We start from the raw sequence: 57,671 nt of genomic DNA, 5'->3' as shown, positions 1-57,671 counted from the left end.
AATAGGTCGGCAGCCTTCGCCGTGATGCCGTCGCCGGCCGCGCCCGGATGGCGCGACAGCGCCGTCACGCGATGGCCGCGGCGCACGGCTTCCGCGGCGATGCGCGAGCCGATCATCCCGGTGGCGCCGAACAGTGCGATGTTCAAGGTACGTTGCGTCATGTCGATTCTCCAGAAATAAAAAGCAACTACAGCGATTACATATCAGACCGAAAAAAAAACGGAGCAACACTCCGTCGTGCCGGCCGCCGCGCATGCGCGTCACCCGGCCTCCTGCCCGGCATCATCCATTGCCCGCGATCACCCGCCGGCGCTTCCCGCCGGCCGGCTGCGCTGCTCCGATTCGAGCACGTCGGCCGTGACGTCCGCGAGCGTGCGCGTGGCAAGCGATGCTTCCATCGCGCGCTGCGCGTCGCCGATATAGTCGATCAGCACGCCCTGAATGTGCCGCCCGACGAGACACGCGGGATTCGGCGCCTCGCGATGCAGCGCGAACAGTTGCGCATCGTCGACCGCGCGATACACGTCGAGCAACGTGATCTCGCCGGGCTCGCGCGCCAGCAGCGCGCCGCCGCCCGCGCCGAGCTGCGACGTGGTCAGCCCCGCGGCCGCCAGCATCGACAGCAGACGGCGAATCAGCGCCGGATTCGTGTTCACGCTACCCGCGATGATGTCGGACGACAGCGGCGCACCTTCCTGCATCGACAGCAACGCAAGCACATGAACGGCAAACGCGAACCGGCTGCTGGTATTCATTCCTCACTCTCTCGGTGACGCCGGCTCGAACGGCAGCCGGCGACGATGTGTAACCATCATAATTACATATTGCGGATTCCGCAAGGGCCTTCACTCGCCGCTGGCCGGCTTCGCACCCGACGCGTTCTGCTGGCTCCACTGCTGCAGCTTCTTGCCGGCTTCCGCCATCTTCGCGCCCGCTTCCGATGCCGCGTGTGCGACGACGGCGGAAGCGGCCGCATCGATCTGCGCCTGCGCGGCGGACGCGAGGCCGCTCGCCGACAGCGGCGGCACGGCCGAGGCCGCGCTCGCGATGCCGGCCTTCGCGGCATTGATCTGCTGGTTGACGGTGCTCGCCACCTGGTCGAGCGCCTTGGCCGCGTTGTTCGCGGCATCGGCGGCCGCGCTGGCGGCCGTATCGGGTTGCGTGGCCGGCGTGCCGGATTTCTCGCAGCCTGCGAGCAACAGCACCGCACCGACGGCCGCGGCCGCCAGCACGGACCCGGGCACGCGACGCGCCGGCCAAGTCTTCATCTTCATCAGCAATCTCCGGCCGTGCGCCGCACGGCCTGAATGGTTGGACCAGCGTCGATGATACCGCCTGTGGAACAGGGCCAATGACGACTCGTGATTAAAAATACCTTTCAATTTCAGATTTGTCTGATTCAATCGCAGGCGTGCCGAGACTAAAGTGGGCAGGCTTCAATCCGCTCCGTCTGCTTCCCGTTTCTTCATGGCTTTCCTCATCGACTGGTTCATCGCGCTCGCCACCGCGCTCGCCGCCACCTTGTTTCTGTGCCTTCGCTCACCGTCCGCGACGCGCCTGCGTGCCGCCGGGCGCCCGCGCCGCGTGGCGTGCGCCCGCCTGCTCGCTCAGGCGGTGATCGGTTTCTGGACGGCAGCGCTGATCGTCGCGCAGGGCATCCTTGGCCCGGACGGCGACGGCCAGTCGCACGCCGGCTTCGCGGCGCTCGCATTTGCCGCACTCGGGCTCACCACCGTCGCCGCCTACTGGTGCGCCTGCGCATTGCGCCTGCGGCGCTCACGCGTGCTGTTCGCCCGCCGCTGACGCGCCAGACCGGTGCATCGCGGCGCACCACGCCACGCATTGCACGCACCATTTGAGCCCTCATCGCACCACGTGCGTGCAACTGCTGCGACTCCGGGCCCACACGCGCCTGCCCGGCTGCCGTGCACGCATCGCCGGCATGCCGCATCGCACGGCCTTTCGCACCACTTGCACGCACGCGCTCACCAAGTTGGCTCGATATTTGCATTCCTTGCCCGTTTTTTGCGCAAGGAAGCCACGGCATGGATGGTCTGAAATCCGGCGTCGATACACTGTTCCTCTTGATCGGCGCCGTCATGGTGCTCGCGATGCACGCGGGCTTCGCATTTCTCGAGCTCGGCACGGTCCGCAAGAAGAACCAGGTCAACGCGCTCGTAAAGATTCTGGTCGACTTCTCGGTGTCGACGCTCGCGTACTTCTTCATCGGCTATACGATCGCGTACGGCGTCGAGTTCTTCGACGATATCGGCACGCTGTCGCAGCACAGCGGCTACGCGCTCGTGCGCTTCTTCTTCCTGCTGACGTTCGCGGCGGCCATTCCCGCGATCGTGTCCGGCGGCATCGCCGAACGCGCGAAATTCAATCCTCAGCTCGTCGCGACGCTGATCATCGTCGGCTTCATCTATCCGTTCTTCGAAGGGATCGCATGGAATGAACGCTTCGGCGTGCAGGGCTGGCTCACGCAGGCCTTCGGCGCGCCGTTCCACGATTTCGCGGGCTCGGTCGTCGTGCACGCGTTCGGCGGCTGGGTCGCGCTGCCGGCCGTGCTGCTGCTCGGCGCACGCCACGGCCGCTATGCGAAGGACGGCCGGATCGCCGCGCACCCGCCGTCGAACATTCCGTTTCTCGCACTCGGCGCGTGGGTGCTCGCGGTCGGCTGGTTCGGCTTCAACGTGATGAGCGCGCAGACGCTCGACAAGATCAGCGGCCTGGTCGCCGTGAACTCGCTGATGGCGATGGTCGGCGGCACGCTCGCCGCGTGGCTGGCCGGCCGCAACGATCCGGGCTTCACGTACAACGGCCCGCTCGCGGGCCTCGTCGCGGTCTGCGCGGGCTCCGACGTGATGCACCCGATCGGTGCGCTCGTCACCGGCGCGGCAGCCGGCGCGCTGTTCGTCGCGATGTTCACCTGCGTGCAGAACAAGTGGCGCATCGACGACGTGCTCGGCGTGTGGCCGCTGCACGGAATGTGCGGCGCGCTCGGCGGCCTCGCGGCCGGCGTGTTCGGGCAACCCGCGTTCGGCGGCCTCGGCGGGGTATCGTTCGTGTCGCAACTCATCGGCACGCTCGGCGGCATCGCAATCGCCACCGCCGGCGGCACGCTCGTGTACGGCGCGCTGAAGGCGACCGTCGGGCTGCGCCTCGAGCGCGAAGCCGAATTCGACGGCGCCGACCTGTCGATCCATCGCATCTCGGCGACGCCCGAGCGCGACTGAGCGCGAATACGCGTCCGATCGGCGTCCGGCAGCCCGCCTGACGGACGCCCTAACGCATCATTACGTTTTCAATTCAAAAAACTTTCATCGAGCGCCCCTAAACTTCGGTCCAGTTTTCAACTTGCCTTCGCAATGCTTGCTGATCGCCTGCTGCGCGAAAGGCGATTCTTCCAACATTCGAAACTGGACTCCACATGCCCGCGTTGCCCAATGCTTCCCGTCGTCAGGCCCTGAAGATCCTCGCCGGCGCGCCCATGCTGCCTCTTTCCGGCCTCGCACTGCCGGCCCTGCTGACGGGCTGCGGCGGCGACGACAATCCGGCTTCGACGCCGGCCGCCGCCGCGTACACGTCGGCTGCGTTCTCGACGATGGCCGCACCCACGCTCGACAACGCGGCCGCGATGGCCGCGACGACGGTCGGCTCGACGCTGTCGGTATCCTTCTCGGACGGCTCGTCGCGCAACTTCAAGCTCGCGTACCGGCCGTTCTTCGTGACGGGCGACATGGTGCCGGACGGCAAGGGCGGCACGACGCTCGCGGGCGGCTACTACGACATCAACAACCAGCCGATCATCGATCGCTCGGTGGCCGGCAAGGAGCGCCAGTTCTATTCCGACTGCCCGGACGGCAGCTCGCTGCTGACGCTGAAGAACGCGAACGTGCCCGGCGTGAAGGGCAACACGGTGTTCGCGGTCGTGCAGTTCGAATACACGACGCGCGACCAGGCGAGCGCGTCGCAGTACGGCCAGCTGCCGTCGCCGATCGCCGTGCTCACGCTCGACCAGGATCCGGCCACCGGCGCGCTGAAGGTCGTGAAGTACCACAACGTCGACACGTCGAAGGCGCACGGCCTGTGGATCACCTGCGGCGCGAGCCTGTCGCCGTGGGGCACGCACCTGTCGAGCGAGGAATACGAGCCGGACGCGACCAAGGCCGCGACCGACGCGCAATTCAAGGCGTTCAGCAAGAACACGTTCGGCGACGAGACGAAGGCGAACCCCTACCACTACGGCCACCTGCCCGAGATCACCGTGAATCCGGACGGCACCGGCACCGTGAAGAAGCACTACTGCCTCGGCCGCATCTCGCACGAGCTGATCCAGGTGATGCCGGACCAGCGCACCGTGATGATGGGCGACGACGCCACCAACGGCGGCCTGTTCATGTTCGTCGCCGACAAGGCGGCCGACCTGTCGGCCGGCACGCTGTACGTCGCGAAGTGGACGCAGACGTCGTCGGCCGGCGCCGGCACCGCGACGCTCACGTGGATCAAGATCGGCCACGCGACCAGCAGCGAGATCGAAACGCTCGCGAACACGCTGAAGGCGTCAGACATCATGGACCTGGTGACCACCGACCCGAACGATGCGAGCTACACGAAGATCCATTTCGGCGGCAAGTTCAACTGGATCCGCGTGAAGCCGGGCATGGAAAAAGCGGCCGCGTTCCTCGAGACGCACCGCTACGCGGCGCTGCTCGGCGGCAGCATGGCGTTCACGAAGCTCGAAGGCACGACCGTGAACGCGAAGGACAAGATCGTCTACACGGCGATGTCGCGGATCGAGACGTCGATGGTCCAGGGCAACGCAGTGTCGCGCGACGTCGCGGTCGACAAGAAGATCGCCTCGGGCGCCGTCTACGCGCTGAACCTGAAGGCCGGCCAGCGCGACACGACGGGCGGCGCGATCGACAGCGAGTGGGTGCCGGTCGACATGGGCGCGCCGGCCGCGCTCGTCGGCGAGGACCTCGCCGCGGCCGATGCGCTCGGCAACCTGGCGAACCCGGACAAGATCGCGAACCCCGACAACCTGAAGTTCTCCGAGAAGCTGCGCACGCTCTTCATCGGCGAAGACTCGGGCATGCACGTGAACAACTTCCTGTGGGCGTACAACGTCGACACGAAGTCGCTCGCGCGCGTGCTGTCGTGCCCGGCCGGCGCCGAATCGACGGGCCTGCACGCGGTCGACGAGATCAACGGCTGGACCTACATCATGAGCAACTTCCAGCACGCGGGCGACTGGGAGTCGCCGCTGCACGACAAGGTCAAGCCGACGCTCGATCCGCTCGTGCGCGCGAACTTCAAGGACCGCTTCGGCGCCAGCGTCGGCTACCTGACGGCCGAGCCGACCAGCATCAAGCTCGCGAAGGCCTGACCGCTTCGCACGAGGGAGTTAGCGCCCTGACCGGGCGCCCCCTTCTTCACGTTTCATTCGTCGGCGCTCCACGCCGGTTTACGCGCGATGCCCATTGCGGGCATCGCGCTTTTTTTTTGCGCGCGCCACGCGCGCGCTGGTGCGCACGAGCCCAGTCGAACAGGCGATTTCAGCGATCGGGGGATAATACGGACCTGACGCGTCCGGCGGACGGGCAAAAAAAAGCGCCACGGAGACCGTGGCGCTAAAAAAGTTCTAGCCATTCCGAGGGCCGTGCTAGAACCTGAGAGACTGCGCGAAACACCGTTGCCAGCTAAACTCCTGAAACGATGTTTCGAAAACGTGAGACATTCTTTCCGTTTCCGCCCGACAAGTCAAGCGGTATTTGCACCAGTCTGTTCACTTTCCGGCAACGCTCACTTGAGCGATTTCCTAATAAACCAAGGGTGAACCCGTAAAATCTCATCCGATGAACGATTCGCCCATGGAACATGCATCTTTTGACAATCATCCTACAATACCAACAAAATTGAAATCGAGTTTCGGAAATAGAGAGAATCCCTCGTGTCGACACCTTTAACCCCTCCCGCGCCCCGAGACCGCGAATCGTCGCCGGACGAGATCACCGCGCTCGCGCGCGGCCTCGCCGTGCTGCGGCGCATCGCGGCCGCCGACGCCCCGGTCAGCAACCGCGAGCTCACCGAATTGACGGGCATCCCGAAGCCGACCGTGTCACGCATCACGGCGACGCTCGTCAGCGCCGGCTTCCTGTTCCAGTTGCCCGACAGCGAGCGCTTCGTGCTGACCGCGTCGGTCCTGGAGCTGAGCCACGGCTTCCTGCGCAACTTCGACATCCGCGCGCGCTCGCGGCCGTTCATGATCGAACTCGCCGAGCGCACGTCGCTGTCGGTGCACCTCGCGGTGCGCGACCGGCTCGACATGGTCGCGATCGACGTGATCCGGCCGCGCTCGGCCGTGCTCGTCACGCGCCTCGAGATCGGCTCGCGGATGGACATCGCGCGCACCGCGGTCGGCCGCGCGTATCTCGCGGCACTGGAGGACGACGAGCGCCGCGCGCTGCTCGACGCGCTGCGCGCGACGGCCGGCGATGACTGGCCGCACGTATCGGCGCGCCTGAACCCCGGTCTCGAGGACGCGATGCGCGAGGGCCATGCGATCGCGATCGGCGAATGGCGTGAAGGGCTGAACGCGGTCGCGGCCGGTTTCGTCGGCCCGTCGGGCCAGCGCTACTCGGTGAACTGCGGCGGCGCATCCAGTCAGTGCCCGCCCGAATGGCTGCAGGAACACGTGGTGCCCGCGTTGCACGAATGCATCGCGAAAATCACCCGCGAGATCGGCGGCGCGCCAGCCCGGCGCAGCGCCGTGTAATCGATCCGTCATCGTCCTGTCGCCTTCTGTAACGACCGTAACCCGTTGAAAGATAGATGACTGGACTGTAACGGGGACGGGACGTAGCATCATGCCCATCGTCGCGCCGCATCCGCGGCGCGCACCGCTCTTTTCTTTTTCCCGCGCGGACTGGAAGGGCCCGGACCGAGCCGGCCCTCCGGCACCGCATGCCCACGCGCCGCTCCACGCCCGCCGCACCGTCTTCCTGACAGAACACGATGGACAACCAACAAAAGCCCACGCCCCCTTCGAAGGATCAAGCCTCCCCCGCCGCGCGCCGCCCGCGCCGCACGCGGGTGATCGGGACGCTCGCGGTCGTCGTCATCGGCGGCCTGCTGTGGTGGCACCCGTGGAACCGTACGCAGGCGGACGCGTCGGCAGCAGGCAACGCAGCCTCCGGCGCGAGCGCCGGCGGCGGTGGCAGCCATCGCGGCCGCGGTGGCCCCGCCGCCATGGCGAACGTTCCGCAGCCCGTGTCGGTCGCGACCGCGACGCAGGGCGAGATGCCGATCGTGCTGTCCGCGCTCGGCACCGTGACGCCGCTCGCGAGCGTGACTGTCAAGACGCAGCTGTCGGGTTATCTGCAGTCGGTCGCGTTCCGGGAAGGCCAGATCGTCAAGAAAGGCGACCTGCTCGCGCAGATCGACCCGCGCCCTTACCAGGTCGCGCTCGAAAATGCCGAAGGCACGCACGCGCGCGACTCGGCGCTGCTCGCGACGGCCCGCATCGACCTGAAGCGCTACCAGACGCTGCTGTCGCAGGACTCGATCGCGTCGCAGACGGTCGACACCCAGGCGTCGCTCGTCAAGCAATACGAAGGAACGGTGAAGACCGACCAGGCGGCGATCGACTCCGCGAAGCTGAACCTCACGTACGCGCGCATCACGGCGCCGGTGTCGGGCCGCGTCGGCCTGCGCCAGGTCGACCCCGGCAACTACGTGACGCCGGGCGACACGAACGGGATCGTCGTGATCACGCAACTGCAGCCGATGAGCGTAATCTTCACGACCTCGGAAGACAACCTGCCGCAGATCGTCAAGCAGGTGAACGCGGGCCAGAAACTGTCGGTCACCGCATACAATCGCAACAACACGGTGCCGCTCGAGACGGGTTCGCTCGAAACGCTCGACAACCAGATCGACACGAGCACCGGCACGGTCAAGCTGCGCGCGACCTTCGACAACAAGGAAGGCCTGCTGTTTCCGAATCAGTTCGTGAACACGCGGCTGCTGGTCGACGTGATCCGCAATGCGACGATCGTGCCGACGGCAGCCGTGCTGACGGGCTCGATCGGCCAGTTCGTGTACGTCGTGAAACCCGACAACACGGTGACGGTGCGCAAGGTCAAGGTCGGCCCGGTCGACGGCGAGCGCACGAGCATCGTCAGCGGCGTCGCGATCGGCGAGCGCGTGGTCACCGACGGCTCCGACCGGCTGCGCGAAGGCGCGAAGATCACGATCCCGGCCGACAAGCCGCAAGGCGCATCGGGCGCGCATGGCACGGGCGCGGCGTCCAGCGCATCGGGTGCGGCCGCCCACCGCGGCGGACATAAGCACGACGCGTCGCAGGCCGCGGCCCCCGCGGCCCAGTAACGCGCGGGCCGCTCGATGAATCCGTCCCGCCTCTTCATTCTCCGGCCTGTCGGCACCGCCCTCCTGATGGCGGCGATCATGCTGGCCGGCCTCGTCGCGCTGCGCTTCCTGCCGCTCGCCGCGCTGCCCGAAGTCGACTACCCGACGATCCAGGTCCAGACCTTCTATCCGGGCGCGAGCCCGGAGGTGATGACGTCGTCGGTCACCGCGCCGCTGGAGCGGCAGTTCGGCCAGATGCCGTCGCTGAACCAGATGTCGTCGCAAAGCTCGGCCGGCGCGTCGGTGATCACGCTGCAGTTCTCGCTCGACCTGCCGCTCGACATCGCCGAACAGGAAGTGCAGGCCGCGATCAACGCGGCCGGCAACCTGCTGCCGTCCGATCTGCCCGCCCCGCCGATCTACGCGAAGGTCAACCCGGCCGACGCGCCGGTGCTGACGCTGGCCATCACGTCGAAGACCTTGCCGCTCACGCAGGTACAGGACCTGACCGACACGCGCCTCGCGATGAAGATCTCGCAGATCGCGGGTGTCGGCCTCGTCAGCCTGTCGGGCGGCAACCGGCCGGCCGTGCGGATCCAGGCGAACCCGACCGCGCTCGCGAAGTACGGGATGAACCTCGACGACCTGCGCACGACGATCTCGAACCTGAACGTGAACACGCCGAAAGGCAACTTCGACGGCCCGACGCGCGCATACACGATCAACGCGAACGACCAGCTCACCAGCGCCGATCAATACAACGACGCGGTCGTCGCCTACAAGAGCGGCCGTCCGGTGATGCTGACCGACGTCGCGAAGGTCGTCGCCGGCTCGGAGAACACCAAGCTCGGCGCGTGGGTGAACTCGGAGCCCGCGATCATCCTGAACGTGCAGCGCCAGCCGGGCGCGAACGTGATCGCGACCGTCGACGCGATCAAGGCGCAACTGCCGAAGCTGCAGGAGACGCTGCCCGCCGCGCTCGACGTGCAGATCGTCACCGACCGCACGACGATGATCCGCGCCGCCGTGCGCGACGTGCAGTTCGAGCTGCTGCTCGCGGTCGGGCTCGTCGTGCTGGTGATGTACCTGTTCCTCGCGAACGTCTACGCGACGATCATCCCGAGCCTGTCGGTGCCGCTGTCGCTGATCGGCACGCTCGCGGTGATGTACATGGCCGGCTTCTCGCTGAACAACCTGTCGCTGATGGCGCTCACCATCGCGACCGGCTTCGTCGTCGACGACGCGATCGTGATGATCGAGAACATCGCGCGCTACGTCGAGGAAGGCGATTCGGGGCTCGAGGCCGCGCTGAAGGGCTCGCGGCAGATCGGCTTCACGATCATATCGCTGACGGTGTCGCTGATCGCGGTGCTGATCCCGCTGCTGTTCATGGGCGACGTGGTCGGCCGGCTGTTTCACGAGTTCGCGATCACCCTCGCAGTGACGATCGTGATCTCGGCGATCGTGTCGCTCACGCTCGTGCCGATGATGTGCGCGAAGCTGCTGCGCCACTCGCCGCCGCCCGAAAGCCACCGCTTCGAGGCGCGCGTGCACCGCGCGATCGACTGGGTGATCGCGCGCTACGCGGTCGCGCTCGAATGGGTGCTGAACCGCCAGCGCTCGACGCTCGTCGTCGCGCTGCTGACGCTCGGGCTCACCGCCCTGCTCTACGTGTACGTGCCGAAAGGCTTCTTCCCCGCGCAGGACACCGGCGTGATCCAGGCGATCACGCAGGCGCCGCAGTCGATCTCGTACGGCGCGATGGCCGAACGCCAGCAGGCGCTCGCGGCCGAGATCCTGAAGGATCCGAACGTCGAGAGCCTCACGTCGTTCATCGGCGTCGACGGCAGCAACATCACGCTGAACAGCGGCCGGATGCTGATCAACCTGAAGGCGCGCGACGAACGCGCCGAGTCGGCCGCGCAGATCATCCGCGACCTGCAGCAGCGCGTCGCGAACGTGACCGGCATCACGCTCTTCATGCAGTCGGTGCAGGACCTGACGATCGACTCGACCGTGAGCCCGACGCAGTACCAGTTCATGCTGACGAGCCCGAACCCGGACGAGTTCGCGACCTGGGTGCCGAAGCTCGTCACGCGGCTGCAGCAGGAGCCGTCGCTCGCCGACGTCGCGACCGACCTGCAGAGCAACGGCCAGTCGGTCTACATCGAGATCGACCGCGCGAGCGCCGCCCGCTTCGGCATCACGCCGGCGACCGTCGACAACGCGCTCTACGACGCGTTCGGCCAGCGCATCGTGTCGACCATCTTCACGCAGTCGAACCAGTACCGCGTGATTCTCGAGTCGGAGCCGAAGGAGCAGCATTACGCCGAATCGCTGAACGACATCTACCTGCCGTCAGCGGGCGGCGGCCAGGTGCCGCTGTCGTCGATCGCGTCGTTCCATGAACGGCCGTCGCCGCTGCTGGTCGCGCACCTGTCGCAGTTCCCGTCGACGACGGTCTCGTTCAACCTCGCACCGGGCGCATCGCTCGGCGAGGCCGTGAAGGCGATCGACGCCGCCGAGAAGGACATCGGCCTGCCCGGCTCGTTCCAGACGCGCTTCCAGGGCGCGGCGCTAGCGTTCCAGGCGTCGCTGTCGAACCAGCTGTTCCTGATCCTCGCGGCGGTCGTCACGATGTACATCGTGCTCGGCGTGCTGTACGAGAGCTACATCCATCCGATCACGATCCTGTCGACGCTGCCGTCGGCCGGCGTCGGCGCGCTGCTCGCGCTGATGATCACCGGGCACGACCTCGACATCATCGGGATCATCGGCATCGTGCTGCTGATCGGCATCGTGAAAAAGAACGCGATCATGATGATCGACTTCGCGCTCGAAGCCGAGCGCGTCGAAGGCAAGCCGCCGCGCGAAGCGATTTACCAGGCGTGCCTGCTGCGCTTCCGGCCGATCCTGATGACGACGCTCGCCGCGCTGCTCGGCGCGGTGCCGCTGATCGTCGGCTCCGGCGCGGGCTCCGAGCTGCGCCAGCCGCTCGGGATCGCGATCGCCGGCGGCCTGATCGTGTCGCAGGTGCTGACGCTGTTCACGACGCCGGTGATCTACCTCGGCTTCGACAGCCTCGCACGGCGCGTGCGCGGCTGGTTCGAACGGCACGGCCCCGGCCGCGACACCGGCAAGCACACGGGCGCATAAGCGATGAACCTGTCGCGTCCCTTCATCACCCGCCCGGTCGCGACGACGCTGCTCGCGCTCGGCGTCGCGCTCGCGGGCCTGTTCGCATTCATCAAGCTGCCGGTGTCGCCGCTGCCGCAGGTCGACTTCCCGACCATCTCGGTGCAGGCGTCGCTGCCCGGCGCGAGTCCCGAGACGGTCGCGACCAGCGTGACGAGCCCGCTCGAGCGGCACCTCGGCTCGATCGCCGACGTCAGCGAAATGACGTCGACCAGCACCGTCGGCAACGCGCGGATCATCCTGCAGTTCGGGCTGAACCGCGACATCGACGGCGCCGCGCGCGACGTGCAGGCCGCAATCAACGCGGCGCGCGCCGACCTGCCCGCGTCGCTCAAGAGCAACCCGACGTACCGCAAGGTCAACCCGGCCGATTCGCCGATCATGATCGTGTCGCTGACGTCGGAGACCTCATCGGCCGCGAAGCTGTACGACGCCGCGTCGACGGTGCTGCAGCAGTCGTTGTCGCAGATCGACGGGATCGGCCAGGTGTCGGTGAGCGGCTCCGCGAACCCGGCCGTGCGTGTCGAGCTCGAGCCTCACGCGCTGTTCCACTACGGAATCGGCCTCGAGGACGTGCGGGCCGCGCTCGCGTCGGCGAACGCGAACAGCCCGAAGGGTGCGATCGAATTCGGCCCGAAGCACTACCAGCTCTACACGAACGACCAGGCCTCGCAGGCGTCGCAATACAGCGACCTGGTCGTCGCCTACCGCAACGGCGCGGCCGTGCGGCTGTCCGACCTGTCCGAGGTCGTCGACGGCGTCGAGGACCTCCGCAACCTGGGCCTGTCGAACGGCAAGCGCGCGGTGCTCGTGATCCTCTACCGCTCGCCCGGCGCGAATATCATCGAGACGATCGACCGCGTGCGCGCGGCGCTGCCGCAGCTCACCGCGTCGCTGCCGGCCGACATCACGGTGACGCCGGTGCTCGACCGTTCGACGACGATCCGCGCGTCGCTGAAGGACACCGAACGCACGCTGCTGATCGCGGTGAGCCTCGTCGTGATGGTCGTGTTCCTGTTCCTGCGCAACTGGCGCGCGACGCTGATTCCGAGCGTCGCGGTGCCGATCTCGATCATCGGCACGTTCGGCGCGATGTACCTGCTCGGCTTCTCGATCGACAACCTGTCGCTGATGGCGCTGATCGTCGCGACCGGCTTCGTCGTCGACGATGCGATCGTCGTGCTCGAGAACATCACGCGTCACATCGAGAACGGCAAGCCGCGGCTGCAGGCTGCGTTCGACGGCGCGCGCGAGGTCGGCTTCACCGTGCTGTCGATGAGCATTTCGCTCGTCGCGGTGTTCCTGCCGATCCTGCTGATGGGCGGCATCGTCGGGCGCCTGTTCCGCGAATTCGCGTTGACGCTGTCGCTCGCGATCGGCGTGTCGCTCGCCGTTTCGCTGACCGTCACGCCGATGATGTGCGCGCGGCTGCTGCGCGAGTCGCACGAGGTGCAGGAGGAAGGCCGCCTCGGCCGGTTCCTCGAGCGCTTCTTCACGCGGATGCAGCGCGGCTACGAGCGCACGCTGTCGTGGGCGCTGCGCCGTCCGCTGCTGGTCCTGCTGATCCTGTTCGCGACGATCGGCCTGAACGTCTACCTGTACATCGTCGTGCCGAAGGGCTTCTTTCCGCAGCAGGACACCGGGCTGATGATCGGCGGCATCCAGGCCGACCAGTCGACGTCGTTCCAGGCGATGAAGCTGAAGTTCTCCGAGATGATGCGGATCGTGCAGGCGAACCCGAACGTGAAGAGCGTCGCGGGCTTCACCGGCGGCACGCAGACCAACTCGGGCTTCATGTTCGTCACGCTGAAGGACCGCACCGAGCGCAAGCTGTCGGCCGACCAGGTGATCCAGCAGCTGCGCAAGCCGCTCGCGGACGTCGCGGGTGCGCGCACGTTCCTGCAGGCCGCGCAGGACATCCGCGTCGGCGGCCGGCAGAGCAATGCGCAGTACCAGTTCACGCTGCTCGGCGATTCGAGCGCCGAGCTGTACAAGTGGGGGCCGCTGCTGACCGAGGCGCTGCAGAAGCGCGCGGAGCTGACCGACGTGAACTCCGACCAGCAGCAAGGCGGCCTCGAGGCGATGGTGACGATCGATCGCGCAACCGCCGCGCGGTTCGGCATCAAGCCCGCGCAGATCGACAACACGCTGTACGACGCGTTCGGCCAACGCCAGGTCTCGACGATCTACAACCCGCTGAACCAGTACCACGTCGTGATGGAAGTCGCGCCGAAATACTGGCAGAGCCCGGAGATGCTGAACCAGGTGTGGATCAGCACGTCGGGCGGCAGCGCGAACGGCTCGCAGACGACCAACGCCGCGGCCGGCACCTTCGTTGCGACCTCGGCCGGCACGTCGAGCGCCGGGACGGCCGCCACCAGCGCCGCGGCGATCGCGTCCGATTCCGCGCGCAACCAGGCGCTGAACTCGATCGCGTCGAGCGGCAAGTCGAGCGCGTCGTCGGGCGCGGCGGTGTCGACGTCGAAGTCGACGATGATTCCGCTGTCCGCGATCGCGACCTTCGGCCCGAGCACGACGCCGCTGTCGGTCAACCACCAGGGGCTGTTCGTCGCGACGACGATCTCGTTCAACCTGCCGCCGGGCGTGTCGCTGTCGCAGGCGACGCAGGTGATCTACCAGACGATGGCGCAGATCGGCGTGCCGCCGACGATCGTCGGCAGCTTCCAGGGCACCGCGCAGGCGTTCCAGCAGTCGCTGAACAACCAGCCGATCCTGATTCTCGCGGCACTCCTGGCCGTCTACATCGTGCTCGGGATCCTGTACGAGAGCTACATCCACCCGATCACGATCCTGTCGACGCTGCCGTCGGCCGGCGTCGGCGCGCTGCTCGCGCTGCTGCTGTTCAAGACCGAGTTCAGCATCATCGCGCTGATCGGCGTGATCCTGCTGATCGGTATCGTGAAGAAGAACGCGATCATGATGGTCGACTTCGCGATCGACCAGACGCGCAACGGCAACAAGTCGTCGCTCGATGCGATCCACGAGGCGTGCCTGCTGCGCTTCCGGCCGATCATGATGACGACGATGGCGGCGCTGCTCGGCGCGCTGCCGCTCGCGTTCGGCCACGGCGACGGCGCCGAGCTGCGCGCGCCACTCGGGATCGCGATCGCCGGCGGCCTGATCATGTCGCAGGTGCTGACGCTCTATACGACGCCGGTGGTCTACCTGTACATGGACCGGTTCCGCGTGTGGGGCGAGAAGCGCCGCAACCGCCGCGGCAATTCCGGCGGACCGGCGGTGGCGGGCGAGTAAGCGGGTAACGGCACGCGGCCGCATCAGGCGGCCGCCGCTTGACGGGCTTGCACACCCACCGCGATCGGCTATCGTGTGTCCATGCCCATCCTCGCACCCCGTTCCGGGGACCCGTCATGAACACCCAGCTGAACCATACGATCGTCTGGTGCCGCGACAAGCATGCGTCGAGCCGCTTTCTCGCCGAGCTTCTGGAACTGCCCACGCCGACACCATTCGGCGCGATGCTGGTCGTCCAGCTCGACAACGGCGTGTCGCTCGATTTCTACGAGAAGGCGGGAGACATCACGGCGCAGCACTATGCATTTCTGACCGACGAAGCCGGCTTCGATCGCGTGTATGCGCGCATTCGCGAGCGAGGGCTGCCGCACTGGGCCGATCCGGCCAAGCGGCAGCCCGATGACATCTACCGCCATAACGGCGGCCGCGGCGTGTATTTCGACGATCCTGACGGTCACTTCCTCGAAGTGATGACCCAGCCGTATGTGCTGAACGGATAACGGAACGCATCGGCCGGCGTTGCGCCGGCCGACGTGACGGCACGCGCAACGGGCGCCCGGCCGCGGGTGGCGGGTGGTGCCGTCGCGTCGGGCACCGGCCCCCGCCCTGCCGCCGTTACTCGGCGGCAGCCGCCGTCTTGCGCGGACGACGCGCGCGGGTCGCCGTCTTGCGAGCCGGCTTCTTCGGCTTGGTGCCGGTGGGTGCTTCACCAGCCGCTTCCCCGGCCGGCTCGGCCGCCGGTACGGCCGGTGCTGCGTCGTGCGACGGCTGCGCGGCGGGTGCCGCCGCGACGTGGTCGTCGGCCGTCGGCGCCGCATGCTGCGCCGCAACGTGTCGGTCGTCGCCATGCTCCGCGTCGCGATGTGCCGCTTCGGCGTGCTTGCCGTCCGCGCGCGCGTCGCCGCCGTGCTTCGCGCCGGCGCCCTTCTTCGCACCGGCCTTCTTCGCCGGGCTCTTGCGCGCGCGCTTGCGGCCGTCCTTCGCGTCGCCGTGCGTCTCGACCGCTTCGGTTACTTCGGCTGCTTCGGCCGCCTCGCTCGTCACGTCGACGATCGCCTCTTCCATGTCGACCTGCTCGCGTTCGGGCGCGGCCGCTTCCGCGCGCTGCCCGCGACGTCGCGCCCCACGCTCGGCCGGCGCCGGCTCCGCGTGGCGTCCGCCATGACCGTGGTGCGCGCCGCCCGTGTCGCGGTGCGCCATCACCGGTTCGGCCACGGCCGGCTGACGCGGCCGCGACACGAACGCGCCCGACTTGTCGTCGCGGCCCACTTCGAGCAGGCCGCGCGCCTGCGCTTCGTCGAGCAGGTTGCCAAACGCGCGGAAGCCGTAATACGACTCGTTGAAGTCCGGCTTGCGGCGCTTGATCGCGCTCTTGAGCACCGACGCCCAGATCTTGCCGACGTCGTCGCGCTCCGATGCCAGCGCATCGAACGTCTCGACCGCGAGCGCGATCGCCTCGCTGCGGCGCACTTCCAGCTCCGGCTTGCGCGACGGCTCGTCGGGCCGCTTCGCGCCGCCGTTGCCCGTGCGCTGCTGTTCGCGCTTCGCCAGCGCGCGCTGCTGCTCGCGCACCAGGTCGTCGTAGAAAATGAATTCGTCGCAGTTCGCGACCAGCAGGTCCGACGTCGACTTCTTCACGCCGACTCCGATCACCTTCTTCGCGTTCTCGCGCAGCTTCGACACGAGCGGCGAGAAATCCGAGTCGCCGCTGATGATCACGAACGTGTCGACGTGCGACTTCGTGTAGCAGAGGTCGAGCGCGTCCACGACGAGCCGGATGTCGGCCGAATTCTTGCCCGACTGGCGCACGTGCGGAATCTCGATCAGTTCGAAGCTCGCCTCGTGCATCGACGCCTTGAAGCCCTTGTAGCGCTCCCAGTCGCAATACGCCTTCTTCACGACGATGCTGCCTTTCAGCAGCAGCCGCTCCAGCACGGGCTTGATGTCGAATTTCTCGTACTTCGCGTCGCGCACGCCGAGCGCGACGTTCTCGAAGTCGCAGAACACGGCCATGCTGACGTTGTCCAGGGGTAATGCCATGTGTACTCCAACCGGTTGGTCGCCGCGTTGTATTGCGTAGCGGCGAAGAATGCATCGCGCACATGATAGCCGGTCGGCGGGTCGATTCCGCCATCCATGCGCGCGACCGCGCGGATAACAGGTTGCGGCGCCGGCCGTTACCGAGTGGTACAGCCCCAATTACCCGCGCGCCGCCGCCCCAAATCGACATACACTTGAGTATCGGTCGTCCGTCCCTATCTGGGAGGATGACGCATCGCGCAAGGAGCGGTTTCATGACGACGAAGGTATTGCTGATTGGCGCGACCGGCCGCACGGGTCGGGCCTGCGCGGATCTGCTGCTCGAGCAGCCGGAATTCGAGGTGACTGCGCTGGTGCGCCGGCATGGCTATGCGCTGCCGGGCGCGAAGGTCGTCGAGGCCGATCTGACGGGCGATTTCTCGCACGCGTTCCAGGGCATCACGCACGTGATCTACGCGGCCGGCTCGGCGGAATCGGAAGGCGCCGCCGAAGAGGAGCAGATCGACCGCGACGCGGTCGCGCGCACGGCCGAGCATGCGCTTGCCTACAACGTGCAGAAGCTGGTCGTGATCAGTTCGCTGAGCGCCTACTGGCCGGAGCGCAGCGGCGACGTGCTGCGCCACTACTCGCAGATGAAGCGCGAAGGCGACGAGCGCGTGATCGCGTCGGGCATCGACTACGTGATCCTGCGCCCCGGCCCGCTCGCGGACGGGCCAGGCGTCGGCAAGATCGCGCTGACCGAGGAACCACTCGACTCGGCGCCGCCGGTGTCGCGCCAGGACGTCGCATGGGCCGCGATCGAGGCGATCAAGCTCGGCATTTCGCGCAAGGTGGTCGGCTTCGTCGGCGGCAGCGTGCCGATCGAACAGGCGTTGCGCGCGTAACACACGCCCGAGCCGCCACGGGGCGGCGCATTTCGTCGTGCCGGCGGCCCGCAATGCGGGCCGCCCGACTGCGCGCCTGCTGCCTCCGGCTTACTGCTTCGGATGCGCGTCGGCCCACGCCTTCACCGCGCCGAGCGTGTTCTCGACGTGCTTGTCGGGCGACAGGCTCGTGTATTCGTACAGCACCTTCCGCTCCGGTGAAATCACGTAGGACACGCGGTTCGCACGATCGAGCGCGCGCAGCTTCGCGTCGTATTCGCGGATGATCTTCGCGTCCGGATCGGCCGCGACCGGGAACTTGCTGCGGCACTCGCTCACCGAGAACTTCGTCAGCGTGTCGATGTTGTCCGCGGATACGCCGATTACCGTCGCGCCGTAAGCCTTGTAACGATCGACCGCGTCCGCGAACGCATGGGCCTCGATGGTGCAACCCGTCGTGAACGCCGCCGGGTAGAAGTACAGCACGACCGGCCCGTGCTTCAGCGCATCGGCCAGCGAGTACGCGTACGTCTTGCCGCCCAGCGACGCCTGCGTCGTGAAGTCGGGCGCCGTGTCGCCCGGCTTCAGTTGCGCCTGCGCAACCAGCGCATGGCCGGCCACCATCAGCGCCGCCGCGGCGCCCACCAACAGTTTTCGCTTCATCTGCGTCCTCATTTCTTATAAAGTCAGCCTCGATGTAGGCCACACCGGCGTTCGACTGTCGAACGCCGGTGTGCATGCCCCGGTCCGGCGGCAGCGCCAGCCGCGGCCGACCGGTTAAAGATTCCGCGTAGTCTGCCGTTATTCCTTCCGGACAGCCGGTTCCAGCCCTTCACGTCAGCGAGATACATGGAAGCCAACAGGAAACAGACGCCACGCAAGGGCTCCTGGCGCAACGCCTTGCATACGCTGCGCCGCTTCGCCTGGTCGGGCGGCGCGCTGATGCCTGCACGCGCCGGCGCGCCGCGCCGCGACGACACCGTGCGCAACTGGCTGGAACAGACGGTCGGCACGGTGGATTTCCTCGCCCATGTCGACCGCGAGCTGCGCTTTCTGTACGTGTCCGACGCGAGCCTGCGCTTCATCGGTTATCACCGCGACTACCTGCACACGCTGACGCTGCGCGACCTGATCGCGGAACAGGATACCGCGGCGCTCGAAAGCCTGCTTGCGCGCGCCGCGCGTTCCGGCCAGGTCGAGAAGGCGACGATGTGCATCGTGAAGTCGCTCACCTACCCGCTCGACGTCGAGATCCGCGCGTTCAAGAGCCGCCATCACGGCGTCGATGGCTTCGCGATCGCGGCGTTCGACGTGTCGGCCTGGCGTGCGCTCGAGGCGCGCCTGACGTACGAAATGCACCACGACCCGATGACGGGGCTCGACAATCTGTCGGCGCTCGTGCCCGCGCTGATGCGCGCGCAACAGGCCGCCGACGAAAGCGGCACCTGCGCGGCGCTGCTGCTGCTCGACCTCGACGACTACCAGCGCATCAACCGCGCGCTCGGCTACGACGCCGGCGACACGCTGCTGCGCGACACCGCGCAGCGGCTGCAGGCGCTCGTCGCGCCCGGCGAGCAGCTCGCGCGCGTCGCGAGCGACAAGTTCGCGATCGTGTTCACCGCGCCGGACCGCACGCGGGCGAGCAATGCCGCCGACGCGCTCGCGCGCCGGCTGCAGGCCGCGGTGCGTGAGCCTTACGCCTACCAGGGGCAGACCGTCCACCTGTCCGCGAGCATCGGCATCGCGCTGTACCCGGACGAACGCGCCGCGCCCCACCGCGCGCAGCATCACAGCCCGCTGCTGCGCCGCGCCGACCATGCGCTCGCGCAGGCAAAGGCGTCCGGCGGCAATGCGCTCGCGTTCCATGAGCCGGTCGACGACCCGGCCGACGCGGAACGACTGAAGCTCGAGGCCGACCTGTACGACGGCGTGCGCAACGGCGAGTTCTCGCTGCACTTCCAGCCGATCACGCGCAGCCAGTCGGGTGCGGTGGACGGCGTCGAGGCGCTGATCCGCTGGCGTCATCCGGTGCACGGCCTCGTGCCGCCGGCAACCTTCATTCCGCTCGCCGAGTCGATCGGCCTCATCAACTATCTCGGCAACTGGGTGCTCAAGGCCGCGTGCATGCAGCTCGTCGCCTGGGATCGCCAGGGGCTCGCGCTGCAGTACGTGGCGGTCAACGTGTCGCCGCAGCAGTTCCGCGACCCGCGCTTCGCGCAAAGCGTGCGCGAGGCGATCGCGTTGACGGGCATCGACCCGCGCCGCATCGTGCTGGAAATCACCGAAAGCCTGCTGATGCACGATCCCGCGCAGGCGAAGGGGCTGCTCGAGGAGCTGACCGCGCTCGGCATCCGCTTCGCGATCGACGATTTCGGTACCGGCTATTCGAGCCTTGCGTACCTGCAGCGCTTCCCGCTCGCGAAGCTGAAGATCGACCGCAGCTTCGTCGAGAACCTGCTGACGTCACGCAACGATCGCGCGATCGTGTCGGCCGTGGTCGGCCTCGCGCAAACGCTCGATCTCGAGCTCGTCGCGGAAGGCGTCGAGACCGAGGCGCAGCGCGAGCTGCTGACCGAGATGGGCTGCAACCACATCCAGGGCTGGCTCGTCTGTCAGGCGCTGCCGTCCGAGGAGCTCGCGCGGCGCTTCGAGGCGCAGCAGCTGCGCCTGCACGCCGCCTGACACGCGCGGCGAACCGGATACATCCGTATTATGTCAATCACCGCACACCTGCCCCGCACGGCGCTGCTCGACAAGCTGTGGGCCCGGATGAACGAACGGGGCGACTTCCCGCTGCTGTCGGAGTCGCTACGCGCGACGATGGCCGCGATGACGAACGACGACCTCGACTTCACCGCGCTCGTGCGCGTCGTGCTGTCGGATTTCGCGCTCACGCAGAAAGTCCTGCGGCTCGCCAATTCCGCGATGTACATGGCGTTCGGCGGCAACATCACGACCGTCACGCGGGCGCTGATGGTGCTCGGCATGGACACCGTCGGCCATCTCGTCGTCGGGCTCAAGCTCGTCGACCATTTCCACCAAAGCACGCCGCGCCGCATCGACGCGAAGCTCGAGCTGAACCGCGCGCTGCTGTCCGGTTGCGTCGCCCGCAAGCTGACCGAGCACGCCGAGTTGCGCGGCGGCGAGGAAGCCGTCGTCTGCACGCTGATGCGTCAGGTCGGCAAGCTGCTGGTGGTGTGCTATCTCGACAGCGAGTGGGACCGGATCCGGCGCCGCGCCGCCGAGCTGAACGGCGACGAAGCGGCCGCGTGTGTCGACGTCCTGGGCGTCGGCTTCGACGAGATCGGTCTCGAGGCCGCCGCGAGCTGGCGGCTGCCCGACGTGATCCGCGCCGGCATGGCCGACGGCGACGGCGGCAGCGACGGCCTCGACGAGGACGACATCGACGAAGACCGCCAGCGGCCCCGCGACGCCAGCGCCGACGACAGCCCCGACCGCGTGCGCTGGCTGCGCGCGGTGAGCCGCTGCTCGACCGACGTCGCCGGTGCGCTCGCGATGCCCGCAGGCCCGCAGCGCGAGGCGCATATCGCGGCCCTCGCGCAGCACTACGAGCAGGAGCTGGACATCGACGCCGGCGCGCTGGTGGAAATCGCCGACCGGCTCGCACGCGAGGAAGCGAGCGACACCGTGATGCGCGAGATCGTCGAGCTGCGCGCGAACGCCGACGCGATCGCGCGGGCGCAGCCCGATCCCGAGGCATGCCTCGAGGCCGGCCTCGCCGACCTGCGCGCGCTGCCGTCCGAACACGTGCTGACGCCGGTGCTCGCACTCGCGTCGGAAAGCCTGCTCGCGGGCCTCGCGTTCACGCGGACCGTGATGTTCGTGCGCCGTGAAGACGGCGCGTTCGCCGCGCGGCTCGGCTTCGGCCCGGACGTCGATGCGGCGCTCGACCGGCTGTGCTTCGACGAGCGCTTCGAGCCGGACGTGTTCCATCTCGCGATCACGAACTCGGTCGGCATCTTCATCGAGCAGGCGCAGGACCCGAAGATGGTGAAGCGCCTGCCCGCGTGGTATCTCGATGCGCTTCCCGGCACGCGCGCGTTCGTGCTGCTGCCGGTGCGCGTCGGCACGAAGACCGTCGGCCTGCTGTACGGCGACTGGGCCGGTGCGCAGCCTGCGCGCAAGATCACGCAGCAGGAGATGAGCGTGCTGAACGAGCTCGCGCGCGAACTGGGGCGGTTCTTCCCCGCGTAACGCAAGCGGCGCCCCAAAAGCAAACCGGCCGCGAAAGCGGCCGGCTGAATCGTGCGACGGATCGAAACGCTTACTTGAGCGTGACCGGCACGCTGAAGTACTTCTTCGCGAGATTGTCGATCGTGCCGTCGGCCTTCAGTTCCTTCAGCGCCTGATCGAGCGCCGTCTTCAGCGCCGCGTCGTTCTTGCGCAGACCGAAACCGACGCCCGAGCCGAGGATCTCCGCATCGCTGACCGTGCCGCCGGCGAAGCCGAAGCCCTGGCCTTGCGGCTTCGACAGGAAGCCCTTCGAGCCCGCCTCCGAATCCTGGAACGTCGCGTCGAGACGGCCCGACTTCAGGTCGGCGTAAGCCAGGTCCTGCGTCTGGTACGGCACGACGTCGACGCCGGCCGGCGCCCACTTCTTCTTCGCGTACGCTTCCTGGATCGTGCCCTGCAGCACGCCGACGCGCTTGCCCTTCAGCGCTTGCGGGGTCGGCAGCAGGCCGCTGCCCTGCTTCGCGATCAGCTGGTTCGGGATCGTGTAGATCGGATCGGTGAACGCGATCGCGTGCTTGCGCTGGTCGGTGATCGTCATGTCCGAGTTGATCGCGTCGAACTTGCGCGCCTGCAGCGCGGGGATCAGGCCGTCGAAGTCGTTCTCGACCCACACGCACTTCGTCTTCAGCTTCGCGCACACTGCGTTGCCGATGTCGATGTCGAAGCCGGTCAGCTTGCCGTCGGGCGTCTTGTATTCGAACGGCGCGTACGAGGCCTCGACGCCGAACCGGATCTCCTTCAGATCCGCAGCCATCGCGCTGCCTGCCGCCACGGCCGATGCCGCCACCACCGCATGCGCGGCCACTTTACGCCAATCCAACTTCATCAGGTGTTCTCCTCGATACTCGAATGTTCCGGAACTACGGGCGCATGCATCATTGCAGGGTCGGATGACAACGACAATGCCGATGCCGCGCCTTGATGCGGCGCAACAGCCGCAAGGGCGCGATTGTACCAATCCGCGCGGCCCGATACGGCAAAGCGGCCGCCGGCACACGATGCTGCACTGCATGCGCGATGACGGCCGGATGCGCCGTCGAACTTGCAAGACGATGTCGCAAATACGCAAGGCGCGACGCGCGGGCCGTCTGCGCGGCAGGCGGGCGTCGACGCACTGCGGGGATGTTGCCGGACGATGCGCGGGCGACGGATCACCGCAGCCGCGCACCGCCGGCCTTCCGTCAGACGAGCGCGGCGAGCGTCTCGCGCGTGGTGTCGACGACGAGCAGGCCCGCGCGCAAACCCGGCTTCACGGTCGGATTCGGAAACACGATGCGCTCCTCGTCGTGCTGCACCGTGTAGCGGTAGTCGCCGTCCTGCGCGAGCACGGTGCCGCGCGCGAACGCCGTGAAGTTCGCGACGTCGGCCGCGACGAACAGCTCGAGCGCGTCGCTCTGCTTCGTGATCTGGTCGATCACCGTGAACACGCGCGGCAACGGCGGATGGTCGACGTCGCGCGGCGCGCCCGAGACGAGTTTGCGCACCGCATGATCGGCCGACGCGAAGCGCGACAGATCGTTCTGGCCGAACGGCCGCACCTTGCCGAGTTCGAGCGTGCAGGCGAGCGCGCCGCAATGCTCGGCCGTGTAATGCGAATACGTATTGCCCTTCGCGGTATGCAGCAGCACGGCCGCGATGCGCGCATCGCCGAGCCATTCGACCATCGCGCGGGTCGGCGGCGTGCCCGTGTGCGGCAGCAGCGCGAACTGCTCGAACACCGATGCGCGGATCGCCGTGTGCATGTCGATGTGCCAGCGCGCACCGCCCGCCGGCGCGGCCGCGAAGAACGCGGCGGCCGCCGCTTCGAGTTGCACCGCGCGCGGCGCTTCGCGGCTCGCGGGCACTTGCGCGTGACGGCCGCTGAACAGGCGGTTCAGGTCGTCGTCGAGATAGCGTTCGCCCGCGCGCATCGCCGGCACGTTGCCGAGTACGACGAGCAATCGGCACGCGAGCGGCAGCGTGCCTGCCGCGACATCGCGCACGAGCATCGACAGCAGCTCGATCGGCGCGGTCTCGTCGCCATGCACGCCGGCCGACACGAGCACGCTCGCTGCATCGCCGGCCCCATCGGCCGAAGCCGGCTCGAGCTGGAGCAGCCCGTCGCCGAGCCATTGCCAGCGCACCGCACCGTCCGCGCACGTGCCGTCCTTCACGGGCGGCGCGTCGCCCGCGAGCGTGAACGCGAGAAAATCGTCGAGCAGCGCGGCGCCCGGCATGCGGGACTCAGCGCTGGAAGTCATACAGCGACCCGACGCGCAGGATCTGCGTGAGTTCGTCGAGCGCCGTGCGCGATTCGTCGAGCAGCGTCGGATCGGCGAGGTCTTCCGGTGCGAGACGGTCGCGGTAATGCTTTTCGATCCACGCGTCGAGCGACGTGAACAGCGTGTCGTTGATCCACACGTTCGACGTGACGGCCGCGCGCTCGGCCTCGTTCAGCACGACGCGCAGGCGCAGGCACGCGGGGCCGCCGCCGTTCTTCATGCTTTCGCGCAGGTCGAACACCAGTACGTCCCGGATCGGCCCGTTGCCTGCCGCGAGCTGGTCCAGATAGGCGGCGACGTTCGCGTTCTCGCGGCACTCCTGCGGCACGACGAGCACCTGCGAGCCGTCCGCGCGCGACAGCAGCTGGCTGTTGAACAGATAAGACGTCACCGCGTCGTTCACGCTCACGGCGGCCTCCGGCACCTCGATCACGTTCAGGCGCGCGCCGCGTGCGTCGAGCGCGGCGGTCAGCGTGTCGTAGATCGCCTGCTTGTTGACGAACGCGCGCTCGTGCGTGAACAGCGTGTCGCGGTTGCCGACCGAGATCACGTCGTTGTGGAACACGCCTGCGTCGATCACGTCCGGATCCTGCTGCGCATAGACCGTCGCTTCTTCGGCGAGCCCGTGGCGATGCGCAACCGCGCGGCTCGCCTCGAAGGTCTGGCGCGCCGGGAAGCGCTTCGGCTCGGGGCCGCGGCGATATTCCGAGCGGCCGTACACGAAGAACTCGACGCCCGGCTTGCCGTATTCGGCGCAGAAACGCGTGTGGTTCGCCGCACCTTCGTCGCCGAGTGCCGGCGTGCCCGTCAGCGCCTCGTGCACCGCGAAGTGCGCGGGATCGGCGAACAGCGTCGACAACGTGCGGCGCGTCGCTTCGTGCTCGATCGCGCGATGCAGCTTGCTGCACAGGTTGGCCGGCGTGAAGTGCACGCGGCCGTCGCTCGTGTCGGCCGACGGGCTGACGGTTGCCGCGTTCGCGGTCCACATCGCCGACGCCGAGCTCGCCGCGGCGAGCAATTCGGGCGCCTGCTTCGCGGCCTTCGCGATCACGTCCGCGTCCTTGCCGGAGAAGCCGAGCTCGCGCAACAGGCGCAGCGACGGGCGCTCCTGCGGCGGCAGCACGCCTTGCGCGAAGCCGAGATCCGCGAGCTGCTTCATCTTGCGCAGCCCCTGCTTCGCGGCGGCCTTCGGGTTCGCGGCCGACTTCTCGTTGTTGAGCGACGCCACGTTGCCGAACGACAGCCCGGCGTAATTGTGGGTCGGGCCGACGAGTCCGTCGAAATTGGCTTCTTGTGCGTTCATCGTCGTTCCCTCGATCAGAAATGCAGGCCCGGCGACAGGCTCGCGGGCAAGGTCAGTTCGGTGCTTTCCACCGACGCCATCGGATACGCGCAATAGTCGGCCGCGTAGTACGCGCTCGGCCGATGATTGCCCGAGCGGCCCGTGCCGCCGAACGGTGCGGCGGACGATGCACCGTTGGTCGGGCGGTTCCAGTTGACGATCCCCGCCCGGATCGTGCGGCGAAAGTGGTCCCATGCCTGCGCGTCGTCGGCCAGCAAGCCGGCGGACAGGCCGAACGCCGTGTCGTTCGCGCGCTCGATCGCTTCGTCGAACGTCGCGTAGCGGACGATCTGCGCGAGCGGGCCGAAATGCTCTTCGTCGGGCAGGTTCGCCACGCCGGTCACGTCGATGATCGACGCGTTCACGAAACCGAGGCGCGGATCGCGCTGCGTCATCGCGATGATCGGCTTCGCGCCCTGCTCGATCAGACGCGACTGCGCGTCGACGAGCTTCGCGGCCGCGCGTGCCGAGATCACCGCGCCCATGAACGGCTGCGGATCGGCGTCGAACACGTCGGCCGTGATCTTCGACGTGACGTCGACGAAACGTGCGAGGAAGCGGTCGCCGAACGCGCCTTGCGGCACGAAGATGCGGCGTGCGCACGTGCAGCGCTGGCCGGCCGACAGGAACGCCGACTGGATCGTGTGATGCACGGCCGCGTCGATGTCCTCGACTTCGCCGATCACGAGCGGGTTGTTGCCGCCCATTTCGAGCGCGAGCACGATTTCCGGACGGCCGCCGAACTGCTTGTGCAGCAGCGTGCCGGTGTCCGAGCTGCCGGTGAAGAACAGCCCGTCGATCTGCCGATGATTCGCGAGCGCGATGCCCGTGTCCTTCTCGCCCTGCACGAGGTTCAGCACGCCTGCCGGCAGCCCGGCTTCCTGCCACACCTCGACCGTCGCGCGCGCGACACCCGGCGCGAGCTCCGACGGCTTGAACACGACCGCGTTGCCCGCGATCAGCGCCGGCACGATATGGCCGTTCGGCAAGTGGCCGGGGAAGTTGTACGGGCCGAACACCGCGACGACGCCGTGCGGACGATGGCGCAGCACCGCGACGCCGTCGGCCATGTCCTGGCGCTTCTCGCCGGTGCGTTCCTGGTACGCCTGGATCGAGATGCCGACCTTCGCGGCCATCGCCGCGACTTCGGTGCGCGCTTCCCACAGCGGCTTGCCCGTCTCGCGGCCGATCGCGGTGGCGATCGCTTCCTTGCGCTCGGTGAGCAGCGCCGCGAAGCGCTTGGCGATCGCGCAGCGCGATTCGAAGTCGAGTGCCGACCAGCCGGCGAATGCGCGACGCGCGCTCGCGACCGCACGGTCGACGTCGGCCGCCGATGCGCTCGCGCCCTGCCAAGCGATCGCGTCGGTGCCCGGGTTGCGCGAAGCGAAGACGGGGCCCGAGCCTGCGACCCAGGCGCCGTCGATGAAGAGTTCCGTCATGATTCGTTTATCCCTGTTTGACTTTGAGCGGCAGCACGCGGACCGGATCGCCGGCCTTCACGTCGAGCGCGGCGGCATCGTCGGCCGACAGCACGAACGCGCCATTCGCGACCACGCCCGGCGCGACGCCGACGCGGAAATCGCCGAGCGACGTATTCGACACGAGCGACTTCGGTGCGTCGTCCCGCGCATCCGGCTCGCCGATCGCGACCGGCACGACGACGCTTTCGCGCACCGTGCGCAGGTCGTTGACGTGGCATTCGAGCACCGGGCCCGCGTCGAAGATGTCGACGTGATTCTGGTAACGCAGCCCTTCCGCTTCGAGCATCTTGCGGGCCGGCAGCGTGTCGCGGTGCGTGAGGCCGACCGCGTCCTGCGCGTCCTGCGGCAGCAGGTCGACGTACACCGGATAGCGCGGCATCAGTTCCGCGAGGAACGACTTGCGGCCGTGCGAACTGAGATAGTCGGCCGCGTTGAAATCGATCTGGTAGAAGTGCGAACCGACCGCGCGCCAGAACGGCGACGTGCCGTCTTCGTCGAAGTGGCCGCGCAATTCCGCGCAGATGCGTTCCGGAAAGCGCTCGCGGAACTGCGCGATGAACATGAAGCGCGAGCGCGACAGCAGGCCGCCGACACCGCCCGTGCGATAGCGCGGGCTCAGGAACAGCGAGCACACTTCCGCGTAGCCAGTCAGGTCGTGCGAGATGTTCAGTGCGTGCATCCGCGTCCACACGCCGAGCTCCTGGCTCGCATGCACGACCGTGCTCACGCGATAGTTGTAGAACGGCTGTTCGAGGCCGACCTGCGACTCGATCCCGCACACGCCCGCGATGTCGCCCGTCTTCGACTCTTCCATCACGAAGAAGTAGCCGGCTTCGCCCGGCGCGGCCTCGCCGTCGAGCGTGCGGCGCGTGCGTTCGATGCGCGCGGCGAGCGCGTCGCGGTCGGGCTTGAACGTGGTCAGGCCCGGCCCGGTTTCCTTCGCGAGCGACACGAGCGCGTCGACGTCGCCCGTTTGTACGACCCGAACGACGATCATGCTGCGTCTCCCTTCATCTCTTCATCGTCGCGGCGATGCAGCGGCACGCAGCGCACGACATCGCCATCCTTTACATCGAGTGCCGCGCGCACCTCGCCGGCCAGCGGCGCGTCGGCCGTGTCGCCCGGCAGGTCGGCCAGCACGCAGCGGAACGATTCGCCGCTGCCCGTCGACACCATGTACGCGACATCGCCCTGCTGACGCGCGGCTTCGCGCACGATGCGCTCCGCGCCATGCTTCACGCATGCGGTGCGGTCGACCTGCGCGGTCAGCACCGGGCCCGCGTCGAAGATGTCGACGAAGCGGTCCGGCTCGAAACCTTCTTCGAGATGGATGTCGTAGGCGAGCAGTGCCGTTTCGTTCGGCTCGCCGAGCACGCGCTGCGCCGCTTCCGGCAGCAGCGGCACGTAGAGCGGATACGCCGGCATCACTTCCGCGATGAACGTGCGGCTGCGGCCGCCCGACGCGATGTCGACGTCGGTGAAGTTGCGGCCGAAGAACTTGCGGCCCACTGCTTCCCAGAACGGCGATGCCCCCGTGTTGTCGCTCACGCCGAGCAGCAGCGTGAACACTTCCGGCGTGAAGCGGCGGCGGTTGGCGGCGATGTACATCATCCGCGCACGCGAGATCAGGTGCGCGGCCGCGTCGCCGCGCAGCGACGGATCGACGTAGAAGCCCGCCAGCCGGCTCTTGCCGGTCAGCTCATGCGACATCGTGAGCGCGTGGATCTTGCGGTTCACGTGCAACTCGCGCGACGCGTGGATCAGAGCGTCGTTGCGGAACGCGTAGAACGGTTCCGAGTAGCCGGCCGCGGCCACGATGCTCGCCGTGCCGAGCAGCTTGCCCGTCGACGAATCCTCGAGCACGAAGAGATAGAACTCTTCGCCGGCGAAATCGACGTCCGCGCGAAACGAATCCTCGGAGAGCGCCACGCGCGCTTCGAGCGCCGCGCGGTCGTGCGGCAGCGAGTGCAGGACCGGCTGCGCGGTGCGCGCCATGTGCGCGAGCGCATCGAGATCCGTGAGTTTGCCGGGGCGAACAAATAGCATCGTCGTTCCTGTCTGCGATGGGTGCGCCGATCAGCGCGCGGTGGCTTCCTGGGCCGCGAGCACCTGCTCGACTGCCTTCTCGAAGCGCTTCACGCCTTCGTCGAGCAGGTCGAACGGGATCACGAGCGACGGGACGAAGCGCAGCACATTCGGGCCTGCGATCAGCATGATCAGGCCGTTCTCGGCGGCGGCTGCGACGAAGTCCTTCGCGCGGCCGTCGAATGCGGCGGTGAGTTCCGCGCCGACCAGCAGGCCCTTGCCGCGGATGTCCTTGAAGATGCCAAAGCGTGCATTGATGCGTTCCAGCGCGCCCTTCAGCCGAACGCTGCGTTCGCGCACGCCTTCGAGCAGTGCCGGGTCGCCGATCAGTTCGACGACCTTGTCCGCGATCGCCGATGCGAGCGGGTTGCCGCCGTACGTCGTGCCGTGCACGCCGACCTTGAAGTGTGCGGCCAGTTCGTTCGTCGTCAGCATCGCGCCGATCGGGAAGCCGTTGCCGAGCGCTTTCGCGGTCGTGAGGATGTCCGGCGTGACGCCCGTGTCCATGTACGCGTAGAACTGGCCCGTGCGGCCGACGCCCGTTTGCACTTCGTCGAAGATCAGCAGTGCGTCGTTCGCGTCGCATGCTTCGCGCAGTGCCTTCAGGAAGGCCGGATCGGCCGGGATCACCCCGCCTTCGCCCTGCACCGGCTCGACGATCACCGCGCAGGTTTGCGGGCCGATCGCGGCCTTCGCGGCTTCGATGTCGTTGAACGGCAGGTGCTTGATGCCGGCCGGCACCGGGCCGAAGCCTTCCGAGTATTTCGGCTGGCCGCCGACGCTGACCGTGAAGAACGTGCGGCCGTGGAACGACTGGACGAACGACACGATTTCGTATTTGTCGGCGCCATGACGGTCGAATGCGACGCGGCGTGCGAGTTTCAGTGCGGCTTCGTTCGCTTCCGCGCCCGAGTTCGCGAAGAACGCGCGGTCGGCGAAGGTCAGCGATTCGAGGCGCTTGGCGAGGCGCAGCACCGGCTCGTTCGTGTAGCCGTTGCCGATGTGCCAGAGCTTGCGGCCTTGTTCGTCCAGAACCTTCAGCAGTTCCGGGTGGCCGTGACCCAGCGACGTCACTGCGATGCCGCAGGCGAAATCCACATATTCGCGGCCGGCCGTGTCCCACACGCGCGAGCCCTCTGCACGGTCCGGCACGAACGGCGCGGGGGAGAATACCGGCACCATCACTTCATCGAATGTCTGGCGGGTCACGGTCGAGGTCGTCATGGTCGTTCCTTTCGGTTTCGTAAGAGGGTTCAACAGGATCAAGTTTAGGTAAGGGTGACGCAAGCGTCTTGCGGATTTGCGACGGGTTCTATCGGAAGCGCCTTTTTCTGTCGCTATTTTGCCCTTCCGGCAGGGGGCCGCAGGTTTTGGTGTCGGGGTGGGGTTTTGGTGGTGCGCTTGCGGTTTCGTGAAGCACCTGTGATCGTGTCGGTCTATTAGCATCGCCCCTGCGCGGGGCGGCGGTTACTTTTCTTTGTCTTGCCAAAGAAAAGTAACCAAAAGAAAGGCGCTCAGATAACGCATGACTTCCCGGTGCCGTGGCCCACGAAGTGGCCCTCGCCTAAGTGTCCGCGCCAGTCAGGAAACCGGAGTGGTTCGAGCAATGGTTCTGACACCACTCACCACCCAACGGAGCGGTATACCGCCCGCTAGCTCCATCCTCGCTTCGCTCGGCTGACGGGGACGCATCCCTCAAGCAGCACAGTTGGTCGATCGGTTCCGGGGGCCACGGCAAGTAAGCGACGCCACGAATCCCACCCACATGCACCTCGTCATCCTCACGGCCCTTGAGAATAACGGGGCCAGCGAACACGGAATAACGCAGTCGGCACATTGCTTGATAACACAAAGGGTAAATGAACACCGTTCGAGACCGTCCGACAAGTAGTGCAGCCAGCGTGATCACGCCTTCTCAAGTACTTCGAACAATATCGAGATATAGCCTTACGCCGTGCGGCTACCATCGTGACTTTCCGAGAGGGCCAAACGATGAATAGAAGAATTGCGGTTGTGGGCGACAGCCTTTCAAGCGGCGGAACAATTAGCCCATACAGCGGGCCACCATTCCTAGTCCACGGGCATCAAGCAGCCTTGATTGGCGGCAGTGCGTTCTGCACTGCATGTCAATGCACCGGCGTCATCGCAAAGGCCGGCGGGCCATATCGACTCAAGTTTCAGGGAGAGGTCGCACTAGACCGCGATATTGTCCTGTGCGGCTGTTCGACTCCGCCGAGCATCGTTGCTTTGCGTGCCGGTGAAGCATGGTGTGATGATCGGCTAAAGGGTCTCGGTGAGGTCGTTTCGGGCCGAACGACAACGGGCCGCGTCGTGTCGATCAAGCAAGGCGAATTTGATGAGCAGGTCGAGGCGAAGTGTAGCGGCAGTACTGCCCAGGGGCCCGCGGGTTACCCCTATTACATCGAGACGGCAGACGGCCGCATCCATTCCGGCGTGCTCGATGCAAACGGCGAGCTACCGCGCGTCCACACCGGCGACGGCCCCCGAGACTACACCGTCTACTCGGGAGACGAAGCAATTGCAAAAAGACACACCGGGGTGAGTTATGCCTAATCCATCTACGAAGGTCCGCACGAACGACACGCCAAAATCGAAGAAATCTGTACAGCTTCGAGTGCTGTCCTTTCAAGAGCTTTGGAACGCGTACCCGAAGAAAGACCCCTACGACGACCCCACTGGCGAATATGAGAATCAATGCGCCATTCGCATGAGCGTCACGTTTCACAGCATCGGAAGCGACATGAAGTCGTTTTCACAAAATGTGTTGAAGCCGATGCCGGGAAAGAAGGTGCTAGGCCGTCTGATGCTTGGTGGCAAAGCGACAGCGACACGCGCGTACGAGCTGGCTGAATGGTTAAAGCTTCGCCCGTTCCTTGGGCTTGGCAAACCTGACAACATCACTGGTCCAGATTGGCAGACCAAGATAAGAAACCGAACCGGTATCATCTACTTTTTCGGCTACTGGCGACAGGATGGCGATTCTGCCGACACATTCAGCGGCGGTCATATCGACCTATGGAACAAGGACACATTTACACCATCCGTCGTGAGTTTCTTACGCTTCCGCATTGGCATGTCGCAATTCCGCAACCCACTGACAAACAACAGCTGGTTCTCCGACCTGGCCAATTCCAAAGAAATCCTATTCTGGGAAGTGAAATGAAACGTATGGCGCTCGCTATACTAGGCTTCGCGTGGGGCTTGCTCGTCACGTGGGTGACCATCTACGCCCTCAATCACATCCGTTGGCCCGCGGTGAAGTCACATACAGCGGGTTGCAACGACATGGAACACTGCACATCGCATGCGAAGTTCCTGTGGGGCATGTTCGCCATGCTGTTATGGCCCGCTGTCACATGCGCGATATTAAACGCGGTGGCGTATAAACGATGGTCGGGACGTCGTTGGCGAGGAGCATTTTTCGTTGTAACGTTGCTCGCCGCGCTGTTCTATTGCAAGCCATACGTCGGCCCCTACTTAGGTCTTGCCGACTAACCCCTATCGCTGCTCTTGGGGATCAGACGTGCGCCGTCGTCCATTTGTCGCACGCCTCCTGGCAAGGCCACAGCAAGCACCCTCACCTTGCGACTTGAAGACCTTGCAGCCGAGCGAAGCGAGGATGGAGCTAGCGGGCGGTATACCGCTCCGTGGGGTGGCGCGACGAGTCAGAACCATTGCTCGAACCACTCCGGGTTCCTGGCTGGCGCGGACACTTAGGCGAGGGCCACTTCGTGGGCCACGGCACCGGGAAGTCATGCGTTATCCGAGCGCCTTTCTTTTGGTTACTTTTCTTTGGCAAGACAAAGAAAAGTAACCGCCGCCCCGCGCAGGGGCGACGCTAATAGACCGACACGATCACAGGTGCTTCACGCCAAACGGCGAGCAACCCACGAGAATCAATCCTTCGCCCCACGCTCGACCAACGCGCCCCCGCGAGGCTCACTCCCGGTTTGCTTTTCGAGCCAGGCACGCCGGTCCTCCCGAGGCGTCACGCCGAACCGCTCCCGATAGGCATTGGAAAAATGCGCAGCAGAAGAAAACCCACAAGCGAGACTGACCTGCACGACCGATTTGCTCGTGCGCTGCAACTGCGTCCTTGCCTTGAGCAACCGGAGATTGAGGTAATACTTGGAGGGCATCGCCCCGAGATACTGCCGAAAGAGCCTTTCGAGCTGCCGCCGCGACACGCCCACGAGCCCGGCGATCTCATCGGTCGTCAAGGGATCCTCGATATTGGCTTCCATCAAAAGCAACGCGTCGTTCAACCGAGGATGCCGCTCGCCCGGCGCAGTCACGAAAGGAATCCGCTGCCGCTCCTCGCCGCTGCGCAGCGTGCCGGCCCCGAGCGCATCGGCAATCCGCTCACCGAGATCGGGCCCATGTTCCCGGCCGATCATGGCCAGCATGAAATCCACGGTCGCCTGCCCGCCCGCGCACGTCGCGCGGTCCCGATCGATCTCGAAGATCTGCTGCGTGACGATCGACCGCTCGAACTGCTCGGCGAACTGCTGATACGTCTCCCAGTTCACGCTCACGCGATATCCGGAAAGCTGCCCGGCCATCGCAAGCCACCACACGCCGTGGTGAATGCCGGTCACGACCGGCGTCCGCTGCCCGACCCGCGCGAGACTCGCGAGAAACAACCGATAGTCGGCAAACTGCTGAAACCGCTCCGACACGACGATCAGCCAGTCGCACGCGATCGCATCGTTGAACGCCGCATCGGCATGCCACTGCGCCCCGCCGACGAGCGGCACCGGCCGCCCGTCCCACGAACACACCTGCCAGCGATACAGCAAGCGCCCGTCGATCTCGTTCGCGAGATGCAACGCATCGACGATCGGCCCCACGCCCGACATCGACACGGGCGGCAATGCAACGATCGCCACCTGCGTCGTGCGGGTGGCGCCTGCGGGACGAGACACCGGTACCACGTATGAAACCCGCCCTTCGCGTTACTTGAGACTGCCCGACAGGAACTGCTTCAGACGCTCGCTCTGCGGACGCACCAGCACCTCCTTCGGATCACCCTCTTCCTCGGTCCGCCCCTGATGCAGGAACATCACGTGGTTCGACACGTTGCGCGCGAAACCCATCTCGTGCGTGACGACGATCATCGTGCGGCCTTCCTCGGCCAGCTTCTGCATCACCTTCAGCACTTCGCCGACGAGTTCCGGGTCGAGCGCCGAGGTCGGTTCGTCGAACAGCATCACGTCGGGATGCATCGCCAGCGCACGCGCGATCGCGACACGCTGCTGCTGCCCGCCCGACAGATGCGACGGATACTGCTTCTCGACGCGCGGCGCGAGGCCGACCTTCTCCAGGTACTCGCGCGCACGCTCCTCGGCTTCCTTCTTCGAAATGCCGAGCACGTGCACCGGCGCTTCCATCACGTTCTCGAGCACATTCATGTGCGCCCACAGATTGAAGTGCTGGAACACCATCGCGAGCTTCGTGCGGATGCGCTGCAACTGCTTGTGATCGGCAACCTCGAGCGCGCCGGTGCGGTCGGTCTTCGTGCGCACTGCCTCGCCGTCGACGACGATCTGCCCCGCATTCGGCCGCTCGAGAAAATTGATGCAGCGCAGGAACGTGCTCTTGCCCGAACCGCTCGCACCGATGATGCTGATGACGTCGCCCGCCTTCGCGTTCAACGACACGCCCTTGAGCACCTCGTTGTCGCCGTAGCGCTTGTGAATGTCGACCGCTGCAAGCTTGACGGAAGCGGACGCGCTCGTTTGAGTGATCTCGGCCAACTGGCTCTCCTCGAAGTGAAATCAATGACGGCCGGCCGCGAGATACGCGAGCCAGTGGCGCTCCGCCCGGCGAAATGCCGCGACGAGTGCGAACGATACCGCAAGATAGATCAGCGCGGCGATTCCGAACGACTGGAACGCCATGTAGGTCGCGGAATTGGCGTCGCGCGCGACCTTCAGGATGTCGGGCACGGTCGCCGTGAACGCGACGGTGGTCGCGTGCAGCATCAGGATCACCTCGTTGCTGTACAGCGGCAGCGCGCGGCGCAGCGCCGACGGCAGGATCACCCGGCGGTACATCGTGAACGGCGACATCCCGTAAGCACGCGCTGCCTCGACCTCGCCGTGGGGAATCGCGCGAATCGCGCCGGCGAAGATCTCGGTCGTGTACGCGCAGGTGTTCAGCGCGAACGCGAGGATCGCGCAATTGAAGCCGCTGCGGAAAAACGCGTCGAGCAGCGAGTGCGACCGCACGAACTCGAGGCTGTACATGCCCGTGTACATCAGCAGCAGTTGCACGTAGAGCGGCGTGCCGCGGAACACGTACGTGTAGAACCGCACCGGCATCGAAAGCCACTTCTTCTTCGATACGCGCGCGACCGCGAGCGGCACTGCGCACACGAAGCCGAGCGAAATCGACGCGACGAGCAGCCACAGCGTCACCGCAAGGCCGGAGAGGCGCTGGCCGTCCCAGTAAAGGAACGCCTGGCCGAATTCCTGGAGGATCTCGATCATAGTTCTGCGTGCCGCACGCCCATGGAATAACGCTTCTCGAGCTGGATCAGCACGAGGTTGGAAACGGTCGTGATCGCGAGGTAGATCAGCGCCGCAACGAGGATGAAGAAGAACATGTTGAACGTGCTCTTGCCGGCGTCCTGCGCGGCCTTCACGACGTCCGCGAGACCGATGATCGACACCAGCGCGGTCGCCTTCACGAGCACCTGCCAGTTGTTGCCGATGCCCGGCAGCGCGAAACGCATCATCTGCGGAAACATGATCCGCACGAACACGCGCATGCCGCTCATCCCGTAAGCCGCGCCGGCCTCGAGCTGGCCGCGCGGCACCGACAGGAACGCACCGCGGAACGTCTCGGTGAAGTACGCGCCGTAGATGAAGCCGAGCGTCAGCACGCCGGCGACGAACGGGTCGATGTCGATCTGGTCCCAGCCGACGAGGTCGGTGAACTGGTTCAGCCAGATCTGGATGCTGTAGAACAGCAGCAGCATCAGGACGAGATCGGGCACCGAGCGGATCAGCGTCGTATAACCGGTCGCGATCGCTCGCAGCACCCGGTTGTGCGACAGCTTCGCCACCGCGCCGATCAGCCCCAGCGCCACCGCGGCGGCGAGTGACAGCACCGACAGTTCGATGGTCTGCACGGTGCCGGCCCATAGAACAGGACCAAAGCCGTAAAGGAACACGCGCGTCTCCAGTGTTGATATGAACACCGGCGCGCATACCTTTCCGCGCCGGGCTGACGCGGATAGTCGCAAGCGAAATTGATTGCCTCAAATCACCGTGCATGTGATTGCTGCGCCGCAGCAATTCGCGCCACCATTTGCAGGCACGGCCTACGCCACTGTTTCAAAAGGAAAAAAGCCGCTTCCTGACAGTCGGATGACACGCAGGGAAGCGGACTTTTTGCAATTTTCCGGTCGCTTTTTCGATATAGCGCCGCAGCCGGTCTCACCGCCCCTTCAGGATGTCGGAGCGCGAAGTCGTATAGACAAGCCCGTCCGGGCCGAAATGAACGTTAAAGAATGCGTCGGTGTTCACGCCGTCCTCGAGCCAGCGCCAGCTCCACACCGTCTCGGGCTTCAGCGGGTACTGCGCGATGTCGCCCGGCTTGCCGAGCAGGCGCCGCACTTCATCCTCGGTCATCCCGGGACGCACCTTCGCGAAGTTCTCGGCGGTCAGCACCTGCGTCGCGCCCGTGTAGTGCCCGCTCGCGTCGAGGTCGACGAACCAGGTCTGGTTGCCCATCGGGCCGCGCGGATATTCGAAGCGCTTCGAGCCGTCGGTGAAGGCGTGCTCGGTCTCGGGCTTGCCCATCGTGGCACGCACGTCAGCTTCGGTCGATACGCCGGCCTTCAGCCCCTTGAGCAGCAGCGGTGCCGGCTTGATCGCGTTGAAAAAGTCCCTGATACGTTGCACGTCGAAATTGCCTTGCTTGTCGTCGCAGCCGGTCAGCGCCAGCGCGGCGGCCAGGATCGTCACGGGAAGAAGCCGGAAACGGAAAATCATCAGAAGAAATGCGCGTCGAGAAAACACGCGGCAAGGATACCCGCGCGACGCCAAAAGCGCGAGACGGGCGCGCGGCCCGTCTCGTGTTCACTGCATCGTTTCGGTTTGCACCTCGGCCTCGCGGCTCGCCTGCGCCGCGCGCGCCCCGGCCGGCGCGGCCTTGATCCGGCGGCGCGTGCGCACCAGTTCGGCCAGCTGCCACGAACCGAGCGCCAGGCAGCCGAACAGCACCTCGCGGCCGCGCTTGACCAGCGCGAGCGACAGCGCCGTCTCGCGATCGACGCCGAACATCTGCGCGAGCAGCACGACGGTCGCCTCCTGCACGCCGAGACCGCCCGGCACCATGAACGCCGCATGCCGCACGGCCTGCGTCATCGCCTCGATGGCGATCGCGCCGCCGATCGATACCGGATGGCCGAGCAGCGCGAGCGCCCAGTAAATTTCGAGCGCGCCGAGCACATAGCCGGACAGCTGCCAGAAGAACGCGCTGAACAAGAGACTCGTGCGCGACATCAGCCCATCGATGTCGGCGTCGAGCCGCTTGCCGTCGACGCCCTGCAGCAACCGGTGCGAATCGCCGAGCAGACGCCCCGCGAATCGCTCGATCGCGTGGAAGATTCCGCCGCGCCGCATCAGCACGACGCCGAGCACCGGCAGCGGCAGCGTCAGCAGCAGCGCGAGGCCGATCGTGCCGCCGCCCATGTCGTGCGTCGTCGCGAGCAGCAGCACGAGGCCGAGCGCGGCGAACGCATACTGGACGACGATCGTCACCAGCACCTCGACGATCACCGACGCGGTCACGCGGCTCGCATCCGGCACCTGCCAGCGCGCCATCCGGATCCCGACCAGCTCGCCACCGATCCCGACCACCGGCAGCAGCCGGTTCACGGCTTCGCGCACGGTCGCGACCCACCACAGGAACGACAGCGGCGCGCGCCGGTCGAGCAGCTGGTGCCACGCATACGCGTCGAGCAGCAGCGGCAGCGCGTGGAACGGCACGAGCCACAGCAGCGCGAAACCGGCGCGCTCGAGCATCTGCGTCACGTCGCCGATGCCTTCGTGCAACCCGAGCGCGAGCAGGATGCCGATGCCGAGCGGCCAGCCGAGCCATTTGATCCACTTGGTCATGACGGCTGCGCCCCCGCTTCGCGCGACGCTCGTGCGCCGCGCCGCACCGAGGGCTGGCCGAATACGTCGGCAAAACCGCCGGTCGCGACGCCCGCGGCCTTCAGCGCGGCCGCGACGCGCGGCGACAGCAGCGCGTCCAGTTCGTCGACCGGACGGTAATCGGCCATCGTCGGCGTGATCGGGCCGTCGCCCGCTTCGGCCGGATGGCAGTAGATCTCGCCGACTCCGGGCGGCAGCTTGGCCAGCGCGTCGAGCAGCACGGCCTCGTCCATCGCGCCCGTATGCTCGATCCCGACCACGTAGTCGTTGTGTGCGAGCCCCGCGCGGTCGAGCCGCGCGCGCACCAGCGCGATCCACGGCTTGAGCAGCGCGGGCGCACTCGTTTCGTACGGCAGCCGCACCGCGCGCAGCCCGTAGTCGCGGCCGATCTCGATGATCATCGACAGCACGGTCGGATGCAGGTGGAAATGCTTGTGCGCGTTCACGTGGTCGAGCGGCAGGCCGCTCGCCGCGAACGCTTCGAACTGCGCGCGGATCTCGCGGCGCAGCTGCGCACGCACGTGCGGCAGGAAGAAGAAGCGGCAGCCGTCCTTCGCCATCGCGTCGCCGAACCGCCCGTCGGCGCCGACGAGCGCGGGGATCTCATGCGCGGGCAGCGTCGCCGGCCCGTCCGCGAGGACCAGATGCAGGCCGACCGCGAGCGACGGCAGCCGCCGCGCGCGTTCGATCGCATCCTGCGCCGCGGGCGCGCCGACCATCAGGCTCGCGGCGTTCAGCACGCCGTCGCGATGCGCGCGCTCGACCGCCGCGTTGACGCGCGGGTGCAGCCCGAAGTCGTCCGCGGTGAAGATCAGCGCCCGCGCCGCCCGCTGCGTCGACACGAATCAGGCCTCGTGCGCGCGCAGGAAGCGGAAGAACTCGACACCTTCGCGCAGCCGGCGCTTCATCATGTCCCAGCTCGTCAGCATTTCGCGGACGATCTCCCAGATCTTCGACGGACGGAAGTAGAACTGGCGATAGAACTGCTCGAGGTGGTGATAGATCTCGTCGCGCGACAGGTGCGCATAGCCGATCGCCGCCAGCTGCACGCCTTCCTTGCTCACCAGGTTGATGGTCTTGTTCTCTTCCATCCAGCCGTTTTCCACGGCCTGCTTGTAGAGCGTCGTGCCCGGATACGGCGCGGCGAGCGACACCTGGATCGTGTGCGGATTGATTTCCTTCGCGTACTCGATCGTCTTCTTGATGGTCTCCTGCGTCTCGCCCGGCAGGCCGAGAATGAAGGTGCCGTGGATCTTGATGCCGAGCTTCTTGCAGTCCGCGCTGAAGCGGCGCGCGAAATCGGTGCGCACGCCCTTCTTGATGTTCACGAGGATCTGGTCGTCGCCGGATTCGAAGCCGACCAGCAGCAGGCGCAGGCCGTTTTCCTTCATGACCTTGAGCGTCTTGTACGGCACGTTCGCCTTCGCGTTGCACGACCACGTCATGCCGAGCTTGCCCAGGCCGATGGCGATGGCTTCGGCGCGCGGCAGGTCGTCGGTGAAGGTGTCGTCGTCGAACATCAGTTCCTTCACTTCCGGCATGTTGTCGCGGATCCACTTCGCTTCGGCGAGCACGTTCTCGACCGAGCGCGTGCGGTAGCGATGGCCGCTGACCGTCTGCGGCCACAGGCAGAACGTGCAGCGCGACTTGCAGCCGCGGCCCGTGTAGATCGACACGTACGGGTAATTCAGGTAGCCGATGAAGTAGTTGTCGATCTTCAGGTCGCGCTTGTAGACGGGCGCGACGAACGGCAGTTCGTCCATGTTCTCGAGGATCGGACGCGCTTCGTTGTGCTCGATCGAGCCATCCTTCGCGCGCCAGCTCAAGCCCTTGATCTCGGGGAACGGCTTGCCTTCGGCGATTTCCTTGCAGGTGTAGTCGAATTCCTCGCGGCACACGAAGTCGATCGCCTCGCTCGCCGTGAGCGAGTTGTGCGGATCGACCATCACCTTCGCGCCCACCATGCCGACCACCATCGACGGCTTCATCTTCTTCAGATCCTGCGCGAACATCGCGTCGGTCGGGAAGGACGGCGTGCTCGTGTGGATGATCACGAGATCGTAGTCGTTGGCGATCTTCAGCGTCTCTTCGACCGACAGGCCGTCGGCCGGCGCGTCGACGACGCGGCTGCCCGGCACGAGCGCCGCAGGCTGCGCGAGCCACGTCGGGTACCAGAAGGAACGGATTTCGCGCTTCGCCTGGTAGCGCGAACCGGCTCCGCCGTCGAAGCCGTCATACGAAGGGGCCTGCAAGAACAGCGTTTTCATGAATGCTCCGGTAGCCTGCATAGTTCGATTCGTTTCAACGATTCAGTCAATCAACCGCGGGCCGCCCTGCCGGCGCCCGCCTCTCTGTCATGTCGCGTCGCGCGGGCATTGCCGCGCGGCGCGTCTCGGCCTTCGGGCCGGATTCGATCGGGACCGGACGCATGGCCGGCTCCCTCGCGGAACGCACTTCAGCGGCCGTCCCCGCCTTCCACTGCCGCCGTCGCGCGTTCGCCGCCGACGACCGTCATCCTCGCGCCACGCCACACGACGTGCGTGCCGAACGCGGCCGCGAGCCATTCGAGCGCGAGCAGCGTGTCGCGCACCGCGACGAGCGGCAGATCGCGCCAGAAGGCGCACCAACCGTCCTCGCCGCGCGCGTGCAGCACGAGCCGCCCGAACGCACCGACGACGGCCGCGCCACCCGCCAGCGTGCCGGCGACGGTGCCGTCGAGGCGTAGTGCCAGTGCCGCGCCGATCGCGAGCCACGGCGCGGTAAACGTGATGAACAGGAACGCGAAGCCGGCCGGATTCAGCGAACGGATCGTGCGCAGCCAGCGCGTCTCGCGGTGCCAGAGCGGCCCGAACGACGGCTCGATCACGTCGGTCGCGACCTCGACCTCGGACAGCACGGTGCGCCGCCCGAGGCGACGCGGCAGTTCGGCGAGCCAGAAATCGTCGGCCAGTTCGTCCTTCAACGCGATGAAGCCGCCGATCCGGGCGAGCGTGTCGCGCGTCAGCGCGAGCGTCGCGCCGAAGCCGAAGCGGCTCGAGCGGCCGAGGTGCGTGATCCGTACCGACGGCGCGAACCAGGCATCGACGAACTGCGCGCCGATCCGCGTCCAGAACCCGCCGACGCTGCGCGCATGATACAGGCACGTAACGACCCCGACCGACGCGTCAGCGAGCGGCGCCGTCACGCGCTCCAGATAATCCGGCTTCACCGCGATGTCGCTGTCCGCGATCACGATGCGGCCGTACTTCGCCCGCTCGGCCAGGTTGATCAGGTTGCTGACCTTCAGGTTCTTGCCGTGCACGCGCGCGTCAATCACGAGCGTGATGTCGCATTCCGGATAATCGGCGCGCAGCCGCTCCACCACGGCGATGGCCGGATCAGCCGCCGAAGCGACCCCGAACAGCACTTCATAACGCGGGTGGCGCTGCTCGCAGAACGTCGCGAGGTTCTCGTACAGGTGCGGCTCCGCGCCGCACAGCGGTTTGAGCACGCTGACTGGCTCGAAGCCGTCGCGCGCGGCGGTGCGCGGCGTGCGCGGCTGCGGCGCAAACGCGGCGACGAGCGCGTAGCCGGCCGCGGCCAGCGTGAACACGGTCAGGAGCCAGTCCAGCAGCGTGACGGCCGGCGTCATGCGCGACGCCCTCCGGCAACGCGCGCGCCCTGCCGATCGATCGAACCGGGTTGAACGTGATTGGATATTCCGACAGCAACGAACGCGGGCACGACCCGACTCCTTGTTCCAGCAGCGTCTGTGTAATGGGGAGGCACGGCCCATTCCCCGAAGTGGCCATGCCCGGCTTCGCGTGGCACATCCTCGCGCGATGCCCGGACGGAATGCGGGAAGATTCGAATGGCTACCATCGGCACAACATGGGCAAGCGCCGGATTTTATCAGCCCGCGCCGACGTACGCTCGGACGCCTCGCGAAACGGACTGGTGCAATTTCGGCAAAGCTGCGCGGCCGGGGAACCATTCTGGCGCCACCTCGTTCACGTTAGCGTAAGCGCTTTGCAGGCATATTGCAGTCTTGAAAATCAAACGTTTCGTGGAAATTTGTACGTCGATGCGAAGACACGCCCAATCGCGGTAAAGATTGGTAATTATTGGGCGATTGGGTCCATTCTTGCAACAATCCCCAGACCTCACCTTGCACCCCTGAAAGGCGCATGGGTATCCGCGCGTCGCCAGCGCGTTCCGGATCCCTTTGGCAAAATCGTCGGCATCTGTTGCGCATGCGCATCACCGCGCCCCCTCCCTTTCGAAGGCCACCCGATGATTCCGTTTTCCGTACTCGATCTCGCACCCATTCCCGCCGGCGCAGACGCTGCCCAGGCGTTCCGCAACACCGTCGATCTCGCACAGCATGCGGAGCGCCTCGGTTATCGGCGCTACTGGCTCGCCGAACATCACAACATGCCCGGCATCGCGAGCGCGGCGACCGCCGTCGTGATCGGTCATGTGGCGGGCGCGACGAAGACGATCCGCGTCGGTTCGGGCGGGATCATGCTGCCGAACCATGCGCCGCTCGTGATCGCCGAACAGTTCGGCACGCTCGCGTCGCTGTATCCGGGGCGCATCGACCTCGGGCTCGGCCGCGCGCCCGGCACCGACCAGACCACGTCGCGCGCGCTGCGCCGCGACCTGATCGGCAGCGCCGACTCGTTTCCGGACGACGTCGCCGAGCTGCAGCGCTACTTCGCGGAGCCGGTGCCAGGCCAGCGCGTGCGCGCGGTACCCGGCGCAGGGCTGGACGTGCCCGTGTGGCTGCTGGGTTCGAGCCTCTTCAGCGCGCAGCTCGCCGCGATGCTCGGGCTGCCGTTCGCGTTCGCGTCGCACTTCGCGCCGGACTATCTGATGCGTGCGCTCGAGCTCTATCGCGCGCAGTACCGGCCGTCGGCCGCGTGGCCGAAGCCGCATGCGATGGTCGGCATCAACGTGTTCGCGGCCGATACCGACGACGAGGCTCGGCGCCTCTTCACGTCGCTGCAGCAGCAGTTCATCAACCTGCGCCGCGGCACGCCGGGCAAGCTGCCGCCGCCCGTCGACGCGCTCGAGGCGAGCGAGTTCGAACTCGCGAACGTCGCGCACGCGCTGTCGTTCGCGGCCGTCGGCTCGCGCGATACGGTGCGCGACACGCTGCGCGACCGGATCGCGCAGACGGGCGCGGACGAGGTCATCATCACCGCGCAGATCTACGATCACGCCGCGCGGGTGCGCTCGTTCGAACTGGCGGCACAGATCCGCGACGAACTCGCGAACGAAACCCGCTGACCGGGCGGGTGCGCCCGCGCATGCGTCACTGCGGGTGCACCGCCTCCATCCCTTCGAGCAGCGCCTTGTGGAACGCGTCCGGATCCTGGATCTGCGGCGCGTGCCCGAGCGCCGGGAATTCGACGAGCTGCGCGCCGGGAATCGCCGCCTGCGTGCGTTTCGCGAGTTCCGGGTAGCGACCGAGCTTCGCGTGCACGTCGGGCGGCGCCACGTCCTTGCCGATCGCGGTCGTGTCCTTGTCGCCGATCAGCAGCAGCGTCGGCACGCGGATCGCGCCGAGTTCGTAGACCACCGGCTGCGTGAGGATCATGTCGTAGATCAACGCGGAGTTCCACGCGACCGCGTCGCGGCCCGGGCCGCGATACATGCCGGCGAGCATCTGCACCCAGCGCTCGTAGGACGGTGCCCACTTGCCCGCGTAGTAGGTCGCCTGCTCGTAGCGGCGGATGCCGTCCGCCGTCGTCTTCTGCTCGCGTGCATACCAGTAGTCGACCGACAGCGGCGGCACGCCGAGCGCCTTCCAGTCCTCGAGGCCGATCGGGTTCACCAGCACGAGCTGCTCGGTCGCCTTCGGGTACGTCAGCGCGTAGCGCATCGCGAGCATCCCGCCTGTCGAATGTCCGACGATCGTCGCCGACTTCACGCCGATCGACTCGAGCAGCGCATGCGTGTTGCGCGCGAGCTGCTGGAAGCTGAACTGGTAGCGCTCGGGCTTCGACGATTTGCAGAAGCCGATCTGGTCCGGCGCGATCACGCGATAGCCGGCGCGGCTCAGCACGCCGATCGTGTCCTCCCACGTCGCCGCGCAGAAGTTCTTCCCGTGCAGCAGCACGACGGTGCGGCCGTTCGGGTGCGCCGGCCGCACGTCCATGTACATCATCTCGAGGGTTTCGCGCTGGGACACGAACGCGTAGCGGTGCACCGGCTCCGGATAGGCGAAGCCTTCCAGGCGGGGGCCGTACACGGGCCCGTCGTTACCGGCCGGCGCCGGGACGGCGGCCACGGCTGGCGTCGCGCATGCGGCAGCGACACCCGCGCCGAGCACGGCGGCGCGCGCGAGGGACAACATCTTGCAAATCGAGGGCATGGCGATCACGGTAATGGGAAATGCACGCGGGCAACCAGGCGGCCCCGCGCACCGCGATTCTACGCGGTCGGGCTGACGACGGCGCGCAACACTCGATGGCTGCGCGACTTCCGCGCACGCGACGATCTCGGGTATCGTGTGACGTGACCCTGAAACGCCTGCAGGCGAACGCTCATGAAAAACGTCCTCAGCATTCAGTCGCACGTCATCTACGGACACGCCGGCAACAGCGCGGCCGTGTTCCCGATGCAGCGCCTCGGCGTCAACGTCTGGCCGCTCAACACCGTCCAGCTGTCGAATCACATGCAGTACGGCCACTGGGCCGGCAGCGCGATCGATGCCGCGAAGATGGAGCAGCTCGTCGACGGCGTCGCCGCGATCGGCGCGCTCAAGCGCTGCGACGCAGTGCTGTCCGGCTTCGTCGGCTCGCCGGCGCAGGCGCGCGCGACGGTCGAGATCGTGCGCACGGTGAAGGCGATGAACCCGAACGCGTGGTACTTCTGCGATCCGGCGCTCGGCCAGACGGGCGGCATCCGGCCCGAACCCGGCGTCGAGGAATTCATCGTCCAGGAGATGCCAGCGCTCGCGGACGGCATGTCGCCGAACCACACCGAGCTGCAGAAGCTCGCCGGGCGGCGCATCGAGACCGTCGCCGAAGCCGTCGATGCCTGCCGCGCGCTGATCCGCCGCGGCCCGAAGATCATCCTCGTCAAGCACCTGCACGACCGCAACAGCCCGGCCGACCGCTTCAACATGCTCGCCGTCACCGAGACCGAGGCGTGGATCGGCCAGCGCCCGCTGTATGCGTTCCCCCGCCATCCGGTCGGCGTCGGCGACCTCACCAGCGCCATCTTCGTCGCACGCCGGCTGCGCGGCGACTCGGTGCGCGCCGCGTTCGAGCACACGCTCGCGGCCGTGCACGCGGTCGTGAAGGCGACCTACGACGCGCGCCGCTACGAGCTCGAACTCGTCGCCGCGCAGGATGAAATCGCCCGCCCGAGCGAATGGTTCGGCGCGTGGGTGACGGACGCCTGACGCCGCCGCATCCGCGTTGCCGGCGCGCGCCGCGCGCCATCTGCTGTCCTGCTGTCCTGCTGTCCTGCTGTCCGCCTTCCCGCCTTCCCGCCTTCCCGCCTTCCCGCTGTCCGCGTCCCCGTGTTCCTTGCACCACGACCGCCGGCCGTTGTCCGTTCAACGCCGCGCCTGCAAACGTTTCCGGACTTCACATGAATGACACCGAACACTCGCTATGCTCGCGGCGGCACGACCGGCACAGCCGCATCCTGCGCCGCACACGCGCCCGTTATTTCCCGCATGTCCCGCCAACCGGCTCCCCCTTTAACGCACGATAACGACCATGACCCGATCGAACCGTCGTGACTTCCTGCGCGTCGCCGCCGGCACCGCCGGCGCCGCCGCGCTGAACCTGTTCCCGCCCGTGATCCGCGATGCGCTCGCCATTCCCGCGAACCGCCGTACCGGCACGATCCGCGACATCGAACACATCGTGATTCTGATGCAGGAGAATCGCTCGTTCGACCATTACTTCGGCACGATGCGCGGTGTCCGCGGCTTCGGCGACCCGCGCCCGCTGCGCCTCGCGAACGGCAAGTCGGTGTTCCACCAGCCGGTCGGCCCGGCCGAGCTGCTGCCGTTCCACCCGGGCGCCGACAAGCTCGGTTTGCAGTTCCTGCAGGACCTGCCGCACGGCTGGCAGGACATGCACGCCGCGTGGAACAAGGGCCGCTACGACCAATGGGTGCCGAACAAGGGCACCACGACGATGGCGTACCTGAAGCGCGACGACATTCCGTTCCACTACCAGCTCGCCGACGCGTTCACGATCTGCGACGCGTACCACTGCGCGATCCCGAGCTCGACCGACCCGAACCGCTACTACATGTGGACCGGCTACGTCGGCAATGACGGCACGGGCGGTGGCCCGGTGCTCGGCAACGAGGAAAAGGGCTACGGCTGGACCACCTATCCGGAAGTGCTCGAGCAGGCCGGCGTGTCGTGGAAGATCTACCAGGACATCGGCACGGGGCTCGACGCGAATGGATCGTGGGGCTGGACGCAGAACCCGTACATCGGCAACTACGGCGACAACGCGCTGCTCTACTTCAACCAGTACCGCAGCGCGCTGCCCGGCACGCCGCTGTACGACAAGGCGCGCACCGGCACCAACATCAGCGCCGGCGGCACGCTGTTCGACGTGCTGCAGCAGGACGTGACGAACGGCACGCTGCCGCAGGTGTCGTGGATCTGCGCGCCGGAAGCGTACTCGGAGCACCCGAACTGGCCGGCGAACTACGGCGCGTGGTACATCGAGCAGGTGCTGAAGGCGCTCGTGTCGAATCCTGACGTGTGGAGCAAGACCGCGCTCTTCATCACCTACGACGAGAACGACGGCTTCTTCGACCACGTGCAGCCGCCGTTCGCGCCGCAGTCGCGCGACAACGGGCTGTCAACGGTCGCGACGACCAACGAGGTGTTCGCCGGCGATGCGTCGCACATGGCCGGCCCGTACGGGCTCGGGCCGCGCGTGCCGATGCTGGTGGTATCGCCGTGGACCAAGGGCGGCTGGGTCTGTTCGCAGACCTTCGATCACACGTCGCTGCTGCAATTCATCGAAGCGCGCTTCGGTGCGCAGTACGCGGTCACGGCGGCGAACGTGTCGCCGTGGCGCCGCACGGTGTGCGGCAACCTGACGTCCGCGTTCGACTTCTCAACGCCCGACGCAAGCTGGCCGCAGCTCCCGGACACGAGCGGCTACGCGCCGCCCGACCGCAACCGTCACCCCGACTACATCCCGGTGCCGCCGGTCGTCCAGCATCTGCCGAAGCAGGAGGCCGGCCTGCGTCCGGCGCGCGCGCTGCCGTACGAACTGTTCGTGCACGGCCGGATCGACGACGCGAGCGGCCAGTTCCGGCTGACCTTCGCGAACACCGGCGCGGCGGGCGCGGCGCTCCAGGTTCAGGCGCGCAATCGCGTCGACGGCCCGTGGACGTACACGGTCGACGCCGGCAAGCGGCTTTCCGACACGTGGAGCCCGGCGCCGTCGCTCGGCCTGTACGACCTCGACGTGTACGGCCCGAACGGCTTCTATTGCCACTTCCGCAGCCCCGCCGCGTCGGCGGTCGGCCCCGCGAGCGTCAACCCCGAGGTGATCTACGGCTACGACGTCGCGAACGGCAACATCACGCTGCGCCTGATGAACCGCGGCCACAAGGCCGTGCGGCTCAAGGTGACGAACGCATACGGCCACGGCCATGCGCGCGAGTTCGACCTCAAGCCGGGTACGCACGTCGACGACTACTGGGACCTGCGCGGCAGCAACGGCTGGTACGACCTGACCGTCAGCGACGGCAAGCCGCTCGGGTTCAAGCGCCGCTTCGCGGGCCACGTCGAGACCGGCCGCCCGAGCACCAGCGACCCGCTGATCCGCACGACCGCGTCGCACGACGACGTCGAAGCCGTATCGGACGCCCTGTCCGACTGACGGTTCTCATGACACGGCGTGGCCCCGGCGGGCCGCGCCTTGTCTGCCCCGCACCGCCGCCCGCCTTCCGACCCGTTGCGCTCGCGACGGGAAACTCCCGATACCGGCCGCCCACGCTCGCGTAGAAGCTATGCGCAAATCCGCACCGAATGCGCGGCAAATTGCCAAGACCGGCGCATATCGGCGACCTATATATCGAGGCGATCGGGGCTCCTCGCAGAGCCTGACGGGAGATTTTTCCGGGAAGCATCAGCATGCCGACCTCCCCGCCCGATTCCGAGAAGCGGTCGAACCGCCCGCCCGTCGCACGCGCCCGGCCCGCCGGCTGCGTGCGGTACCCACCCGCTGGTGTAAGAACAAGAGGAACGAACATGAAATTCCGTCATTCCCTGTTGTCGGTATCGGTCGTATCCGCGGTAGCTCTCCTCTCGCAACAGGCCGCCCAGGCGGCCGACTCGACCGACGTGAAGGTCGGCTTCGCCGCGCCGCTCACCGGCGTGAACGCCGGTTACGGCAAGGATCTCCAGAACGGCGTGCAGCTCGCGCTCGACGATGCGGCCGCGCAGAAGATCCAGATCGCCGGCAAGCCCGCGCACTTCAACCTCGTCGTGCAGGACGACCAGGCCGACCCACGCATCGGCGTGCAGGCCGCCCAGGCACTCGTCGACCAGAACGTGTCGGTGGTGGTCGGCCACTTCAACTCGGGCACGACGATTCCGGCGTCGGTGGTCTACGACAAGGCCGGCATCCCGGTGATCGACCCGGCCGCGACCAACCCGACGCTCACGTCGCGCGGGCTTGCGAACATGTTCATGGTGATCGCGACCGACGGCCAGAACGCCGGCAACGCGGGCAAGTACGCCGTGGAAGTGACCAAGGCGAAGCGGATCGCGATCATCGACGACCGCACCGCGTTCGGCCAGGGCGAGGCCGACGAGTTCGAGAAGGCCGTGAAGGCGGCCGGCGGCAACATCATCGGCCGCGAATTCACCAGCAACCAGGCGGTCGACTTCCGCGCGCAGATCACGAGCCTGAAGGCCAAGAATCCCGACCTGATCTTCTTCGGTGGTCTCGACTCGCTCGCCGCCAACTTCATCAAGCAGATGCGCCAGCTCGGGCTGAACGCGCAGTTCGTCGGCGGCGGCGGCGTGAAGGACAACGAGTTCATCAAGATCGCCGGCCCGGCCGCGGAAGGCGCGATGGCGTGGGAATACGGACGGCCGCTCGATGAGCTGCCGCAGGGCAAGGATTTCGAGCAGCGGTTCAAGAAGCGCTTCGGTGTCGACGTGCTGTCGTATGCGCAGTTCGGCTACGACGCGGCGTGGGCGGCGATCAAGGCGATGCAGGCGGTCAACTCGACCGATCCGAAGGTCTATCGCCCGGCGTTGAAGAAAGTCGACTTCGAAGGTGTCACCGGCCGCATCTCGTTCGCGAACGACGGCTCGCTGAAGAGCGGCATGTCGACGCTGTATCAGGTGAAGAGCGGTGCGTGGAAGACCATCGTGACGAAGGGAGGCTGATCGAGCGGGATTGGCGGCCTGGATAGCCCCAGGCCGCCGGGGCACGGGCGACGGCGGGAACGCCGCCCCGCCTTCTCTCGCACGATGCGAGTGCCGGCGGATGCGTCGCCAGCAATAAAACGATCGGCGCAATCGCGCCGATCTCATACGATGTCTGATGTTGAGGCGATATTCGACGTGACCCGCGGCATTGTGCGGGCCGTCTCGGCAGCGACTCGTCAGCTGGCCTGCGTGTCGCGTTCCGCCTCGGCCGCCTCGTGCGCACGGCGCAGCCGCTCGCGGCTATTGGTCAGGTGCGTGCGCATTGCGGCACGCGCGGCCTCCGGGTCGTGACGCGCGATCGCCTCGTAAATGTCTTCATGCTCGTGATTGAGCCGGCCGACATAGCGCTCGAGGTCGTCACCGGCGAAGCGCGCCGAATTCACGCGCGTGCGCGGAATGATCGACGCGCCGAGCTGCGTCATGATGTCGACGAAGTAGCGGTTGCCGGTGGACTGCGCGATCTGCAGGTGGAACTGGAAATCGAGCTGCGCCGTGTCGCGACCGCCGCCCGCCCCCGACGCGATTGCGTCGAGCGCCCGCCGCAGCGCGGCGAGGTCGGTATCGCTCGCGCGCTGCGCGGCGAGGCTCGCGCATTCGCTTTCGAGGCTGATGCGCAGCTCGAGCACGGCTAGTACGTCGCGCAGCGTCGTGATGGTCGCGGGATCGATGCCGAGTGCCTGGCGGCGCGTCGGTTCGAGCACAAAGCTGCCGATGCCGTGGCGTGTCTCGACGAGGCCGCTCGCCTGCATCCGCGAAATCGCTTCGCGCACGACCGTGCGGCTGACGCCCTGCGCCGCCATGACTTCGGTTTCGGTCGGCAGCTTGTCGCCGGGACGCAGCGTGCCGTTTTCGATCTGCGCGGTCAGCGCGTCGACGACATCTTGTGCGAGGCTGCGTGCGCGACGGCGCGGCGCTGCGGGAAGCGTAGGCACGGACATGAGGCCGGTTCCTTTTTGAATGATCGTAATGTGAGCCGAGGGTTTACGCGGGGTTTGAGCGAACGCCGATGATTCATTATACTGCGTCACAAGTCATCCGACGACTGATGATCGCAATACGGATCTCCTGTTGACCGAGGCTGGTGTACACGCACCTGCCGGGTCCCGTGGTTCGCGATCGACCGGCATGCGCGCTTGTACGCGGCTGCCGGTGCCCGGTTTCACGGTCGACACCGAAGCGCGCATCCGCGCTTGACTCCGGTCCGCCGCGACACCGGCATCGAGCGGGTCGCCCTCACCCTTTCGGGTTGCTGTCGACCTGCGGGGCTTGCGCGCCGCGCACGTCGGTTGTCGAATGATCGCACCTCCCGCCGCGCGCGGCAAAGCTTTTGCCGCACGGCATTGCCCACTCTTTCGCCATCGCCGCCATGAACGCCGTCACTGCCTCGCCTTCCCACGACACGCCGCGCATCGTCGACCTGCAAGCCATCCCGGTCGCCGGCCACGACAGCATGCTGCTCAACCTGAGCGGTGCGCACGGCCCGTTCTTCACCCGCAACCTCGTGATCCTGAAGGACAGCGCGGGCCGCACCGGCGTCGGCGAGGTGCCGGGCGGCGAAAGCATCCGCCGCACGCTCGAGGATGCGCGCGCGCTCGTCGTCGGTCAGCCGGTCGGCAATTACCATGCGGTGCTCAACGACGTGCGGCGCACCTTTGCCGACCGCGACGCGAGCGGCCGCGGCCTGCAGACCTTCGACCTGCGCACCACGATCCACGCCGTCACCGCGCTCGAAGCCGCACTGCTCGACCTGCTCGGCCAGCATCTCGGCGTGCCCGTGGCCGCCCTGCTCGGCGAGGGACAGCAGCGCGAGCGCGTCGAGATGCTCGGCTACCTGTTCTACGTCGGCGACCGGACGCAAACCGCGCTGCCCTATCGCGACGGCAGCGGCGCGACCGACGACTGGACGCGCGTGCGCGACGAGGCCGCGCTGACGCCCGAGGCGGTCGTGCGCCTCGCCGAAGCCGCGCATGCGCGCTACGGGTTCAACGACTTCAAGCTGAAGGGCGGCGTGTTCGAAGGCGCACGCGAGGTCGAAGCGGTGACGGCGCTCGCCGAGCGCTTCCCCGAAGCGCGCGTGACGCTCGATCCGAACGGCGCGTGGTCGCTCGACGAGGCCGTGCGGCTGTGCCGCGACCTGCATCACGTGCTCGCCTATGCGGAAGATCCGTGCGGCGCGGAAAACGGCTACTCGGGCCGCGAGGTGATGGCCGAATTCCGCCGCTCGACCGGGCTGCCGACGGCGACCAACATGATCGCGACCGACTGGCGGCAGATGGGCCATGCGGTGCAGTTGCAGGCGGTCGACATCCCGCTCGCCGACCCGCACTTCTGGACGATGCAGGGCTCGGTGCGCGTCGCGCAGATGTGCCGCGACTGGGGCCTCACGTGGGGCTCGCATTCGAACAACCACTTCGACGTGTCGCTCGCGATGTTCACGCATGTCGCGGCCGCCGCGCCCGGTCAAGTCACCGCGATCGACACGCACTGGATCTGGCAAGACGGCGAACGGCTGACGCGCGAGCCGCTGAAGATCGAGAACGGGCTCGTGGAAGTGCCGAAGCGTCCGGGTCTCGGCATCGACATCGACATGGATGCGGTCGCGGTCGCGCACGAGTTGTACAAGCAGCACGGGCTCGGCGCGCGCGACGATGCAGCCGCGATGCAGTATCTGATTCCGGGCTGGACGTTCAACAACAAGCGCCCCTGCCTCGTGCGCTGAGCGCAGGACGAGCCGGGCGGCTGGTCCGCCCGGTCGGAAGGCCTAACCGGCCGCCCAGATCCCCCGCGCCATTCCCGACGCGGCGAACACGATGACCATCACGAGCACGGCCTGCCAGTGGCCGATGCGCACGTAGGTCCGCGCGCGGCCCAGATCGGGCATCTGCTGTTGCCGCGCGGCGATGCGCCAGCGGATCAGCCCGAGCATCGGCACGATCTCGAGCAGCAGGATCAGCACGAGCGCGGTCATCTTGAGGTGAAAGAGCGGCGCGTGAAGGTAATACGCGGCGCCCTTCTCGAAGCCGCCGAATGCGCGCGTGAGTCCCGTCGCGATCAGCACCAGCGCGGACAATCCCCAGGCCGCGTCGGCCTTGAACACGCCGGGCAGGTCGGCGGCCTGTGCCGACGCGATGACCCGGCGCAGCGCGCGGTTGCGCCCCGCGATCGCGGCGAACGCGACGCCGAACGCCATCAGGTGAACGGCTGCCAGCAACCAGCGAACGACCATTGCGCCTCCTTGCCGCCCGCGCGCCGCGCAGGCCTTGTCAGACGATCTGCTTGAGCGCGGCGTCGAGCGCGAGCACCGCGACGCGGTCGCCCTCGGTCGCGAGCGGCGCGCGCATCACGATCTGCCGGTTATGGCCGACGGCCGCCGGAGAATCCCACAGCAGTTCCACCTTCGGCCGCCGGAACAGGCTGCCGCGACGCGGCGGCAGGGCGGCCGCCTGCGCGCCCTGCTCGGCCGCGGCGGACGCGCCCCGGCCGGGCCAGCGCACCGACAGTTCGCGCGCGTCGTACTGGCCGACCTTACGGCTCTCCATCCAGACGATCGCGGTACGCGTGAGCGTATCGAGCGAGATCGCGTAGCGGCCGACCGCGAAGCGTCGCGCGGCCACGTTGGTGCGCCACAGTGGCCGCGGGCGACACATCCACACGATCGCCGCATACAGCGCCGGCGCGGCGACGAGCCAGCCGTTGGTCGCCGTCACCGCGTGCAGCGCACGGCGCCAGCCGGCCGCCCACGCGAACGCACCGATCGACCACACGGCAAACAGGAAACCGATCAGCGCGAAGGCCCGCAGCGCCTGGCGCAGCCACTGCGGCAGCGGATGGAACGGCCGCTCGGCGCGCGCGACGGCGCCCGGCAGCGCGAGCAGCAGGAAAATCAGCACGAGATAGACGAACGCCCACGGCGACGACACCATCGCCGACAGCGACGCGCGATAGCCCATCTGGGACATCGAGAACAGCCAGCGCGCGAGCAGCACGAGACCGATCGCGCGCAACGCGAAGATCACGCCGGCGCCGGGGGCCGGCGCTGCGCGCGTGGTTTTCGATCTCGCCAAGACTGCTCTCCTCTCGATGTTCGTGCGGGGCCGGATTTCGCGGCACGGCCATTATAGGGACATTACCGTCTGGACAGACGACCGGATGGCGTGCCGGGCCGCTTCCGGGACCGTTCGCGGCGCCGGGCGCGGCGAGAATACAACAGATCCGCGCCGCAGATGTGACAACGCCCCGCCGGAGACCCGGACGGGGCGTCAATGACGGCCTCAGCCGCAGTGCGGCCGGCGCGCCGGCATCAGCCTGCGTTGACTTCGCGCAGCACCGTGCGGCGCTTCTGGCGCAGCAGTTCCTCGTAGCCCTTCACGTAGTTCTGCGCCATCACCTTCGACGAGAAACGTGCTTCGAACGCGGCGCGCACTTTTTCGCGCGGCAACGTATCGAGACGCTTGAGCGCCGCGACGGCCGACAGTTCGTCTTCGACGACGAAGCCCGACACGCCGTTTTCGATCACTTCCGGCACCGAACCGCGCTTGAATGCGATCACCGGCGTGCCGCAGGCCATCGCCTCGATCATCACCAGGCCGAACGGCTCCGGCCAGTCGATCGGGAACAGCAGCGCGTGCGCGTTGCCAAGGAATTCGGTCTTTTCCGACTCGCTGATTTCGCCGATGTACTCGACGTGCGGCAGCGCGAACAGCGGCTTGATCTTCTCTTCGTAGTACGCGCGGTCGGCCTTGTCGAGCTTCGCGGCGATCTTGATCGGCAGGCCGGCCTGCTCGGCGATGCGAATCGCGGTGTCGACGCGCTTCTCCGGCGAGATGCGGCCGAGGAACGCGAGGTAGCTCGGCTTCACGTTCGGGATCGGCGTCAGCAGGTTTTCCGGCAGGCCGTGGTACACGGTCGACAGCCAGTTCGCCTGCGGCAGCGGGATGCGCTGGTTATCGGAGATCGACACGACCGGCACGTCGCTGAACGCGTTGAAGATCGGCTGCAGTTCCGGCAGGTCGAGACGGCCGTGCATCGTCGTCAGATGCGGGACCGGCTGGCGCGAGAACAGCGAGAACGGGTAGTAGTCGATGTGGCAGTGCAGGACGTCGAACTCTTCCGCACGGCGGCGCACCTGCTCGAGGAGCAGCATGTGCGGGGCCATCACGTCGCGGATCGTGGGGTCGAGGCGCAGCGCCTGCGGCCAGCACGCTTCGAGCTTCGCCGACGTTTGCGAATCGCCGCTCGCGAAGAGCGTGACGTCATGCCCCATCTCGACAAGCGCTTCGGTGAGATAGGACACCACTCGCTCGGTACCACCGTACAGTTTCGGGGGCACCGCTTCGTGCAACGGAGCGATTTGGGCGATTCGCATGCGTAACTCCTAAAAAATCGGCTAAAAACCAGGTATGGGTCGGCAACCTGCCGGCGGTCCGGGCTGGATGCATTTCGTCCGAAAATCCGACGAATCAGCCTGCCGGGGGCGTCAAACCCGCGCTGCTCAAGGAGCGTCGGCGACGCGACAGGCATAGAACGTTTGAAACGAAGACCCGTTGACAGGGGTTCGTAAAAACCTGGCATCGAACCCGGAGCCGATTATCTAGGGTTAATCCCGATACGGCGCACAACATTTCAAACACTTTACTTTGTTACAAAGGTGCAACACTTTGCAACCCGCGGACTTGGGCGTCCGTTCTAGAGTGGAAGGCCCTTTTGGCGTTCCGAGTCATCCCCTCCCTGCCGGCATCGCGATTCCGGCGCATGCGGCAGGACGGATGCCGGATTTTATCTCAAAATTGGTCGCGCGCCCCTGACCAAGGCAAGATTCGCGCAGCGCAATGCACGGCCTTGTTTACAATGCCGGATTATTCAGTCCGGGCGACCGTGGGCTGCGATCCACCGATCCGCTCAATCACCGAATCACCGCACGCATATTTTGGAATCTCTCACCCCTGCCCAGCGCAACGCCCACAACGCGAAGCTGTCGAGCTACGCGCATCGGCCGATCGCGTTTCTGTTCCGCTACATCCGCCTGCATCCCGTCGCGCACCTGATCGTGCTCTGCAGCGTGCTGGCCGCCGTCGGCTGCGCGCTCGGCTCGCAATACGCGATCAAACACCTGATCGACGTGCTCGCGACCGGGCGCCATCATCCTGGCCCGCTGTGGAGTGCGTTCGCGCTGCTCGTCGGGCTGATCGCGGCCGACAACCTGCTGTGGCGCGTCGGCGGCTGGGTCGCCGCGCACACGTTCGTCGCGGTCACCGGCGACCTGCGGCGCGACCTGTTCCAGTACCTGATCGGCCATTCGCCGACGTACTACTCGGAAAAGCAGCCGGGCACGCTCGCGAGCCGCATCACCGCCACGTCGAACGCCGTCTATACGTCCGAGAACACGATGGCGTGGAACGTGCTGCCGCCGTGCATCGCGGTGATGGGCGCGATCCTGATGATCATCGTCGTGAACCCGCTGATGGCCGCCGGCCTGCTCGGCTGTTCGGCCGTGCTCTCGGTCGTGTTGTTCAAGCTTGCCGGGCGCGGCTCCGCGCGCCATCACGCGTTCGCATCGAAGGCCGCGGCGGTCGACGGCGAGCTCGTCGACGTGATCAGCAACATGGGCCTCGTGCGCGCGTTCGGAATGACGCTGCGCGAACAGAAGCGCTTCGGCGCGACGGTGAAAGCCGAGATGGACGCGCGCCAGCAAAGCCTGCTCTATCTCGAGAAGCTGCGCCTGCTGCACGCGGTGATCACCGCGATGCTGTCCGCCGGCCTGCTCGGCTGGGCGCTGTGGCTGTGGGACCAGGGCCGCGCGACCTCCGGCGACATCGTGCTCGTCAGCTCGCTCGGCTTCACGATCCTGCACGGCACGCGCGATCTGGCGGTCGCGCTCGTCGACGTCACGCAGCATGTGGCACGCCTGTCCGAAGCCGTGAAGACGCTGCTCGAGCCGCACGGGATGCCGGACCGCTCCGACGCGCAACCGCTGTCGGCCAAGGGCGGGCGCGTCGATTTCGAACGCGTGACGTTCGCGTATCCGCATCGCCGCGCGATCCTCGACCACTTCGACCTCCATATCGAACCGGGCCAGCGCGTCGGCCTCATCGGCAAGTCGGGCGCCGGCAAGTCGACCGTGCTCGCGCTGCTGCAGCGCTTCTACGACACGCAGGACGGCGCCGTGAAGGTCGACGGGCAGGACGTGAAGGCGATCACGCAGGACAGCCTGCGACACGCGATCGCGCTCGTGCCGCAAGACATCTCGCTGCTGCACCGGACCATCTACGACAACATCGCATACGGCCGCCCCGACGCGACCCGCGAGGAAGTGCTCGCCGCCGCGCGCGACGCCCGCTGCTCGGAGTTCATCGAGGCGATGCCGGAAGGCTACGACACGATCGTCGGCGACCGCGGCGTGAAGCTGTCGGGCGGCCAGCGCCAGCGCATCGCGATCGCGCGTGCGATCCTGAAGGATGCGCCGATCCTGCTGCTCGACGAAGCGACGTCCGCACTCGACAGCGCATCCGAGGAAGCGATCCAGAGCGCGCTCGACCGCCTGATGGTGGGCCGCACGGTGATCGCGATCGCGCACCGACTGTCGACGCTGCGCAACTTCGACCGGATCATCGTGATGAGCAACGGCAAGGTGATCGACGACGGCAGCCCCGACGTGCTGCGCAACCGTCCGGGCCTGTACCGCGACCTGCTCGCGAAGCAGCACGGCCGCCATCACGCGCCCGACGGCAACGCACCGACCGGCGAACGCGTGGCCTGACGCCGCGCCACGCAGCCGACAAAAAAAGCCGCCGTGCGCGAAGCACGGCGGCTTTTTTCATGTGACCCGTCCTGAAATAGGTTGACACTTTTTCGCCGAAACGAAGAGGTGCCAAATGGAGCAAGGGATCAAGCGGAC

The 57,671-nt window shown here is 66.9% G+C and carries 45 protein-coding genes (1 of these 45 running past the window's edge); 19 read left to right on the top strand and 26 right to left on the bottom strand.

What is annotated here, in order from left to right:
• From WS75_RS21770 to WS75_RS21760, 3 genes are all read right to left on the bottom strand, one after another.
• Positions 1 to 161 carry the start of an NAD(P)-dependent oxidoreductase gene (locus WS75_RS21770; RefSeq protein ID WP_059683049.1) on the bottom strand. 481 nt of this gene lie to the left of the window's left edge, so 161 of the gene's 642 nt are visible here — the first part of the coding sequence; it begins with the start codon at positions 159 to 161; its stop codon lies beyond the left edge, outside the window.
• A gap of 138 nt (positions 162 to 299) precedes the next feature.
• Positions 300 to 755, bottom strand: a complete 456-nt coding sequence (locus WS75_RS21765) for an Rrf2 family transcriptional regulator (protein WP_059603397.1) — start codon at positions 753 to 755, stop codon at positions 300 to 302.
• 90 nt (positions 756 to 845) lie between these two features.
• Positions 846 to 1,274 carry a hypothetical protein gene (locus tag WS75_RS21760; RefSeq protein WP_059603394.1) on the bottom strand — a complete coding sequence of 143 codons (429 nt, stop codon included), beginning with the start codon at positions 1,272 to 1,274 and terminating at the stop codon, positions 846 to 848.
• A 193-nt stretch (positions 1,275 to 1,467) separates the two neighbouring features.
• Between WS75_RS21760 and WS75_RS21755 the strand changes: the two genes are divergently transcribed.
• The 8 genes from WS75_RS21755 (at position 1,468) to WS75_RS21720 (ending at position 15,341) form a co-directional block, all read left to right on the top strand.
• Positions 1,468 to 1,803 carry a hypothetical protein gene (locus WS75_RS21755; protein ID WP_059683047.1) on the top strand — a complete coding sequence of 112 codons (336 nt, stop codon included), beginning with the start codon at positions 1,468 to 1,470 and terminating at the stop codon, positions 1,801 to 1,803.
• A 242-nt stretch (positions 1,804 to 2,045) separates the two neighbouring features.
• On the top strand, positions 2,046 to 3,239 hold the full coding sequence (locus WS75_RS21750; protein WP_059683046.1) for an ammonium transporter: 1,194 nt from the start codon (positions 2,046 to 2,048) through the stop codon (positions 3,237 to 3,239).
• 194 nt (positions 3,240 to 3,433) lie between these two features.
• Complete coding sequence (locus WS75_RS21745; RefSeq protein ID WP_059683045.1) at positions 3,434 to 5,392, top strand: PhoX family protein; 1,959 nt, start codon at positions 3,434 to 3,436, stop codon at positions 5,390 to 5,392.
• 564 nt (positions 5,393 to 5,956) lie between these two features.
• The gene (locus tag WS75_RS21740; RefSeq protein WP_059683042.1) at positions 5,957 to 6,781 is read left to right on the top strand and encodes an IclR family transcriptional regulator; all 825 of its coding nucleotides are present in this window, start codon (positions 5,957 to 5,959) and stop codon (positions 6,779 to 6,781) included.
• Positions 6,782 to 7,020: 239 nt separating this feature from the next.
• Entirely contained in the window at positions 7,021 to 8,394 is a 1,374-nt protein-coding gene (locus WS75_RS21735) for an MdtA/MuxA family multidrug efflux RND transporter periplasmic adaptor subunit (RefSeq protein ID WP_059683040.1), read from the top strand.
• Positions 8,395 to 8,409: 15 nt separating this feature from the next.
• A complete protein-coding gene (locus WS75_RS21730; RefSeq protein ID WP_059683038.1) occupies positions 8,410 to 11,529 on the top strand; it encodes an MdtB/MuxB family multidrug efflux RND transporter permease subunit in 3,120 nt (1,039 codons plus the stop codon).
• 3 nt (positions 11,530 to 11,532) lie between these two features.
• Entirely contained in the window at positions 11,533 to 14,841 is a 3,309-nt protein-coding gene (locus tag WS75_RS21725) for an efflux RND transporter permease subunit (RefSeq protein ID WP_059683037.1), read from the top strand.
• A gap of 116 nt (positions 14,842 to 14,957) precedes the next feature.
• A complete protein-coding gene (locus tag WS75_RS21720) occupies positions 14,958 to 15,341 on the top strand; it encodes a VOC family protein (RefSeq protein WP_059683035.1) in 384 nt (127 codons plus the stop codon).
• A 115-nt stretch (positions 15,342 to 15,456) separates the two neighbouring features.
• On the opposite strand, the gene WS75_RS21715 is transcribed toward WS75_RS21720, so the two are convergent.
• The gene (locus tag WS75_RS21715; RefSeq protein WP_059683033.1) at positions 15,457 to 16,881 is read right to left on the bottom strand and encodes an NYN domain-containing protein; all 1,425 of its coding nucleotides are present in this window, start codon (positions 16,879 to 16,881) and stop codon (positions 15,457 to 15,459) included.
• A 254-nt stretch (positions 16,882 to 17,135) separates the two neighbouring features.
• Between WS75_RS21715 and WS75_RS21710 the strand changes: the two genes are divergently transcribed.
• Entirely contained in the window at positions 17,136 to 17,765 is a 630-nt protein-coding gene (locus tag WS75_RS21710) for an NAD(P)H-binding protein (protein ID WP_059683031.1), read from the top strand.
• Between the two features lie 90 nt (positions 17,766 to 17,855).
• On the opposite strand, the gene WS75_RS21705 is transcribed toward WS75_RS21710, so the two are convergent.
• On the bottom strand, positions 17,856 to 18,407 hold the full coding sequence (locus tag WS75_RS21705) for a peroxiredoxin (RefSeq protein ID WP_059683030.1): 552 nt from the start codon (positions 18,405 to 18,407) through the stop codon (positions 17,856 to 17,858).
• Positions 18,408 to 18,686: 279 nt separating this feature from the next.
• Between WS75_RS21705 and cdpA the strand changes: the two genes are divergently transcribed.
• Both cdpA and WS75_RS21695 read left to right on the top strand, forming a co-directional pair.
• Complete coding sequence (cdpA, locus tag WS75_RS21700; protein WP_218919283.1) at positions 18,687 to 20,426, top strand: cyclic di-GMP phosphodiesterase CdpA; 1,740 nt, start codon at positions 18,687 to 18,689, stop codon at positions 20,424 to 20,426.
• A 30-nt stretch (positions 20,427 to 20,456) separates the two neighbouring features.
• Positions 20,457 to 21,959: an HDOD domain-containing protein gene (locus WS75_RS21695; RefSeq protein ID WP_059683026.1), complete on the top strand. Its 1,503-nt coding sequence runs from the start codon at positions 20,457 to 20,459 to the stop codon at positions 21,957 to 21,959.
• A gap of 70 nt (positions 21,960 to 22,029) precedes the next feature.
• Here WS75_RS21695 and WS75_RS21690 read toward each other — a convergent pair whose 3' ends face one another.
• The 7 genes from WS75_RS21690 to WS75_RS21660 form a co-directional block, all read right to left on the bottom strand.
• The gene (locus WS75_RS21690) at positions 22,030 to 22,824 is read right to left on the bottom strand and encodes an ABC transporter substrate-binding protein (protein ID WP_059467138.1); all 795 of its coding nucleotides are present in this window, start codon (positions 22,822 to 22,824) and stop codon (positions 22,030 to 22,032) included.
• A 355-nt stretch (positions 22,825 to 23,179) separates the two neighbouring features.
• Complete coding sequence (gene astE / locus WS75_RS21685; protein WP_179948936.1) at positions 23,180 to 24,214, bottom strand: succinylglutamate desuccinylase; 1,035 nt, start codon at positions 24,212 to 24,214, stop codon at positions 23,180 to 23,182.
• Positions 24,215 to 24,221: 7 nt separating this feature from the next.
• Positions 24,222 to 25,562, bottom strand: a complete 1,341-nt coding sequence (gene astB, locus WS75_RS21680; RefSeq protein ID WP_059683022.1) for an N-succinylarginine dihydrolase — start codon at positions 25,560 to 25,562, stop codon at positions 24,222 to 24,224.
• A 14-nt stretch (positions 25,563 to 25,576) separates the two neighbouring features.
• Entirely contained in the window at positions 25,577 to 27,040 is a 1,464-nt protein-coding gene (gene astD, locus WS75_RS21675; RefSeq protein ID WP_059683020.1) for a succinylglutamate-semialdehyde dehydrogenase, read from the bottom strand.
• A gap of 7 nt (positions 27,041 to 27,047) precedes the next feature.
• Positions 27,048 to 28,079: an arginine N-succinyltransferase gene (gene astA, locus WS75_RS21670; RefSeq protein ID WP_059683018.1), complete on the bottom strand. Its 1,032-nt coding sequence runs from the start codon at positions 28,077 to 28,079 to the stop codon at positions 27,048 to 27,050.
• Positions 28,076 to 29,128, bottom strand: coding sequence for an arginine/ornithine succinyltransferase subunit alpha (gene aruF / locus WS75_RS21665; protein WP_059683016.1), 1,053 nt, complete (start codon positions 29,126 to 29,128; stop codon positions 28,076 to 28,078). The genes astA and aruF overlap by 4 nt, the downstream gene beginning before the upstream one ends.
• 30 nt (positions 29,129 to 29,158) lie before the next feature.
• A complete protein-coding gene (locus WS75_RS21660) occupies positions 29,159 to 30,391 on the bottom strand; it encodes an aspartate aminotransferase family protein (protein WP_059683013.1) in 1,233 nt (410 codons plus the stop codon).
• A gap of 768 nt (positions 30,392 to 31,159) precedes the next feature.
• On the opposite strand from WS75_RS21660, the gene WS75_RS21655 reads away from it, so the two are divergent.
• Together WS75_RS21655 and WS75_RS21650 are read left to right on the top strand one after the other, a co-directional pair.
• On the top strand, positions 31,160 to 31,741 hold the full coding sequence (locus tag WS75_RS21655) for a PAAR domain-containing protein (protein ID WP_059683011.1): 582 nt from the start codon (positions 31,160 to 31,162) through the stop codon (positions 31,739 to 31,741).
• Positions 31,734 to 32,351, top strand: a complete 618-nt coding sequence (locus WS75_RS21650; protein WP_059683008.1) for a type VI secretion system amidase effector protein Tae4 — start codon at positions 31,734 to 31,736, stop codon at positions 32,349 to 32,351. Before WS75_RS21655 ends, WS75_RS21650 begins: the two co-directional genes overlap by 8 nt.
• A gap of 733 nt (positions 32,352 to 33,084) precedes the next feature.
• Here the strand turns inward: WS75_RS21650 and WS75_RS21640 are convergent.
• The 9 genes from WS75_RS21640 to hpnI all read right to left on the bottom strand — a co-directional run bounded on the left by WS75_RS21640 (position 33,085) and on the right by hpnI (position 41,986).
• Positions 33,085 to 34,122, bottom strand: a complete 1,038-nt coding sequence (locus WS75_RS21640; RefSeq protein ID WP_059683004.1) for a GlxA family transcriptional regulator — start codon at positions 34,120 to 34,122, stop codon at positions 33,085 to 33,087.
• Between the two features lie 21 nt (positions 34,123 to 34,143).
• Positions 34,144 to 34,944 (bottom strand): ABC transporter ATP-binding protein, encoded by an 801-nt coding sequence (locus tag WS75_RS21635; protein WP_059683002.1) that lies wholly within the window; start codon positions 34,942 to 34,944, stop codon positions 34,144 to 34,146.
• Positions 34,945 to 34,965: 21 nt separating this feature from the next.
• On the bottom strand, positions 34,966 to 35,679 hold the full coding sequence (locus WS75_RS21630) for an ABC transporter permease (RefSeq protein WP_059447650.1): 714 nt from the start codon (positions 35,677 to 35,679) through the stop codon (positions 34,966 to 34,968).
• Positions 35,676 to 36,365, bottom strand: a complete 690-nt coding sequence (locus tag WS75_RS21625) for an ABC transporter permease (protein WP_059523652.1) — start codon at positions 36,363 to 36,365, stop codon at positions 35,676 to 35,678. Before WS75_RS21625 ends, WS75_RS21630 begins: the two co-directional genes overlap by 4 nt.
• Positions 36,366 to 36,630: 265 nt before the next feature.
• Positions 36,631 to 37,188 carry a hypothetical protein gene (locus WS75_RS21620; protein ID WP_059683000.1) on the bottom strand — a complete coding sequence of 186 codons (558 nt, stop codon included), beginning with the start codon at positions 37,186 to 37,188 and terminating at the stop codon, positions 36,631 to 36,633.
• A gap of 87 nt (positions 37,189 to 37,275) precedes the next feature.
• Positions 37,276 to 38,316 (bottom strand): lysylphosphatidylglycerol synthase domain-containing protein, encoded by a 1,041-nt coding sequence (locus tag WS75_RS21615; protein WP_059682999.1) that lies wholly within the window; start codon positions 38,314 to 38,316, stop codon positions 37,276 to 37,278.
• Positions 38,313 to 39,197, bottom strand: a complete 885-nt coding sequence (gene hpnK / locus WS75_RS21610; RefSeq protein ID WP_059682996.1) for a hopanoid biosynthesis-associated protein HpnK — start codon at positions 39,195 to 39,197, stop codon at positions 38,313 to 38,315. The genes WS75_RS21615 and hpnK overlap by 4 nt, the downstream gene beginning before the upstream one ends.
• A gap of 3 nt (positions 39,198 to 39,200) precedes the next feature.
• Positions 39,201 to 40,643 carry a hopanoid biosynthesis associated radical SAM protein HpnJ gene (hpnJ, locus tag WS75_RS21605; RefSeq protein WP_306170134.1) on the bottom strand — a complete coding sequence of 481 codons (1,443 nt, stop codon included), beginning with the start codon at positions 40,641 to 40,643 and terminating at the stop codon, positions 39,201 to 39,203.
• Positions 40,644 to 40,810: 167 nt separating this feature from the next.
• Entirely contained in the window at positions 40,811 to 41,986 is a 1,176-nt protein-coding gene (gene hpnI / locus WS75_RS21600; protein ID WP_059682991.1) for a bacteriohopanetetrol glucosamine biosynthesis glycosyltransferase HpnI, read from the bottom strand.
• 641 nt (positions 41,987 to 42,627) lie between these two features.
• Between hpnI and WS75_RS21595 the strand changes: the two genes are divergently transcribed.
• A complete protein-coding gene (locus tag WS75_RS21595; protein WP_006757496.1) occupies positions 42,628 to 43,626 on the top strand; it encodes an LLM class flavin-dependent oxidoreductase in 999 nt (332 codons plus the stop codon).
• A 25-nt stretch (positions 43,627 to 43,651) separates the two neighbouring features.
• On the opposite strand, the gene WS75_RS21590 is transcribed toward WS75_RS21595, so the two are convergent.
• Complete coding sequence (locus WS75_RS21590; protein WP_059682989.1) at positions 43,652 to 44,713, bottom strand: alpha/beta fold hydrolase; 1,062 nt, start codon at positions 44,711 to 44,713, stop codon at positions 43,652 to 43,654.
• A gap of 174 nt (positions 44,714 to 44,887) precedes the next feature.
• On the opposite strand from WS75_RS21590, the gene pdxY reads away from it, so the two are divergent.
• The 3 genes from pdxY to WS75_RS21575 all read left to right on the top strand — a co-directional run bounded on the left by pdxY (position 44,888) and on the right by WS75_RS21575 (position 49,735).
• Positions 44,888 to 45,748, top strand: a complete 861-nt coding sequence (pdxY, locus tag WS75_RS21585; RefSeq protein ID WP_059523664.1) for a pyridoxal kinase PdxY — start codon at positions 44,888 to 44,890, stop codon at positions 45,746 to 45,748.
• A 322-nt stretch (positions 45,749 to 46,070) separates the two neighbouring features.
• Complete coding sequence (locus tag WS75_RS21580; protein ID WP_059682986.1) at positions 46,071 to 48,215, top strand: phosphocholine-specific phospholipase C; 2,145 nt, start codon at positions 46,071 to 46,073, stop codon at positions 48,213 to 48,215.
• A 371-nt stretch (positions 48,216 to 48,586) separates the two neighbouring features.
• On the top strand, positions 48,587 to 49,735 hold the full coding sequence (locus tag WS75_RS21575) for a branched-chain amino acid ABC transporter substrate-binding protein (RefSeq protein WP_059682984.1): 1,149 nt from the start codon (positions 48,587 to 48,589) through the stop codon (positions 49,733 to 49,735).
• 218 nt (positions 49,736 to 49,953) lie between these two features.
• On the opposite strand, the gene WS75_RS21570 is transcribed toward WS75_RS21575, so the two are convergent.
• The gene (locus WS75_RS21570) at positions 49,954 to 50,715 is read right to left on the bottom strand and encodes a FadR/GntR family transcriptional regulator (RefSeq protein ID WP_059682981.1); all 762 of its coding nucleotides are present in this window, start codon (positions 50,713 to 50,715) and stop codon (positions 49,954 to 49,956) included.
• A 428-nt stretch (positions 50,716 to 51,143) separates the two neighbouring features.
• Between WS75_RS21570 and gudD the strand changes: the two genes are divergently transcribed.
• Positions 51,144 to 52,496, top strand: coding sequence for a glucarate dehydratase (gudD, locus tag WS75_RS21565; protein WP_059682978.1), 1,353 nt, complete (start codon positions 51,144 to 51,146; stop codon positions 52,494 to 52,496).
• A gap of 42 nt (positions 52,497 to 52,538) precedes the next feature.
• Here gudD and WS75_RS21560 read toward each other — a convergent pair whose 3' ends face one another.
• The 3 genes from WS75_RS21560 to WS75_RS21550 form a co-directional block, all read right to left on the bottom strand.
• The gene (locus WS75_RS21560; protein ID WP_059682976.1) at positions 52,539 to 53,003 is read right to left on the bottom strand and encodes a DUF2214 family protein; all 465 of its coding nucleotides are present in this window, start codon (positions 53,001 to 53,003) and stop codon (positions 52,539 to 52,541) included.
• A gap of 37 nt (positions 53,004 to 53,040) precedes the next feature.
• Positions 53,041 to 53,841 (bottom strand): hypothetical protein, encoded by an 801-nt coding sequence (locus tag WS75_RS21555; RefSeq protein WP_059682974.1) that lies wholly within the window; start codon positions 53,839 to 53,841, stop codon positions 53,041 to 53,043.
• A gap of 236 nt (positions 53,842 to 54,077) precedes the next feature.
• A complete protein-coding gene (locus WS75_RS21550) occupies positions 54,078 to 55,142 on the bottom strand; it encodes a glycosyltransferase family 4 protein (RefSeq protein WP_044844742.1) in 1,065 nt (354 codons plus the stop codon).
• 561 nt (positions 55,143 to 55,703) lie between these two features.
• Here WS75_RS21550 and WS75_RS21545 point away from each other — a divergent pair.
• Positions 55,704 to 57,533: an ABC transporter ATP-binding protein gene (locus WS75_RS21545; protein ID WP_059682972.1), complete on the top strand. Its 1,830-nt coding sequence runs from the start codon at positions 55,704 to 55,706 to the stop codon at positions 57,531 to 57,533.
• Positions 57,534 to 57,671 lie beyond the last annotated feature (138 nt).

It is taken from the genome of Burkholderia sp. FL-7-2-10-S1-D7, assembly GCF_001524185.1.
Classification (GTDB): domain Bacteria; phylum Pseudomonadota; class Gammaproteobacteria; order Burkholderiales; family Burkholderiaceae; genus Burkholderia; species Burkholderia diffusa.
Note: the sequence above shows the minus strand (reverse complement) of the source record. Positions and strands in the feature narration are given on the sequence as shown.

Coding starts and splice junctions, on each gene's coding strand:
- WS75_RS21765 (WP_059603397.1), bottom strand. CDS start 755: ATGAATACCAGCAGCCGGTTCGCGTTTGCCGTTCATGTGCTTGCGTTG.
- WS75_RS21760 (WP_059603394.1), bottom strand. CDS start 1,274: ATGAAGATGAAGACTTGGCCGGCGCGTCGCGTGCCCGGGTCCGTGCTG.
- WS75_RS21755 (WP_059683047.1), top strand. CDS start 1,468: ATGGCTTTCCTCATCGACTGGTTCATCGCGCTCGCCACCGCGCTCGCC.
- WS75_RS21750 (WP_059683046.1), top strand. CDS start 2,046: ATGGATGGTCTGAAATCCGGCGTCGATACACTGTTCCTCTTGATCGGC.
- WS75_RS21745 (WP_059683045.1), top strand. CDS start 3,434: ATGCCCGCGTTGCCCAATGCTTCCCGTCGTCAGGCCCTGAAGATCCTC.
- WS75_RS21735 (WP_059683040.1), top strand. CDS start 7,021: ATGGACAACCAACAAAAGCCCACGCCCCCTTCGAAGGATCAAGCCTCC.
- WS75_RS21730 (WP_059683038.1), top strand. CDS start 8,410: ATGAATCCGTCCCGCCTCTTCATTCTCCGGCCTGTCGGCACCGCCCTC.
- WS75_RS21725 (WP_059683037.1), top strand. CDS start 11,533: ATGAACCTGTCGCGTCCCTTCATCACCCGCCCGGTCGCGACGACGCTG.
- WS75_RS21720 (WP_059683035.1), top strand. CDS start 14,958: ATGAACACCCAGCTGAACCATACGATCGTCTGGTGCCGCGACAAGCAT.
- WS75_RS21715 (WP_059683033.1), bottom strand. CDS start 16,881: ATGGCATTACCCCTGGACAACGTCAGCATGGCCGTGTTCTGCGACTTC.
- WS75_RS21710 (WP_059683031.1), top strand. CDS start 17,136: ATGACGACGAAGGTATTGCTGATTGGCGCGACCGGCCGCACGGGTCGG.
- WS75_RS21705 (WP_059683030.1), bottom strand. CDS start 18,407: ATGAAGCGAAAACTGTTGGTGGGCGCCGCGGCGGCGCTGATGGTGGCC.
- cdpA (WP_218919283.1), top strand. CDS start 18,687: ATGCCTGCACGCGCCGGCGCGCCGCGCCGCGACGACACCGTGCGCAAC.
- WS75_RS21695 (WP_059683026.1), top strand. CDS start 20,457: ATGTCAATCACCGCACACCTGCCCCGCACGGCGCTGCTCGACAAGCTG.
- WS75_RS21690 (WP_059467138.1), bottom strand. CDS start 22,824: ATGAAGTTGGATTGGCGTAAAGTGGCCGCGCATGCGGTGGTGGCGGCA.
- astE (WP_179948936.1), bottom strand. CDS start 24,214: ATGCCGGGCGCCGCGCTGCTCGACGATTTTCTCGCGTTCACGCTCGCG.
- astB (WP_059683022.1), bottom strand. CDS start 25,562: ATGAACGCACAAGAAGCCAATTTCGACGGACTCGTCGGCCCGACCCAC.
- astD (WP_059683020.1), bottom strand. CDS start 27,040: ATGACGGAACTCTTCATCGACGGCGCCTGGGTCGCAGGCTCGGGCCCC.
- astA (WP_059683018.1), bottom strand. CDS start 28,079: ATGATCGTCGTTCGGGTCGTACAAACGGGCGACGTCGACGCGCTCGTG.
- aruF (WP_059683016.1), bottom strand. CDS start 29,128: ATGCTATTTGTTCGCCCCGGCAAACTCACGGATCTCGATGCGCTCGCG.
- WS75_RS21660 (WP_059683013.1), bottom strand. CDS start 30,391: ATGACGACCTCGACCGTGACCCGCCAGACATTCGATGAAGTGATGGTG.
- WS75_RS21655 (WP_059683011.1), top strand. CDS start 31,160: ATGAATAGAAGAATTGCGGTTGTGGGCGACAGCCTTTCAAGCGGCGGA.
- WS75_RS21650 (WP_059683008.1), top strand. CDS start 31,734: ATGCCTAATCCATCTACGAAGGTCCGCACGAACGACACGCCAAAATCG.
- WS75_RS21630 (WP_059447650.1), bottom strand. CDS start 35,679: ATGATCGAGATCCTCCAGGAATTCGGCCAGGCGTTCCTTTACTGGGAC.
- WS75_RS21620 (WP_059683000.1), bottom strand. CDS start 37,188: ATGATTTTCCGTTTCCGGCTTCTTCCCGTGACGATCCTGGCCGCCGCG.
- WS75_RS21615 (WP_059682999.1), bottom strand. CDS start 38,316: ATGACCAAGTGGATCAAATGGCTCGGCTGGCCGCTCGGCATCGGCATC.
- hpnJ (WP_306170134.1), bottom strand. CDS start 40,643: ATGCAGGCTACCGGAGCATTCATGAAAACGCTGTTCTTGCAGGCCCCT.
- hpnI (WP_059682991.1), bottom strand. CDS start 41,986: ATGACGCCGGCCGTCACGCTGCTGGACTGGCTCCTGACCGTGTTCACG.
- WS75_RS21595 (WP_006757496.1), top strand. CDS start 42,628: ATGATTCCGTTTTCCGTACTCGATCTCGCACCCATTCCCGCCGGCGCA.
- WS75_RS21590 (WP_059682989.1), bottom strand. CDS start 44,713: ATGCCCTCGATTTGCAAGATGTTGTCCCTCGCGCGCGCCGCCGTGCTC.
- pdxY (WP_059523664.1), top strand. CDS start 44,888: ATGAAAAACGTCCTCAGCATTCAGTCGCACGTCATCTACGGACACGCC.
- WS75_RS21580 (WP_059682986.1), top strand. CDS start 46,071: ATGACCCGATCGAACCGTCGTGACTTCCTGCGCGTCGCCGCCGGCACC.
- WS75_RS21575 (WP_059682984.1), top strand. CDS start 48,587: ATGAAATTCCGTCATTCCCTGTTGTCGGTATCGGTCGTATCCGCGGTA.
- WS75_RS21570 (WP_059682981.1), bottom strand. CDS start 50,715: ATGTCCGTGCCTACGCTTCCCGCAGCGCCGCGCCGTCGCGCACGCAGC.
- gudD (WP_059682978.1), top strand. CDS start 51,144: ATGAACGCCGTCACTGCCTCGCCTTCCCACGACACGCCGCGCATCGTC.
- WS75_RS21560 (WP_059682976.1), bottom strand. CDS start 53,003: ATGGTCGTTCGCTGGTTGCTGGCAGCCGTTCACCTGATGGCGTTCGGC.
- WS75_RS21550 (WP_044844742.1), bottom strand. CDS start 55,142: ATGCGAATCGCCCAAATCGCTCCGTTGCACGAAGCGGTGCCCCCGAAA.